Source organism: Acinetobacter sp. 1125_18A (assembly GCF_052824985.1).
Window position 1 is genome coordinate 1 of record NZ_VTDG01000018.1, and the last position, 57,671, is coordinate 57,671.

General features: G+C 38.0%; 57 protein-coding genes (1 of these 57 running past the window's edge). 30 read left to right on the plus strand and 27 right to left on the minus strand.

Annotated features, from left to right (window positions below):
- Positions 1-190: 190 nt before the first annotated feature.
- Together FY049_RS19930 and FY049_RS19935 are read right to left on the minus strand one after the other, a co-directional pair.
- A complete protein-coding gene (locus FY049_RS19930) occupies positions 191-757 on the minus strand; it encodes a peptidylprolyl isomerase (RefSeq protein ID WP_004718908.1) in 567 nt (188 codons plus the stop codon).
- Positions 758-1,058: 301 nt separating this feature from the next.
- A complete protein-coding gene (locus tag FY049_RS19935; RefSeq protein WP_446084215.1) occupies positions 1,059-2,126 on the minus strand; it encodes an alpha/beta hydrolase in 1,068 nt (355 codons plus the stop codon).
- Between the two features lie 202 nt (positions 2,127-2,328).
- On the opposite strand from FY049_RS19935, the gene FY049_RS19940 reads away from it, so the two are divergent.
- The 3 genes from FY049_RS19940 to erpA all read left to right on the plus strand — a co-directional run bounded on the left by FY049_RS19940 (position 2,329) and on the right by erpA (position 4,633).
- Positions 2,329-2,793: a hypothetical protein gene (locus tag FY049_RS19940; protein WP_056515547.1), complete on the plus strand. Its 465-nt coding sequence runs from the start codon at positions 2,329-2,331 to the stop codon at positions 2,791-2,793.
- Between the two features lie 370 nt (positions 2,794-3,163).
- The gene (locus FY049_RS19945; protein WP_004818193.1) at positions 3,164-4,168 is read left to right on the plus strand and encodes a putative solute-binding protein; all 1,005 of its coding nucleotides are present in this window, start codon (positions 3,164-3,166) and stop codon (positions 4,166-4,168) included.
- Between the two features lie 129 nt (positions 4,169-4,297).
- Positions 4,298-4,633 carry an iron-sulfur cluster insertion protein ErpA gene (gene erpA / locus FY049_RS19950; RefSeq protein WP_004718915.1) on the plus strand — a complete coding sequence of 112 codons (336 nt, stop codon included), beginning with the start codon at positions 4,298-4,300 and terminating at the stop codon, positions 4,631-4,633.
- Positions 4,634-4,703: 70 nt separating this feature from the next.
- Here the strand turns inward: erpA and FY049_RS19955 are convergent, their stop codons facing one another.
- On the minus strand, positions 4,704-5,546 hold the full coding sequence (locus FY049_RS19955) for an alpha/beta fold hydrolase (protein WP_327857940.1): 843 nt from the start codon (positions 5,544-5,546) through the stop codon (positions 4,704-4,706).
- Between the two features lie 287 nt (positions 5,547-5,833).
- Entirely contained in the window at positions 5,834-6,961 is a 1,128-nt protein-coding gene (locus FY049_RS19960) for an anhydro-N-acetylmuramic acid kinase (protein ID WP_035370790.1), read from the minus strand.
- An 82-nt stretch (positions 6,962-7,043) separates the two neighbouring features.
- On the opposite strand from FY049_RS19960, the gene tyrS reads away from it, so the two are divergent.
- The gene (gene tyrS / locus FY049_RS19965; protein ID WP_004718921.1) at positions 7,044-8,258 is read left to right on the plus strand and encodes a tyrosine--tRNA ligase; all 1,215 of its coding nucleotides are present in this window, start codon (positions 7,044-7,046) and stop codon (positions 8,256-8,258) included.
- Between the two features lie 64 nt (positions 8,259-8,322).
- Here tyrS and FY049_RS19970 read toward each other — a convergent pair whose 3' ends face one another.
- Positions 8,323-9,327, minus strand: a complete 1,005-nt coding sequence (locus FY049_RS19970; protein ID WP_218619759.1) for a putative solute-binding protein — start codon at positions 9,325-9,327, stop codon at positions 8,323-8,325.
- 468 nt (positions 9,328-9,795) lie between these two features.
- On the opposite strand from FY049_RS19970, the gene FY049_RS19975 reads away from it, so the two are divergent.
- Positions 9,796-11,730, plus strand: coding sequence for an ATP-binding cassette domain-containing protein (locus FY049_RS19975; protein ID WP_234624347.1), 1,935 nt, complete (start codon positions 9,796-9,798; stop codon positions 11,728-11,730).
- Positions 11,731-12,734: 1,004 nt separating this feature from the next.
- Positions 12,735-13,742, plus strand: coding sequence for a putative solute-binding protein (locus FY049_RS19980; protein WP_004718925.1), 1,008 nt, complete (start codon positions 12,735-12,737; stop codon positions 13,740-13,742).
- Between the two features lie 163 nt (positions 13,743-13,905).
- Here the strand turns inward: FY049_RS19980 and gyrB are convergent, their stop codons facing one another.
- The 4 genes from gyrB to dnaA form a co-directional block, all read right to left on the minus strand.
- Positions 13,906-16,374: a DNA topoisomerase (ATP-hydrolyzing) subunit B gene (gyrB, locus tag FY049_RS19985; RefSeq protein WP_004818189.1), complete on the minus strand. Its 2,469-nt coding sequence runs from the start codon at positions 16,372-16,374 to the stop codon at positions 13,906-13,908.
- Between the two features lie 52 nt (positions 16,375-16,426).
- A complete protein-coding gene (gene recF, locus FY049_RS19990) occupies positions 16,427-17,509 on the minus strand; it encodes a DNA replication/repair protein RecF (protein ID WP_446084216.1) in 1,083 nt (360 codons plus the stop codon).
- Between the two features lie 24 nt (positions 17,510-17,533).
- Positions 17,534-18,682: a DNA polymerase III subunit beta gene (dnaN, locus tag FY049_RS19995; protein WP_004718933.1), complete on the minus strand. Its 1,149-nt coding sequence runs from the start codon at positions 18,680-18,682 to the stop codon at positions 17,534-17,536.
- A gap of 110 nt (positions 18,683-18,792) precedes the next feature.
- On the minus strand, positions 18,793-20,184 hold the full coding sequence (gene dnaA, locus FY049_RS20000; protein WP_004818188.1) for a chromosomal replication initiator protein DnaA: 1,392 nt from the start codon (positions 20,182-20,184) through the stop codon (positions 18,793-18,795).
- Between the two features lie 692 nt (positions 20,185-20,876).
- Here dnaA and rpmH point away from each other — a divergent pair.
- The 6 genes from rpmH (at position 20,877) to FY049_RS20030 (ending at position 25,485) form a co-directional block, all read left to right on the plus strand.
- A complete protein-coding gene (gene rpmH, locus FY049_RS20005) occupies positions 20,877-21,011 on the plus strand; it encodes a 50S ribosomal protein L34 (protein WP_000831329.1) in 135 nt (44 codons plus the stop codon).
- Positions 21,012-21,044: 33 nt separating this feature from the next.
- Positions 21,045-21,437 carry a ribonuclease P protein component gene (rnpA, locus tag FY049_RS20010; protein ID WP_004718937.1) on the plus strand — a complete coding sequence of 131 codons (393 nt, stop codon included), beginning with the start codon at positions 21,045-21,047 and terminating at the stop codon, positions 21,435-21,437.
- A 9-nt stretch (positions 21,438-21,446) separates the two neighbouring features.
- Positions 21,447-21,767, plus strand: a complete 321-nt coding sequence (yidD, locus tag FY049_RS20015; protein WP_004718939.1) for a membrane protein insertion efficiency factor YidD — start codon at positions 21,447-21,449, stop codon at positions 21,765-21,767.
- Between the two features lie 5 nt (positions 21,768-21,772).
- A complete protein-coding gene (gene yidC / locus FY049_RS20020; RefSeq protein ID WP_004718941.1) occupies positions 21,773-23,512 on the plus strand; it encodes a membrane protein insertase YidC in 1,740 nt (579 codons plus the stop codon).
- Between the two features lie 89 nt (positions 23,513-23,601).
- Positions 23,602-24,966 carry a tRNA uridine-5-carboxymethylaminomethyl(34) synthesis GTPase MnmE gene (gene mnmE, locus FY049_RS20025; protein WP_224964491.1) on the plus strand — a complete coding sequence of 455 codons (1,365 nt, stop codon included), beginning with the start codon at positions 23,602-23,604 and terminating at the stop codon, positions 24,964-24,966.
- A gap of 156 nt (positions 24,967-25,122) precedes the next feature.
- The gene (locus tag FY049_RS20030; RefSeq protein ID WP_004818181.1) at positions 25,123-25,485 is read left to right on the plus strand and encodes a NirD/YgiW/YdeI family stress tolerance protein; all 363 of its coding nucleotides are present in this window, start codon (positions 25,123-25,125) and stop codon (positions 25,483-25,485) included.
- A gap of 51 nt (positions 25,486-25,536) precedes the next feature.
- Here FY049_RS20030 and FY049_RS20035 read toward each other — a convergent pair whose 3' ends face one another.
- Both FY049_RS20035 and FY049_RS20040 read right to left on the minus strand, forming a co-directional pair.
- Positions 25,537-26,700 (minus strand): MFS transporter, encoded by a 1,164-nt coding sequence (locus FY049_RS20035; RefSeq protein ID WP_446084217.1) that lies wholly within the window; start codon positions 26,698-26,700, stop codon positions 25,537-25,539.
- Positions 26,701-26,861: 161 nt separating this feature from the next.
- Positions 26,862-27,128, minus strand: a complete 267-nt coding sequence (locus FY049_RS20040; RefSeq protein ID WP_004718949.1) for a metal/formaldehyde-sensitive transcriptional repressor — start codon at positions 27,126-27,128, stop codon at positions 26,862-26,864.
- 87 nt (positions 27,129-27,215) lie between these two features.
- Here FY049_RS20040 and dmeF point away from each other — a divergent pair, with 87 nt between their 5' ends.
- Together dmeF and FY049_RS20050 are read left to right on the plus strand one after the other, a co-directional pair.
- Positions 27,216-28,196, plus strand: a complete 981-nt coding sequence (dmeF, locus tag FY049_RS20045; RefSeq protein ID WP_446084218.1) for a CDF family Co(II)/Ni(II) efflux transporter DmeF — start codon at positions 27,216-27,218, stop codon at positions 28,194-28,196.
- A 157-nt stretch (positions 28,197-28,353) separates the two neighbouring features.
- Entirely contained in the window at positions 28,354-29,055 is a 702-nt protein-coding gene (locus FY049_RS20050) for a DsbC family protein (RefSeq protein WP_262782756.1), read from the plus strand.
- Positions 29,056-29,123: 68 nt separating this feature from the next.
- Here FY049_RS20050 and FY049_RS20055 read toward each other — a convergent pair whose 3' ends face one another.
- From FY049_RS20055 to guaD, 3 genes are all read right to left on the minus strand, one after another.
- Positions 29,124-29,375 carry a GlsB/YeaQ/YmgE family stress response membrane protein gene (locus FY049_RS20055; protein WP_004718955.1) on the minus strand — a complete coding sequence of 84 codons (252 nt, stop codon included), beginning with the start codon at positions 29,373-29,375 and terminating at the stop codon, positions 29,124-29,126.
- A gap of 198 nt (positions 29,376-29,573) precedes the next feature.
- A complete protein-coding gene (hpt, locus tag FY049_RS20060) occupies positions 29,574-30,101 on the minus strand; it encodes a hypoxanthine phosphoribosyltransferase (RefSeq protein ID WP_004718958.1) in 528 nt (175 codons plus the stop codon).
- 232 nt (positions 30,102-30,333) lie between these two features.
- Entirely contained in the window at positions 30,334-31,665 is a 1,332-nt protein-coding gene (gene guaD, locus FY049_RS20065) for a guanine deaminase (RefSeq protein ID WP_262782757.1), read from the minus strand.
- 243 nt (positions 31,666-31,908) lie between these two features.
- Here guaD and FY049_RS20070 point away from each other — a divergent pair, with 243 nt between their 5' ends.
- Positions 31,909-32,475: a nucleotidyltransferase family protein gene (locus FY049_RS20070; protein WP_262782758.1), complete on the plus strand. Its 567-nt coding sequence runs from the start codon at positions 31,909-31,911 to the stop codon at positions 32,473-32,475.
- A 181-nt stretch (positions 32,476-32,656) separates the two neighbouring features.
- Here the strand turns inward: FY049_RS20070 and FY049_RS20075 are convergent, their stop codons facing one another.
- The 3 genes from FY049_RS20075 to FY049_RS20085 form a co-directional block, all read right to left on the minus strand.
- Positions 32,657-33,622, minus strand: a complete 966-nt coding sequence (locus FY049_RS20075; protein WP_004718969.1) for a TerC family protein — start codon at positions 33,620-33,622, stop codon at positions 32,657-32,659.
- A 291-nt stretch (positions 33,623-33,913) separates the two neighbouring features.
- Positions 33,914-34,453 carry a cysteine hydrolase family protein gene (locus tag FY049_RS20080; RefSeq protein WP_224964486.1) on the minus strand — a complete coding sequence of 180 codons (540 nt, stop codon included), beginning with the start codon at positions 34,451-34,453 and terminating at the stop codon, positions 33,914-33,916.
- A 536-nt stretch (positions 34,454-34,989) separates the two neighbouring features.
- The gene (locus FY049_RS20085) at positions 34,990-36,207 is read right to left on the minus strand and encodes a sugar transporter (RefSeq protein ID WP_056515506.1); all 1,218 of its coding nucleotides are present in this window, start codon (positions 36,205-36,207) and stop codon (positions 34,990-34,992) included.
- Positions 36,208-36,379: 172 nt separating this feature from the next.
- Here FY049_RS20085 and FY049_RS20090 point away from each other — a divergent pair, with 172 nt between their 5' ends.
- The 3 genes from FY049_RS20090 to FY049_RS20100 are packed head-to-tail and all read left to right on the plus strand — an operon-like array spanning position 36,380 to position 37,442.
- Complete coding sequence (locus tag FY049_RS20090; protein ID WP_004818159.1) at positions 36,380-36,667, plus strand: GNAT family N-acetyltransferase; 288 nt, start codon at positions 36,380-36,382, stop codon at positions 36,665-36,667.
- Between the two features lie 53 nt (positions 36,668-36,720).
- On the plus strand, positions 36,721-37,005 hold the full coding sequence (locus tag FY049_RS20095) for a GNAT family N-acetyltransferase (protein ID WP_333669991.1): 285 nt from the start codon (positions 36,721-36,723) through the stop codon (positions 37,003-37,005).
- A gap of 59 nt (positions 37,006-37,064) precedes the next feature.
- Positions 37,065-37,442, plus strand: a complete 378-nt coding sequence (locus tag FY049_RS20100; RefSeq protein ID WP_333669988.1) for a hypothetical protein — start codon at positions 37,065-37,067, stop codon at positions 37,440-37,442.
- Between the two features lie 45 nt (positions 37,443-37,487).
- On the opposite strand, the gene mpl is transcribed toward FY049_RS20100, so the two are convergent.
- Positions 37,488-38,855: a UDP-N-acetylmuramate:L-alanyl-gamma-D-glutamyl-meso-diaminopimelate ligase gene (mpl, locus tag FY049_RS20105; protein WP_333665907.1), complete on the minus strand. Its 1,368-nt coding sequence runs from the start codon at positions 38,853-38,855 to the stop codon at positions 37,488-37,490.
- Between the two features lie 224 nt (positions 38,856-39,079).
- On the opposite strand from mpl, the gene FY049_RS20110 reads away from it, so the two are divergent.
- From FY049_RS20110 to FY049_RS20130, 5 genes are all read left to right on the plus strand, one after another.
- On the plus strand, positions 39,080-39,466 hold the full coding sequence (locus FY049_RS20110; protein WP_333665905.1) for a hypothetical protein: 387 nt from the start codon (positions 39,080-39,082) through the stop codon (positions 39,464-39,466).
- A 54-nt stretch (positions 39,467-39,520) separates the two neighbouring features.
- The gene (locus tag FY049_RS20115) at positions 39,521-39,865 is read left to right on the plus strand and encodes a DMT family protein (RefSeq protein ID WP_034613299.1); all 345 of its coding nucleotides are present in this window, start codon (positions 39,521-39,523) and stop codon (positions 39,863-39,865) included.
- Between the two features lie 282 nt (positions 39,866-40,147).
- Positions 40,148-40,660, plus strand: a complete 513-nt coding sequence (gene purE, locus FY049_RS20120; RefSeq protein WP_004718991.1) for a 5-(carboxyamino)imidazole ribonucleotide mutase — start codon at positions 40,148-40,150, stop codon at positions 40,658-40,660.
- Between the two features lie 16 nt (positions 40,661-40,676).
- The gene (locus FY049_RS20125) at positions 40,677-41,798 is read left to right on the plus strand and encodes a 5-(carboxyamino)imidazole ribonucleotide synthase (RefSeq protein ID WP_105714714.1); all 1,122 of its coding nucleotides are present in this window, start codon (positions 40,677-40,679) and stop codon (positions 41,796-41,798) included.
- A gap of 697 nt (positions 41,799-42,495) precedes the next feature.
- Positions 42,496-43,785 carry a lytic murein transglycosylase gene (locus FY049_RS20130; protein ID WP_224964479.1) on the plus strand — a complete coding sequence of 430 codons (1,290 nt, stop codon included), beginning with the start codon at positions 42,496-42,498 and terminating at the stop codon, positions 43,783-43,785.
- A 51-nt stretch (positions 43,786-43,836) separates the two neighbouring features.
- Here FY049_RS20130 and FY049_RS20135 read toward each other — a convergent pair whose 3' ends face one another.
- Positions 43,837-44,220, minus strand: a complete 384-nt coding sequence (locus FY049_RS20135) for a hypothetical protein (protein ID WP_154130490.1) — start codon at positions 44,218-44,220, stop codon at positions 43,837-43,839.
- 111 nt (positions 44,221-44,331) lie between these two features.
- Positions 44,332-45,252, minus strand: a complete 921-nt coding sequence (locus FY049_RS20140; RefSeq protein ID WP_333665898.1) for a matrixin family metalloprotease — start codon at positions 45,250-45,252, stop codon at positions 44,332-44,334.
- Between the two features lie 152 nt (positions 45,253-45,404).
- On the opposite strand from FY049_RS20140, the gene FY049_RS20145 reads away from it, so the two are divergent.
- Entirely contained in the window at positions 45,405-46,004 is a 600-nt protein-coding gene (locus tag FY049_RS20145) for a hypothetical protein (protein WP_446084219.1), read from the plus strand.
- Positions 46,005-46,013: 9 nt separating this feature from the next.
- On the opposite strand, the gene FY049_RS20150 is transcribed toward FY049_RS20145, so the two are convergent.
- The 6 genes from FY049_RS20150 to grpE all read right to left on the minus strand — a co-directional run bounded on the left by FY049_RS20150 (position 46,014) and on the right by grpE (position 50,504).
- Entirely contained in the window at positions 46,014-46,529 is a 516-nt protein-coding gene (locus tag FY049_RS20150; protein WP_004719004.1) for a hypothetical protein, read from the minus strand.
- Between the two features lie 2 nt (positions 46,530-46,531).
- Positions 46,532-46,948, minus strand: coding sequence for a hypothetical protein (locus FY049_RS20155; RefSeq protein WP_004719005.1), 417 nt, complete (start codon positions 46,946-46,948; stop codon positions 46,532-46,534).
- A 108-nt stretch (positions 46,949-47,056) separates the two neighbouring features.
- Complete coding sequence (locus tag FY049_RS20160) at positions 47,057-47,353, minus strand: putative quinol monooxygenase (RefSeq protein ID WP_056515471.1); 297 nt, start codon at positions 47,351-47,353, stop codon at positions 47,057-47,059.
- Positions 47,354-47,402: 49 nt separating this feature from the next.
- Complete coding sequence (locus FY049_RS20165; protein ID WP_004818140.1) at positions 47,403-47,765, minus strand: MerR family transcriptional regulator; 363 nt, start codon at positions 47,763-47,765, stop codon at positions 47,403-47,405.
- Between the two features lie 89 nt (positions 47,766-47,854).
- Entirely contained in the window at positions 47,855-49,798 is a 1,944-nt protein-coding gene (gene dnaK / locus FY049_RS20170; protein ID WP_004719012.1) for a molecular chaperone DnaK, read from the minus strand.
- Positions 49,799-49,964: 166 nt separating this feature from the next.
- Positions 49,965-50,504 carry a nucleotide exchange factor GrpE gene (grpE, locus tag FY049_RS20175; RefSeq protein WP_004719014.1) on the minus strand — a complete coding sequence of 180 codons (540 nt, stop codon included), beginning with the start codon at positions 50,502-50,504 and terminating at the stop codon, positions 49,965-49,967.
- Positions 50,505-51,329: 825 nt separating this feature from the next.
- Here grpE and FY049_RS20180 point away from each other — a divergent pair.
- A complete protein-coding gene (locus tag FY049_RS20180) occupies positions 51,330-51,596 on the plus strand; it encodes a hypothetical protein (RefSeq protein WP_004719017.1) in 267 nt (88 codons plus the stop codon).
- 76 nt (positions 51,597-51,672) lie between these two features.
- Here the strand turns inward: FY049_RS20180 and FY049_RS20185 are convergent, their stop codons facing one another.
- Positions 51,673-52,680, minus strand: a complete 1,008-nt coding sequence (locus FY049_RS20185; RefSeq protein ID WP_004719019.1) for a putative solute-binding protein — start codon at positions 52,678-52,680, stop codon at positions 51,673-51,675.
- A 458-nt stretch (positions 52,681-53,138) separates the two neighbouring features.
- On the opposite strand from FY049_RS20185, the gene tauA reads away from it, so the two are divergent.
- The 5 genes from tauA to FY049_RS20210 form a co-directional block, all read left to right on the plus strand.
- Positions 53,139-54,128, plus strand: coding sequence for a taurine ABC transporter substrate-binding protein (gene tauA / locus FY049_RS20190; RefSeq protein ID WP_056515465.1), 990 nt, complete (start codon positions 53,139-53,141; stop codon positions 54,126-54,128).
- An 18-nt stretch (positions 54,129-54,146) separates the two neighbouring features.
- Positions 54,147-54,971: a taurine ABC transporter ATP-binding subunit gene (tauB, locus tag FY049_RS20195; protein WP_056515461.1), complete on the plus strand. Its 825-nt coding sequence runs from the start codon at positions 54,147-54,149 to the stop codon at positions 54,969-54,971.
- Positions 54,971-55,813, plus strand: a complete 843-nt coding sequence (gene tauC, locus FY049_RS20200) for a taurine ABC transporter permease TauC (RefSeq protein WP_056515459.1) — start codon at positions 54,971-54,973, stop codon at positions 55,811-55,813. The genes tauB and tauC overlap by 1 nt, the downstream gene beginning before the upstream one ends.
- Before the next feature lie 101 nt (positions 55,814-55,914).
- Complete coding sequence (gene tauD / locus FY049_RS20205; RefSeq protein WP_056515455.1) at positions 55,915-56,778, plus strand: taurine dioxygenase; 864 nt, start codon at positions 55,915-55,917, stop codon at positions 56,776-56,778.
- A gap of 298 nt (positions 56,779-57,076) precedes the next feature.
- On the plus strand, positions 57,077-57,671 hold the 5' portion of the coding sequence (locus tag FY049_RS20210) for a 5'-nucleotidase C-terminal domain-containing protein (protein ID WP_446084220.1). The gene runs 1,307 nt beyond the window's last position; the window shows 595 of its 1,902 coding nt (coding positions 1-595); its start codon is at positions 57,077-57,079; its stop codon lies beyond the right edge, outside the window.

A 57,671-nucleotide genomic window follows, 5' to 3' on the forward strand; every position in this document is an offset into this window, starting at 1 on the left:
ATTTGCTGTATCGCGTCGGGATGAGCTCATTATAGGGCAATTTCTTACACACGCAAGTGCTTTTAACTGATTGTTTTATTGAGTGTTGTATTTTTATGCACTGTTTTGGTTCATTTTTAGGCTTTTTGTCGCGTAAGCTTTTAATATTAAAGCAGAAATATGAACAAAATATTTCTGCTTTATTTTTTAACTATTTTTTCACATTTGTTTTTATTGTTTGAATACTGATGATTTTTACAGCTTGTTTAGGTACATCTTGGTGCATACCCACTGTTTGTGTTGGTGTCTGTACGATTTTATCGACGATATCTAGTCCTTGTGTCACCTTACCAAATACGGCGTACCCAGGGTTTCCAGCAGACTTATTTAAAAAGTCGTTATTTGCAACATTAATAAAGAATTGACTGGTTGCAGAGTTTGGCGCATTAGTCCGTGCCATAGCCAAAGTCCCACGAACGTTCTTTAAGCCATTGCTAGATTCATTCTGGATCGCTGGCTGAGTAGCCTTCTCTTTCATGTTGCTATCAAAGCCACCGCCTTGAATCATAAAACCAGGGATAACTCGATGGAAAATGGTGCCGTTGTAAAATTGACTATTTACATAGCTCTTAAAATTTTTTACTGATATCGGTGCTTGATCATCATAAAGCTCTATATTGATGTTGCCTAAATTGGTTTTAATTTGCATATCTGTATTGGCGAACGCTTGATTCACCAAAACCACTAAAGCAAGACCGATGCCTATTTTTTTGATCATTCTCTTTTCCTTAAACATTTTAAATTAATAAGCCTCTCATAGTAGTCTGCTTTTATTCTGTTGAAAAATGACATTTAAACACGTTTACCAATACTCAACAGTATTCACGACTATATCTATATAGCTGTCATAAGCCTTACTGGTTGTTGAATATGTTGATGATGCTTTATCAACAAAAGAGCTGTATGGATAAATCCGTGTGCTTAGCCCTTATAGAACAATTATTCTTATTTGATTATTTTTTAATCAATCACTTTTGTTCCACGTGAAACAAAAGTGACTTGTAAAAGATGATATTGTGTTATTGCTTATCCCAGAATTTACGGAACTCTTTACTCATCTCTATAACGTATTTTTTAGCTTTACGTGAAACAGGGGTTAAATTAATAAATCCGTGGGTTTGATCTTCATAATCCTGATAATGAACCTTTACGCCATTTTGACGTAACTTATAAGCATAAATTTTACCTTCATCGTGCAAAAGATCATGTCCAGCCGTTACTACAAATGCAGGGGCAAGTTTCTTTAGCTGGCCATTGGTCGGTGAAATGATTGGATCATCCAATGCCATATTAAAACGTGTCGCATAATATTCGGTCACATAATCAATATCTGAGCCTGTCAACACCAAGCCATCTTTATAAGCAAAGAAAGATGGATGTCGACTCTTAAAATCAACGGCAGGATAAATCAAGAACTGGGCTTGAGGCGCAAACACTGTATTGACTGTGCGTTGTGCAACAACAGCGCTAATATTTCCGCCCGCGCTATCTCCTGCAACCGCAATCCGGTTTTTGAGAATTTTAAATTGACGGCGATTTTGATACACCCAAGCCAAAGCATCTTCACAAGATTGAATTAAGTCACGTGGGCCAACTTCAGGTGCGAGTGGATATTCAATACTTAAAACCTGAACTTTTGCATGAGCAGCAATTAAGCGACACACTTCATCATGGGTGTCTACACTACCTACCACAAAACCACCGCCATGATAAAATACAATCATTGGCAATTTTTTATTTGGTGCAGGATGGTAATGGCGTGCATAGACGCTGCCACTTTGCAGCGGAAGACGAATATCTTCAACAAATTGGATATGGGTCGGTTTGTTTATAATAGATTGCATTTGTGATTCAAATTGCTTTCTAGAGCGCTCTACATCTGCGCCAATAAAACCTACTTTGCCCTGTTTAAGTTGAGCTGCCATCAAACATTTGGTGAAACTATCCAATTGAGGAAATTGGTACGGGTAACCCAATAACTTGGTTAATGACTCTTGAGCGAATGTAGGCAAACGATCTAAAGCCCTACCTGCCGAACCCTGCCCTTTTTCGACTAAATCATGAATACTACGTTGAAAAGCAACCATTACGATTCTTCCTTAAATGTTCAAATTCTTCATATTGTCTACATGATCAGGCATCGACTGACTATAATCTTATACAAGTCTCATCATCGATATACAAATATAATTTTTAAATACGCTAATCTGAGTTAAATGACTTGTCATTGACTATTTTGCTATATCTGAATTTTTTTTTGCTATTTTGCTTGTTAAATGGAGACAACTTATGGCTATAAAAGCATTAATTGTTTCATTCATAACATCTATTATTGCTGTTGGTTGTGTTGCATTTCCTGAAGATGGTTATGACTCTCGCGGCTATGGGCAACCCGTATATCGAGATTATGGCTATGGACAACGCTATGATCCAAGATATGACCGAAACAATGATCGCCAACGTTGGGAACGCGAGCGAGCTTATCGTTTACAACAAATGCGCATTGAACAAGAACGGCGCCAAAAGAACTGGGATAAACAACGCTGGCAATATGAACAAGCCAAACGTGATCAAATGAAAAAACAGCAATGGGAACAACATAGAAAAGATTGGAACAATAAATCAAATCGTGACCACCGCTGGGACAACCGACCTGATCAAAAACAGTGGCAACAGCGTGATCGTCAAAATCAACAACAGCAACGTGATAAAAGACGTGATGAGCGTAAAAACAGAGATCACAACAAAGATTAATCTTCAAGAATTTGGGGCGAACCCAGATTCTTTTGTCTTTTTAGCAAACAATTTATTCATTTATAAAAGCAAACGTAATGATTTTCCTCAGTAATTAATAGCTTCTGACATTTCTTCTTTGCTGAGGAAATTTTGTCATTTGGGTCATTGCGAACTGACTCATTTCAAGTAATGATTTCAATAACATCAATTCATCATTGAACTCGAACAATTGATTTGGAAAATCGATTGTTCAGAATAGATCATGTTGGGTTTAGCAATAAACGATTTTCTAAACTAAATACATTTTTGATGTCACAAAGTTCTATTGGTCGAGGCTCTTCGATTCAATTGAACATGAATAATATTGATCATGGAAAGGAAAAAAATAATGAAATGGTCTAACGCTCTCATTGCTGCTGCGGGTCTTTTGCTTGCAACATCTGCCACTCAAGCAAAACAAGTCATGTGTGTATTTGATTTAGTGGGTAAAAATGGTGATGTGTTTACCTTAATGAAAGATTATCAACTTGCAGCGAAAAACTGGGGTGCGGATCTGGAATTAAAAGTGAATTCAAATGAATCTGTTATTGCAGAAGATTTTAAAGCGGGTAAATGTGATGCTGTCAGTATCACAGGTATGCGTGGCCGCCAATTTAATAGTTTCACTGGTTCTTTAGATGCAATTGGTGCGATTCCAGATCTCAATCTCGCGGTAAAAGTCATGCAAGGATTAGCAAATCCAAACTTTGCAAAATACATGACCAGTGGAAAATATGAAGTTGTTGGTGTTATTCCAGTAGGTGATGCTTTCCTGATGGTCAATGACCGCAATATCAATACCGTTGCAAAAGCAGCGGGTAAAAAAATTGCGGTACTCGACTATGACCAAGCACAAAAAATTATGGTTCAACAAATTGGTGCTCAAGCAGTTGCCGCGGATGTTACAAATTTTGGCAGTAAATTCAATAATGGTCAGGTTGATATTATTGGTGCACCTGCAGCGGTATTTAAACCTTTAGAGCTGCATAAGGGTTTAGGGACTAAAGGCGCTATTGTGAATTACCCACTGCTACAAGTCACAGGTAATATCATCATTCGTCCAGATAAATTCCCTGCTGGCTATGGTCAAAAATCTCGTGATTGGATTAAAACGCAATTGCCTCGTGCAAACACCATCATTGGAAAAATGAAAGCAGATATTCCAGCGAAATACTGGATGCAAGTTCCAGATGGTGATAAACCTGGTTATCAAAAACTCATGCGTGAATCTCGTATCAGCTTGACCAAACAAGGCGTTTATAACAAACAAATGATGAAAATCCTTTGGCAATTCCGTTGTAAAAACGATCCGAAAAACTTTGAATGTGCGCTACAAGATGAGAACTACAAATAATTCTAGATTAAATCCGATAAATTTAGTCTGAATTTACTTTAAAGTTCACTCACTGACCATATATTGAGTATGTTATACTGAATATATGGTCTTTTCATTTAAGCCATTTGAAATCTGAGGAACAATATCATGACCGCCCAAGCACTTGAGCTGACTGACAATGCTGCAAATAAAGTTCGCCAACTTCGTGATAGCGAAGGTAATCAAGATCTGATGTTACGTGTCTATGTAACGGGTGGCGGCTGTTCAGGATTTTCTTATGGTTTTAACTTTGCCGAAAGTATGAATGAAGATGATGCTGAATTCATAAATGGTGATGTAAAAATGTTGGTTGACTCGTTGAGTTATCAATATCTCGTCGGTTCTAAAGTTGACTATATTGAAGGCTTAGAAGGTTCACGTTTTATTGTAGAAAACCCGAATGCAACAACAACTTGCGGTTGTGGTTCATCATTCTCCATTTAATTCAAAGCATATTTTGAATCAAATCATGCCCTCTTCTTATGAGGGCATTTTTATGGTTAGGACATCAAGGTTAAATCGTTTCTAAAATATATTGGCTCAATTGTTTTGCATTCTGCACTGGTATCCAATGCGTCGCATCCATCACAATTTCTTTATAAGCTGCTTTTACATAATGATGATTTAAGGCGACGCTTTTAGAACCGATCGCTGAGTCACGTTTGCCCCAAATAAATAAAGTCGGCACACAAACTGGTTGGGTTAAATTTTTATTTGAACTAAATGGAAGTCCCCGATACCAATTTAATGCAGAACTTAGACGCTTTTCCACCACGATGTCTTGTTGGAAATCTTCGAGTTGTTTTGCGGTCATTCCTGAATCTTTTAATAAGCCCAGACCCAACTTTGGTAATTTCTCAAATAATAATTCTGGAATTTTGGGTAATTGGAATAAACCAATATAGTAAGATTTTAACAATTGATTACTGCTTAACATCGAACGCATAAATGCTGCTTTATGCGGTACAGAAATCGTAATCAAATGTTTTATTTTTTCAGGATAACGTTGTGCAACATCCCAAGCAACCACTGCCCCCCAATCATGTCCAACTAAATAAACCTGTTGTTGGATCATATCGATTAAAGCATTTACATCTTCAACCAAAGCAGAACTTCTATAATCACGGCGGTTTTGCGGTTGTGCACCTAAACTATAACCACGTTGATTGACAGCAAAAGTACGATAACCGTTTTGATTCAGGATCTCTGCAGTTTCTTGCCAGCTTTTATTGGTTTCAGGAAAACCATGTAACAAGACAAAAGGCTGCCCATCCAAAGGACCCGAATCTATCACATCAAAGCTAAAACCCTCTCTTTGAAATGATTCTATGCGCTGTTTCTGTATCGCTAAGTTCATTGTGATCTCAGTTTTAATTTTTATTGATAGTGGAAGCTTATGCACTATTTTTTAACAGCAGTAAAGGACAATCTCAGCGCTAAACAGGTCGATCATTGTTCTACAAAATATCTCAGGCGACCAAGCAAAAATGAATTCTCATTTTCAAGAACAATGATCAGTAGTCGTTATAGATCAGCAAAATTTGTCCCATTCTGGTTGCTTTCATTTGTTTTTATACCGCACTTGTTCTTGTTTTAAATATTGATTGCTAAGGTGTATCACTCACCTTAGCAATCATTTCAGTTTTAAACTGCCGTAATCGTGCCTAAGATACGATAGCCTTTTGCCCCCGTAACAGCAGGTAGGTTGCCACTTAACTGTTGGTCAAAACGCATGGCGAGCCACGCAAATGCGGTTGCCTCTACCCATGTCGGTGCTAAGCCCAGCGCAGAAGTCGATTGTACAGACCAATTGTGCTTACGTAGACGCCAACGGAGTTGTTCAAGTAGATGTGAGTTATAAGCACCTCCACCGCAAACATAGACCTCACCCGTATCTAGAGGTGAACGATAAATAGCTTTCTTGATGGCACGTGTCGTGAGTTTCATCAACGTTGCCTGAATATTTTCAGGGGTATCTTCTAATTCATCATATTCTAAATCATTGCGCCAATCTAAAATCTGCTCATCTAACCATTCCAAGTTAAAGTCTTCACGCCCTGTACTTTTTGGAGGTTCTTTAGAGAAGTATTCATTTGCTTGAAGGCGATCTAACAATGAACGTATCGGTTGACCATAAGCTGCCCAATTGCCATTTTCGTCATAAGGTTGCCCAGTATAACGATGACACCACGCATCCATAAGAATATTGGCAGGACCTGTATCAAAACCATAAACATTCTGCTCATCACCAGCAGGCAGCATGCTGACATTGGCAATCCCCCCTAAATTGAGAATCACTCGATGAATGGTTGAATGTTGAAATAAAGCTTGATGAAATGCTGGAACTAGAGGAGCACCCTGCCCACCTGCCGCCATATCACGACGACGAAAATCTGAAATCACAGGAATTTGAGTAATTTCCGTAATAATATTTGGATCACCAATTTGTAAAGTAAACCCGTGTTCTGGGCGATGCCGAATAGTTTGTCCATGACAACCAATCGCTTTAATTTGGCTTTTATCTAAATTATTTTCTTGTATGAGTTGGTTAATGCCATTGCCAATCATGGTTGCAAGAGCGACATCAGCCTTACCCATTCGATCGATTTCATTATCATCAGGTAAGGTCAATGCCATCAATTCATCGCGTAAATGAGGATCAAAAGCGACTGTAAGCGTGGCATGGATATGTAAAGGATCAAATGAAGCAGCAACAAAATCGACGCCATCCATGCTGGTTCCAGTCATTACGCCAATATAGATTGTTGTCATGAGATATTCTTCGCCTGCATTATGCTGAAAAAATGTTAGTATATCGCACAAATAGTCTAACTGAAGTATTTGGGTTTTTGTAATGTCAAATTTCCTGCCGGCTGAAGAACAACTTGCCCTCATTCGCCGAGGCACTCACGAAATTATTTCTGAAGAAGATCTTCTGAAGAAACTAAAAGAAAATCGTCCTTTAAAAATTAAAGCAGGATTTGATCCAACTGCCCCAGATTTACATTTGGGTCATACTGTTTTAATTAACAAATTAAAAGCGTTTCAAGATCTTGGTCATGATGTCACATTCTTGATTGGTGATTATACCGCCATGATTGGTGACCCAACAGGTAAGAGTGCGACTCGTCCACCACTATCGCGTGAACAAGTTTTAGAAAATGCCAAAACATATCAAGAACAAGTGTTTAAAATTCTTGATCCAAATAAAACCAAAGTTCGTTTTAACTCTGAGTGGTTTGCAACAAAAACCGCTGCTGATTTGATTCAATTGGCTTCGCAGCAAACTGTTGCGCGTATGCTAGAACGTGATGACTTTACTAAACGCTATAATAGCCATCAACCGATTGCTATTCATGAGTTTTTATATCCTTTAGTTCAAGGTTACGACTCTATCGCGCTTGAAGCCGATGTTGAGCTCGGTGGTACAGACCAGACCTTTAACTTACTTATGGGACGTACTCTTCAAGGTCGTTATGATCAAGAAGCTCAAGTATGTATTACCGTACCAATCCTAGAAGGATTGGATGGCGTTAATAAAATGTCGAAGTCTTTAGGCAACTATATTGGTGTATTTGATGCCCCTGGCGCAATGTACCAAAAAGTATTGTCTATGCCTGACAGCTTGATTGAACGCTATTTTGAATTACTCAGCTTTAAGTCTATGGACGAAATTGACGTTCTTCTCAAAGAAATGGCTGAAGGTCGTAATCCGCAAGACATTAAGAAAATTCTTGCACTTGAGTTGGTTGAACGCTTCCATGGCGCAGAAGCTGCTGAACATGCACATAAAGGTGCGGGTAACTTAATCACAGAAGGTGAGCTACCTGAAGGTACGCCTGAAGTGACTATTTCTCGTGGTGAATACAATGGAGAAATCTCGATTGTGTCTATTTTACGTGCCGCAGGCTTAACCAAGAATTCAGCACAATCTAAAGATGCTGTTTCACGTGGAGCCGTAAAAGTAGATTGGGAAGTTGTGGATGCAAACTTCACTGTGAAAGAAAATGTTACTTTGGTTATTCAGGCAAGTAAAAAAGCCATTGCAAAAGTGACCTTTACCGATTAATCCCGTGTAAGCCAATAAAACCAGAAAAGCCATCAACATTGATGGCTTTTTTTATTGAATAAATTTATTCACCTGCAAGTGAACATTCAAAGTTGGTGCGATCTACCGTACAGCGTGCTTTTTTCAGTACCGACATCATTACAGGATCGTACACCCCTCTTTTTGTTAACTCAATCCGCCCTTCTCGCAATAATTTCTGATAACGGAGTGCATCATCCTTGGACACATTTAATTTATATTTTGCTGGGATCTCAGCTTCCATTTTTTCTATTTTCTTAAATGAACTTGGTAACTGCTTCACAGCCCACTCACGTGACTTAATACCAAAACCTTCTGGAAATTGCTCAGGTTTAATAATTAAATCAGCAGTCACATTCACTACGGGATAAGTAAACATTGCACCATTGCTACCTAAACCTTTATAAATTTCCAATGGTTTATAGGCATAGGCTGGCGAAGCAATCGCATCCACCTCACCATCATTAAATTTTTTCACAAAATTAAAAATATCAGAAGGAACCCCGATTGCGCCTACACGCTCAACGGCAACCTTTTGTGCAAGATCATAATGCAGATAGGCAAACTTTTTACCTTTGCCCTTCTCCAAAGTATTCATTGCGCGATCTTTAACAAAGATATAAGCAATACCAATCGGGGTAATCATTGCCAATTCATATTTGACCCCATTTTTTTCAGAAACCAATCTTTTTGCATTGCGTTTATCCAAGGCATAGTTGATCGCTCTTCTGGCAATTTCATTGTTGGGAATTCCTCCCAAAGCATCAATAGATCCACCAAATTTATTGTATTCACGTGAGCGCATCGTGGTCATTGCCGCGGCATCACATTTATTGGTTTTAAAATTTTTATCCACAGCTTCTTCTGACTGATACACGGTTAAATTAATATCAGCGTCCCATGCTTTGGCTGCTAAAGCCCATTCTTCCATGAGTTTATAAGATTCACCCGCTTTACCCAGTAAATCAAACACACACACATTTTGTTTTGCCTGTAGCAGAGGTGAAAAAAAAACTGAAAAAACAATCGGTAAATATCCTATTTTATTCATCATCTGACGTCCATATTTTTATAAATAGATTTATCCTTGTAGATGTAAAAGCAATCCAAGTCTTTTACTTTAACTACACATTTTTAGGTGATACTGTGATTAATTCTACATAAATTGGATATTTTTTGTTAGTTTTTTAACCAACTTTTAGATAAGATAAAAAATTCAGGACAAAATTCTGATAAAAATAAGTGACTGATCTGATTTATTGAGCGGTTTTTTTATTGAGTGATTTTAAAATTAAAATATTCTAATTATTGCTGCTGGTTTGGGAGATATACGCATTTTTTTATTGAAGCATTCACAATAAAGCATTGTTTGTTTTTTTGAATTGACCCTATTTACCCAATTTATTGTGCATTTCACTCAAGAAAAGACATTTTGTCACTTCTTTTATCAAATACATTTTTTGAACTCTACCATTTATCCTTTACTATACCGCATCCGATATTCAATAGTCAGTTTCCTATGATTCAGTTAGACCAACTTTCAATTCGCCGTGGTGGACGCATTTTATTCCAAAAAGCGTCTATGCAACTTCATCCTGGTTGGAAAATTGGTTTAACAGGTGTAAATGGTGCGGGTAAATCCACATTGTTCTCAGCACTTTTGGGTGGAATGGAGTCAGACAGCGGTAGCTTAACTCGTCCAAATATATGGACCGTAGCCCATATGGCTCAGGAAATCAAAGCCTTAGATATGAAAGCTATTGATTTTGTGTTATCTGGCGATGAAGAATATTGGCTCATCCAAGACAAACTAAACCATTCTGAAGATTTGAGTAATGATGAGTTAGCGCATTTATATAGCCGTTTTGAAGAAATTCATGGCTATACAGCTGCATCTAAAGCATCTCAACTGATGGCCGGTTTAGGTTTTTTTGAGCATCAATCAGAACTCTTGGTTTCAAGTTTCTCTGGTGGGTGGCGGATGCGTTTAAATCTTGCTCGCACCCTGATGAGTCGCTCAGACTTACTATTACTCGATGAACCGACCAACCATTTAGACTTAGATGCAATTTTATGGTTAGAAGATTGGCTCAAGGCATATGAAGGCACGCTCATTTTAATTTCACATGACCGCGATTTCTTAGATGCAATCACAGATCATATTTTACATATCGAAAATCAAGTACTGACTTTATATACTGGCAACTACTCTACTTTTGAAACCACACGTGCTGAGCGATTAGCACAACAACAACAAGCGTTTGAAAAACAACAAGAAGCTAAAGCACACTTACAAAAATTTATTGACCGTTTTAAAGCCAAAGCGACTAAAGCACGACAAGCGCAAAGCCGTATTAAACAACTTGAACGTATGCAAGAGCTTGCCCCTGCGCATGTCGATAATCCATTTACCTTTAGTTTCCGTGAACCAAGCAAAATGAGTTCACCGCTGCTCACACTCGAACATGCAGATATTGGCTATGGCGATAAATTAATTGTCACCAATGTAAATTTACAGATTACACCAAGCAGTCGTATCGGTTTACTGGGAATGAATGGTGCAGGTAAATCGACCCTAATTAAATCTTTAGTCGGTGATTTACCACTGATTCAAGGTTTACGTAAAGATTCTGAATTACTCAACATTGGTTATTTTGCCCAGCACCAAATGGATGCTTTAGATGGCAATGCCAGCCCGATGTTACAACTTTCTCGCATTGCTGACCCAAAGATCAGTGAAGCAGCATTACGCTCCTTTTTAGGAAGTTTTGGCTTTAGTGGTGAACGTATGGACACCCCAAGCGAAAGCTTCTCTGGCGGTGAGCGTGCGCGTTTGGCTTTGGCTTTAATCGTCTGGCTACGTCCAAATGTTTTAATTCTCGACGAGCCCACTAACCATTTAGATTTAGATATGCGCCATGCACTTACGATGGCTTTACAGGATTTTGAAGGTGCTGTGGTTTTAGTTTCCCATGAACGTCAGCTGATCGCTTCAGTCTGTGATGAACTTATTTTGGTTCACGCAGGTCAAAGCAAGGAATTTGATGGGGATTTACAAGATTATGCAATGTGGTTACGTCAAGCACGTATCGATATGATCAAGAATGGACAACAGCCTAGTGCACCTGTTCAATCTCAGGTGGTTGAAAAGCCAAGTATTTCAAAACTCGATAAAGAAGCACAACGTAAAGAAGCAGCTCGTCAACGTGAACTGAGCCGTCCTATTCGTAAAAATATCGAGAAAATTGAGAGTCAAATTGGAAAAATTCAACCTAGACTCGTAGACATTGAAGCATTACTTGCAGACTCAGCCCTTTATGAGGCAAACCGTAAAGATGATTTACTCAAACTCATGAATGAACAGACAGAGTTAAAAGTAAAATTAGAACAAGCTGAAGAAAAAATGCTTGAACTGATGATGGAACTAGAAACATTAGAAAGCTCTTTCGATTAAAAAGTGCTTTTAAATACAGTAAGCCCCTCAAATTAGCTAGAAATAGGCAGATGCCTTTTCTAGCTTTTTAATAAAATATAATTAAAAATCAATAATTTAATTTATAAAAATTATTTTATTTAAAGTTCTAAACGCAACTTCATCGCCTTAACAAAATTTAAAGCTCTATACCTCTTCTCATAAATCATCAGTAATTCAATACATAGCCACGCTATGCAAACACGCTCAAGTGTTGTTTGTCATTACTCTAGATTCCCCCAGATCAAAAAGAAAGCTTTTTAGCACAATAATCCAATAAAAATCATAAGCTTATTTTATTTAACATCCAAACCACATCCAACAGCCACGTTCAACCTCAAAAGCATCTTCAAATCGATAAAATAAAATCATAACTTTTATTTATAATTGGTGATTTCCAGCGTGGAACATATTAGCTCAACTAAATAATAACTAAAAAGGCTTTAAAAAGACAATTCATTTGAATTTAAAAATGTTTTTTATCAATTACATGTGGATAAGTTAAAATTTTAAAACAGTTCTTCTGACTCATTCTTTGAGAGCATTTTTTAATGATTTTGAAGTTTTATATGTGATTAAATCAGTCTGTATTGATCGAATTTAAGCTTAATTGAAAAGTTACCCACACACTTATCAACATTATTTTGGTTAATAATAGAACAAAATTCAAGTGCAAAATTTAACCGTTCGTCGCTTTTTATAATGAACATTCATCTAATTTTTTTTGATTTCAGCAAAATTATTTAAAATTACATAGATCATGAATTTCGAACAATTTGTAATGAAAAAGCATAACTCGGACTTAAAAAACTGATTTACTTATAAAAAGATTGTCGATGAAATGAGAGTTAAGTCGCTAATTCACAATAATTGTCAAAAAAAAAATAATAAATGGAGTAAATGCTCTATTTTTTTCAAACAAAGCTGATTAATATTGCGCTTATGGAAAAGTTCCTAAAGATGGATAAATAGATAAGGACGAAAATATGAAAAAAATTGCATTCGCTATTGCTGCAACTTCAATCGTTGGATTTAGTTCAGCATCTCAAGCTGCGACAGATGTCTGCGTATTTGACTTATTAGGTAAGTCAGGTGAGTCATTTCAAATGGCGCAAGAATGGGCATTATCAGCAAAAAGTTGGGGAGCTGATATCAATCTCATTCCAAAACAAGATGAGGCTGTTGCAGATAACGACTTTAAAGCAGGCAAATGCGATGGCGTATTTATGACTGCAATGCGCGCGCGTCAATACAATAAATTTGTGGGTTCAATCGACTCTATTGGTGGTGTGCCAAGTAATGCGATTGCACAAAAAGCCATTACTTTTGCCTTAGATGCGCGTAATGCTGCAAAAATGACCACAACCTTGGGTGGTAAAAAATACGAAGTTGCTGGTATTGCACCACTTGGTTCAGCATTTATTTTTGTACGTGATAAAAATATCAACTCGATTGAAAAAGCCGCTGGTAAAAAGTTTGCTGTATTAAGCTATGACAGCGCTCAAAAAATTCTAGTACAACGTGTTGGTGCACAAGCAGTTCCTTCAGATATCACCAACTTTGTTGCAAAATTCAACAATGGTCAAGTTGATATGGTCGGTGCGCCTGCTTATGCCTACAAACCGCTTGAAATTCAAAAAGGTTTAGGTGCAAATGGGGCAATGTTTAACTTCCCTGTATTACAAGTAACTGCTGACTTTGTCATCCGTCCTGAAAAATTCCCTGCAGGTTTTGGTCAAAAATCTCGTGATTATTTTGTGAAAAACTTGCCAAAAAGCTTTGCTATGATTAATCGCCTAGAAGCGACTATTCCAGCAAAATACAAAATGAATTTAACCGCTGAAGATAAGCTGAAATATCAAAAGTTAATGCGTGATGGCCGTTTAGAACTGACTAAACAAGGTATTTATGATGCAGGCATGATGTCTGTGTTGAAAAAAGCACGTTGTTCAGTAGATAAAGCCAACTTTGAATGTACGCTAGGTGGTGAATAATACTTTAGATGAAATAAGCTAAAGTCTACAAAAAAACCAGCTTTGAGAAGCTGGTTTTTTTTGTTTTAAATAGAAGCAGTAGCACTATCAAAATTAAAATAAGGGCTATAAAAAAGGGAATAAACCGAGGTTTATTCCCTTTTATTGACTAAAATGAGTTTAATTAAGCATCAATATCTGCATTTAATGCATTTTCTTCAATGAAAGCACGACGTGGTTCTACATCATCGCCCATTAAACATGCAAACATACGATCGGCTTCAATCGCATCATCAATGGTCACTTGCAGCATATTACGGTTTTCAGGATCCATTGTGGTTTCCCAAAGCTGTTCAGCATTCATCTCACCCAAACCTTTATAGCGTTGGATCATCATGCCGCGACGTGAATCTGTCAAAATGTGTTGCCAAACCTGATGGAAAGTCGAAACGTTGATTTTACGTTCGCCTTTTTGCAGATAAGCACCTTCTTCTAACAAGGTGAACCAGCTCTTCGAGTTTTGCAATAAACGTTTATATTCGCCCGATGCCAATAAACCCGCGTCTAATAAATAGCTATGCGGTAAATTGTGCACATAAATCGTTATACGCGGGAAATAAATCGTCGTTTTAAGCCCATCAGCAGTTTCTTTATCAAAGGGTTCCAAGCTCAACACTGGACGTAAACTCGGTTGCGTTGTTTCAATCGCAGTACGAAGTTTTTCACCCCATTGTTGTACATAATCTTGGTCATGATTTTGATCAAGTTTAAAATGCTCAAGACTCAATAAACCATCCAGCAAGGTCGCAGGATAACGCACAGTTAAACGCTGCAAACTCTTTTGAGAGGTTTGATAATCAGCAATCACTTTCTCTAATGCTACGCCACGAATTGCAGGCGCTTCAGCATTGACACGTAATTCAAGTTCATCAATCGCATTTGAAATCAAATAAGTTTCTAAAGCATCATTGTCTTTAATGTACTGCTCTTGCTTACCTTTTTTCAGTTTATACAGTGGTGGTTGTGCAATATAAATATAACCACGTTCCACAAGTTCTGGCATTTGACGGAAGAAGAAAGTCAAAAGCAGGGTACGAATGTGTGAACCATCCACGTCAGCATCGGTCATGATAATGATTTTATGATAACGCAACTTGTCTGGGTTATATTCTTCACGGCCAATACCACATCCTAATGCAGTAATCAGCGTACCCACTTCCTGTGATGAAATCATCTTATCGAAACGTGCACGTTCCACATTCAGGATTTTACCTTTGAGCGGAAGAATGGCTTGCATTTTACGGTTACGGCCTTGTTTTGCAGAACCGCCCGCAGAGTCACCCTCGACCAAGTATAATTCTGAAAGTGCTGGATCTTTTTCCTGACAGTCTGCCAACTTACCTGGAAGACCGGCAATATCAAGCGCACTCTTACGACGTGTCATTTCACGTGCTTTACGCGCAGCATCACGCGCACGTGCAGCATCAATGATTTTGCCTGCAATAGATTTTGCAGCCTGAGGATTTTCTAATAAATACTCAGAAAAGGCTTTGTTCATTGCCTGCTCGACAGCAGGTTTAACTTCACTCGACACCAATTTTTCTTTGGTTTGAGATGAGAATTTAGGATCAGGTACTTTAACTGAAACAATTGCTGTTAAGCCTTCACGCGCATCATCACCAGTAACTGCAACTTTCTCTTTTTTGAGTAAGTTTTCATTTTCCATGTAGCTGTTTAAGCCACGTGTCAACGCTGCACGGAAACCAGCTAAATGCGTTCCACCATCTTTTTGTGGAATATTGTTGGTAAAGCAACGAACATTCTCTTGATAGGTATCATTCCATTGCAAAGCAACTTCAACACCTATGCCATTTTCAGCTTGAGTGGTGAAATGGAAGATTTCATTGAGATGGGTTTTACCTTGGTTAATATATTTTACAAACTCAGATAAACCACCTTCGTAATCGAAGACATGTTCTAAGGCAACACGTTCATCACGTAGGACAATACGAACACCCGCATTCAAGAATGAAAGTTCACGTAAGCGACGTGCCAAAATATCGACATTAAAAATCGTTTGGCTAAACGTTTCAGTACTTGGCCAGAAACGAACAATGGTCCCTGTGGTTTCGACATCACCCACAATTTTTAACGGATAAACCGGATCACCATGTTTATATTCTTGTTGATGAATATGACCAGCACGATGAATCGTAAGTTCAAGTTTGCTTGAAAGTGCATTAACTACAGATACACCTACGCCGTGCAAACCGCCTGAAACTTTATAGCTATTATCATCAAACTTACCACCTGCGTGCAGAATCGTAAGAATTACTTCTGCAGCAGAGACACCTTCTTCTGGGTGAATATCAGTTGGAATACCACGTCCATTATCTGCAACGCTGACTGACTCATCTTCATGAATAGTCACTAAAATTTCATCACAATGACCAGCTAAAGCTTCATCAATCGCGTTATCGACGACCTCAAATACCATATGGTGTAAGCCTGAACCATCATCAGTATCACCAATATACATACCTGGGCGTTTACGAACTGCATCTAGACCACGTAATACTTTGATACTAGAGGAATCATAAGCCTTTTCAATGGTTGGTTCTGTTTGAGAAGCTATTTGATCTTCTGAACTCATGGTTTCTCCCTAGTGAAAAATAGGTCTTTCCAAAATTGGCTAAAATCTAAAATCATGTTGCAACAACACTTACCTGACCTTGGTCAACATTGAATAACTGGTAGGAAATAGACAAATCATGTAAATGTTTTTTTACTGATTCATGGTCTAGTGTGGTAATAAAAACTTGACTACCAAGTTGGCTCAATCGCTCAATTAAACGTTGTTGTGCGCTTAAATCTAATTCTGCTGTCACATCATCTAATAATACCACAGTTTCTTTATTACAGGCATGTAACATGGCAATTTGTGATAGTTTTAAAGCCATTATCAACAACTTTTTCTGCCCTCTAGACAGTACCACATCCGCTTCGCCTAAAGGGGTTTTTAATCGGATATCTGCACGATGCGGTCCATACTCGGTATAACGTCGATCAACATCTTTTTGGTGATATTGAATCAGGTCATTGGCCAAACCATGTTCCACATGGAACCCTGCACTGTATTCCATTTCAATCTTTAAATCGGGTAGCAACTGCGCCAAATCTTCTTGCAAATATAACTTCCATTGCTCAACAATCTCGACCCGTTGAGAATGTAACATTTCACCATAATCACTGAGCATTTTGTTCCACGGCTCTAAATCAAGCAAAGTCAGATTACGTTTGGTTTTAAGTAAGCTATTTCTTTGCTTTAAAGCGCGAGAATAATATTGCCATGCATGATAGAAGTCTGGTTCCACGTGAAACATGAGCCAATCCAACAATTGGCGACGTGGTTTTGCCCCATGATCAATAATATCAGTACTTAATGGGTCAATCAGTTGCAATGGCAAGATTTTGGCAAGCTGCCCTTGGGTTGCAACAGTATCACCATTGACTTTAATTAACTGCTCACCACTTTGCAGCTTTTGCATACCAATCTTTTCAGTCAAAGATTGGGCAAAAACAATGGCGTCTGATTGATTATTTTGAATGTAATTTTTCGGGATATATGTTCGAAAAGATCGACCTGTTGCCAATAAATGAATGGCTTCTAAAATCGAGGTTTTACCTGAACCATTTTGTCCATAAAAAACATTAAACGGTTGCAACTCATGCAGAGCAACCGTCTTGAGGTTTCGAACACGTTGTATATTTAAACGCGTAATATGCATGGCTATGATTTAAAAATAAATCAATTAAACACGCATCGGCATCACAACATAAGTTTGATTAGATTGGGTTGGATCTTGTACCAATACCGACTGATTCGCTTCAGACATGGTCATTGCGACATCATCACCATCTAAAACACTTAATACATCTAAAATATATTGCGCATTAAACGACATTTCCATCGGTGCATTGGCATATTGAATAGCTAAATCTTCAATCGCTTCATCTTGCTCAGGGTTATTGGCACGTAATTGCAAAGAATCAGCATTAAAGTTTAAGAATACGCCACGTAATTTTTCATTACTTAAAATCGCAACACGTTGTAAGGATTGCTTAAATACATCATGTGGAATATTTACAACTTTGTCACCGCCACGTGGAATCACACGACGATAATCAGGGAATTTCCCATCAATTAATTTTGTTGTGAAACGTACCGTAATATCGCCTTGTTCTTTATCGCGGCTAGAGGTTTGAATGGTAACATTTAACAATTCACGACCAATTAACAAGGTCAGTTGCTCATCTTCAATACTTAAAAGGCGTTGTAACTCACCGACTGCTTTACGTGGAACAATGGCTTGAACCAATTGTGCAGCGGTTGATGACGCTAATGTTTCACAAAGTGCTAAACGATGCCCATCGGTAGTGACTGCGCGTAATTGATTTTCATCAATTTCCAATAATGTACCTGTCAGATAAAAACGTACATCTTGCACAGCCATGGCAAATGAGGTTTTTTCGAATAAACGTTTTAATTCACGCTCAGTGACTTGAACTTGAGTGCCTTGGCTATTTTCATTGGTTAACAATGGATAATCTTCAGCAGGTAAGGTTCCTAAAACAAAGCGGCTGTTTCCAGATTTTAAAATACAGCGTTGATCTTCAGTGATCTGCAAATCAATCAAAGCTGCTGCTGGTAAAGATTTACAAATATCGACCAACTTACGTGCAGGAACTGTGGTTTCCCCTGCTTGTAAACATGCACCTTCAGCTAGAGTTGTACTTGCCACAAGCTCCACTTCCAAATCTGATCCTGTAATCGTAAGGGCTTGATTTGTAGCTTGAATTTTCACGTTTGAAAGAATGTTTAAAGTATGGCGACGTTCAACTGCTCCAACCACATGGGACAAAACATTAAGTAAGCTCTCTTTCGCGATTTTCAAACGCACGGTGGAATTCCTCTAACTAAATATGACAAAAATGTGGGTAATAAATTTTTTTTAATGACGTACTATGCGGCAGTTTATGCCGCATTGCAAGCGCATAATTTGTACAAATTTTAACTTTGTAACAGGCGCATGAGGTTTTTATAATCCTCATTAAAAATTGGATCTTCATCGCGTAAACTTTGCACTTTTTCACAGGCATGCATGACCGTACTGTGGTCACGACCGCCAAAAGCCATCCCAATTTCAGGGAAACTGTCTCCAGTAAGCTCACGCGCAAGACCCATCGCCAACTGACGTGGTCGTGCGTAAATACGTGTGCGTTTTGGTCCCACCAATTCTTTCAATGGAATACGGAAGTATTCACTCACTACGCGTTGAATGTTTTCAGTACTGATGGTACGGGCACGAATCGCCAAAACATCTTTCAATGATTCACGAACCACTTCTAGATCAATTGCAGACCCCTTAAAGCGTGAGATTGCCACAACTTTGTTTAAAGCGCCTTCAAGCTCTCGCACATTGGCAACAACCTGTTGTGCAATAAATAAAGCGCAATTTCGAGGCAGATCGATGCCACTGCTTTCGGCTTTTTTCAGCAAAATTTCGATACGTGTTTCAATATCTGGTGGTTCAACCCCAACCGATAATCCCCATGAAAAACGCGAGACTAAACGCGGATCCAATTCGGTTAATTCTTTTGGATAACGATCAGAGGTCAAAATAATTTGTTTAGATTCATCCAATAAAGCATTGAATGTATAGAAAAATTCAACAAGACTGGCTTCTTTACCTGCCAACAAATGAATATCATCAACCAACAATAAATCTAAAGAACGGCAATTCTTTTTAAATTCTTCAACTTTACCTTTTTGCAAAGAGCTGACAAAATCTTGGACAAAGCTTTCCGCAGTCATATACATCACACGCGCATTTGGCTTTGCCTGTAATAATGCATTCCCAACAGCTTGCATTAAATGCGTTTTACCTAAGCCTGTAGGGCCGTATAAAAAGAGTGGATTATGTTGAGATTCACCCAGTTGTGTTAAAACTTTGCGGCAGGTTTCAGCCGCCATTTGGTTTGAACGCCCTTCAACAAATAAAGCAAAGTTAAATAATGGGTTAAGTTGTCGTTTCTTCACATTTTTTGCAGAAACAACTTCATATTCTTTGTCTTTTTTGGCTTTGACATGCTGTGTAGGCATCGGTGAGCTTTCAAGCGCTGCCGTTGTGGTAGCAGGCTGTTCAGCAGCAGAAAGAATTGCACCAGGACGCGAGTCGACTAAAATTTCGACTTTGCGAATACGACCTTCAGATAATTGTTCTGCCAAAATAGAAATCAGTTCTAAATGATGTTCTTGAATGTAGCGAGTCCAATATGGATTGGGTGCATACAGTTTTAAAGTATCTTCGACTTCTTCTGCAACCAAAGGACGAATCCACATGGCAAAGACATTATCAGAGAGCTCTTGTCGCAAGCGAGTTAAGCAGTCCGTCCAAAGCATGTGAAACCCCTTCATTCAATTTTAAATTCAAAAAAGACTATTTACCCCTACCCTGTAGGTGAAGGGGTCGCCATTCTAACCAAGTTATCCACATCTGTCATGGTTAATTCAATCTAATTCGCTCAAAAAAGCAACCTTCTGTAAATAAATTCAAATTCAAAGCAGTTGTGGATAAGGTTTTCCACAAGCTGTGGATAAATTATCACAGAAAGTTATCCACAATCCATCAAATTAATAGAAACATGGATACTCACAGGGTAAGTTATTATTATTTATCTTAAAAAATCGGTTTTCCACAGAAAAAATGCTCCCTAATAATAATAAATATAAATTTTAAATTTGAATTTATTTATAAGGATCAGGATTTCTGTGGATAAAGCTTCAGTTATGAATTTAAATTCAAAACAACACGATTTTTAAATTTAAAATTGAGAAATTAAATTTAAATTGTGAATCAGCCTATGGGTAACTTTGAGGATATATCTGTGCATAACTCTTATTTGCATTATAAAAGAATAAGTTATGCTGTGAATATATATTTTTGATAATTTATTCAATTTAATCTATATAAAGTTGTTGTCTGGGTAAAAATAAAGCGTCTATATAAAAGAAATGTGTATATTTATTGACAGAATAAAGAATGCACAATACAATCGCGAACCTTTAGAAAAGATCAATTTTGGAGTTTCGATATGAAACGTACATTCCAACCATCTGAATTAAAGCGCAAGCGTGTTCATGGTTTCCGTGCTCGTATGGCTACTAAGGCTGGTCGTCAAGTATTAGCTCGCCGTCGTGCAAAAGGCCGTCATAGTTTAACTGTTTAATTTTTTAGACAGTTGATAGACGACTTGGGTGTTATGTCTCTTTATAGTTTCAGTCCAGAGGTGAGAATCCACTGCGCTGCTGATTACAAAGATGTATTTGATGGTGCGCTTTTTAAAGTGCATCAACCCCATTTTATATTCTTAGCAAAAGTTACCGAACAGCCTAAAAGCCGTTTGGGTATTGTTGTTGCAAAGAAGAAAGTGCGCCGTGCGCATGAAAGAAATCGAATAAAACGTTTAACGCGTGAAAGTTTTCGCTTAAACCAGCAAAATATAGATTTATTGGATATTGTGGTGATGCCTAAAGTAGGTATAGAAGCAGTTCCAAATGCTGAGCTTTTTCAGCAATTACAATTTGCTTGGTTGAAATTGCAGCGCATCGTTAAAAAGCACCATAAAATAGCTCAATCTTCCCCTCAAAAATAGAGGATACCAATGATTCGTTTATTGCATTGGTTGATTCGTTTCTATCAAATTGCGATTAGTCCTCTCATTGGACCTCGTTGTCGTTATATTCCGACTTGTTCTCAATATTCGTTAGAAGCGATCCATACGCACGGCGCATTAAAAGGTAGCTGGTTAGCGACCAAACGCGTGTGTCGTTGTCATCCTTGGGGTGGGTATGGTTATGATCCTGTGCCAAAAAAAACAATTCGTTTTATTTCATTTCAGCAAATAGATTCTCAAACGCTTCATGTTCCTGTACCCTTGCGTGAACGTTTATTGAACCAAAATCACTCTAACCACTTGGGGTAATAGATATGCAACAATGGGCCAGGTTTGCAATCCTTGGGGCCATGTTAGTCACCGCATATTTGCTCATTTTGGCTTGGCAAAAAGACTATGGTCATGACAATACATCGAAGGCTGCGACACCGCAGGCTGTTGTAGCGCATGATGTGTCTGCCGATCTGCCAAAAGGTCAAGCAACTGCGGCCACTAGCGATGTTCCACAAGCAAATATAGCTGCTGCACAACAGAATACAGCTGCACCAGCCACAGCAAATCAACAATTGATTTCAGTACAAACTGACCTTTATCATCTTTGGATTAGTCCTAAAGGTGGTGATATTGTTCGTATTGAATTACTGAATCATGACAAGAGCAAAGACAGTGATCAGCCTTTTGTTATGCTTGAAAGTGATGCAAAACGTACCTATGTTGCGCAATCTGGGTTAATTGGATTGAATGGTCCGGACAGTAAGCCAGATCGTCCAAACTATGCGTTTGAAAAAACTGCTTATACTATTGCAGATGCCAAAGCAGCCAAAGACAAAGATGGCAAGACATCTCAAGTTTTAGCTGTACCAATGGTATTTAAAACAGCAGATGGCGTTGAAATCATCAAAACATTTACCTTTAAACAAGGTCAATATCCAATCGATGTAAGCTATCAGGTTGTCAACCGTAGTGCGCAAAATTGGCAAGGACAAATGTTTGGTCAAATTAAGCGTGATAACTCAGATGATCCAGGAAAAACCTCTCAAGGGATTTTTACACTTGGAACATATTTGGGTGGCGCTTGGGGTACACCTGATGAGCATTATAACAAGCTAAAATTTGCAAATTTTACTGATGAAAAACTCAACACTGAAGCAAAAGGCGGATGGGTTGCGATAGTTCAGCATTATTTTGTAAGTGCTTGGATGCCTGGTCATTTTGGCGGTCAAGAATACACAGCAAAATTGGAATCTCGTAAATCTGCAGATGGTATGAATATCATCGGATTTACTTCTCCAACCATCAATGTTCCAGCTGGAAAAGCAATGAGCATTGATGCAACGTTCTACTCAGGTCCAAAAATTCAATCTGAATTAAAAGACTTGGCTGTTGGTTTAAACCAAACTGTAGACTATGGTTGGTTATGGCCAATTGCAAAATTATTATTTGCTGGCTTACAGTTCTTCCATAATCTTGTAGGTAACTGGGGCTGGTCAATTATCTTATTGACTGTATTGGTTAAGCTTATTCTTTGGCCATTGTCGTCTAAGAGCTATCGTTCTATGGCGAAAATGCGTGTGATTGCACCTGAAATGCAACGCATGAAAGAAGAGTTTGGTGAAGACCGCATGCGTTTCTCACAAGAAATGATGGCGCTTTACAAACGTGAGCAAGTCAATCCACTTGCGGGTTGTTTACCATTGTTGTTGCAAATGCCAATCTTCTTAGCATTGTATTGGGTATTGATGGAATCTGTAGAGCTTCGTCATGCGCCATGGATGCTTTGGATTCAAGATTTATCTGCAATGGATCCTTGGTTTATTTTGCCGTTGATCATGGGTGTAACGATGTTTGTTCAACAAATGTTGAACCCTCAACCTACTGATCCAATGCAAGCTAAAGTCTTCAAAATCATGCCGATCATGTTTACAGTATTTATGCTGTTCTTCCCTTCTGGCTTGGTTTTATACTGGATTGTGAACAACTCGATCACGATTCTGCAACAATGGTTTATCAACAAAAATGTTGCTAAAGCCAAAGTCGCAAGCGAAGTGGTTTAATCTTCATAGATTAAGCAATAGCTGAAAAAATCCGCTTAAGATGGTAATCTTAGGCGGATTTTTTTATTGTCAAAGTTTGAGTAATTTAGATGAGCAACCCTGTAAGCCAAACCACAATTGCAGCAATTGCGACTCCACCTGGACGTGGTGGTGTAGGTGTGATTCGTCTATCTGGTCCTAAGGCTTATGCGATTGCACAAGCTTTAACTCAAAAAGCGCTTCCCCAAGCGCGCTTTGCTGGTTTTCGTCAGTTTTTTGATGAAAAAGGTGAAGTGATGGATGAGGGGCTAGCAATTTGCTTTCCAAATCCAAACTCGTTTACGGGTGAAGATGTGGTGGAATTGCAGGGACATGGTGGTCCTGTAATTCAAAATGCACTTCTTGCACGATTGTTCGAGCTGGGTGCTATTGCGGCCAAAGCAGGCGAGTTTTCCATGCGAGCCTTTGAAAATGGCAAAATGGACTTGGTTCAAGCTGAAGCGATTGCAGATTTAATTGATGCGACCTCACAAGCCGCTGCGCGTTCTGCAGTACGTTCTTTGCAAGGTGCATTTTCCAATAAAGTGAATACCGTATTGGAAAAATTGATTCATTTACGTTTGCATGTTGAAGCGGCAATTGATTTCCCAGAAGAGGAAATCGACTTTTTGGCAGATGGAAAAATTCTTCATCTGCTTGAAGATGTGCAGGCTTCAGTCTCTGCTGTACAACACTCTGCGCGTCAGGGGCAGTTATTACGTGAAGGTCTGCAAGTGGTGATTGCAGGTAAGCCCAATGCGGGTAAATCTTCGTTATTGAATGCTTTGGCGGGAAATGACCGTGCCATTGTTACGGATATCGCAGGAACGACGCGTGATGTACTACATGAGAAAATTACTTTAAATGGCTTGCCTATCACACTGACCGATACTGCGGGCTTACGTGAAACAGGTGATGTGGTCGAAAAAGAAGGTATTCGCCGAGCAATCAAAGAAATTGAGCAAGCGGATTTATTACTTTTGGTTTATGACCTCAGCCAAGGTGAAAATCCTTTAGCACTTGCTCAGCGCTATTTTGAAGATCATTTAGAAACTAAACGCTTAATATTGATTGGTAACAAATGTGATTTAACTACGCAGTCACCTGAATTAAGTGATTTTCAAGGTTTTCGCCATATTAGCGTGTCGGCCAAGCAGGAAATGGGCGTACAAGCGCTTATAGATGCGATTACAGCGCATGCTGGCTTCCATCCTGAAGAAGATACCTTTATTGCTCGTACACGCCATTTAGACGCAATGAAGCGTACTCAGCACTATCTTACAGAAGCACATGAGCAACTTGAGGTCTATCATGCGGGTGAACTGGTCGCTGAATCGTTACGTTTAGCACAGAATGCCTTAGCTGAGATCACAGGCGATTTTAGTGCAGATGATTTATTAGGGGTAATTTTTGGCTCGTTCTGTATTGGAAAGTAATTTGTATTGGAAAGTAATCCTTTACTCTAAAAGCTTAAAAGCGGACATTAGTCCGCTTTTTTTGATGAAAAGTTGTGCTTTTGTAAGCTGAATTTACATCAATCTTAGAATTGTTTACTGTAAGATCAATTACATATTCAACAAAGGCTTCTTTTCATGAAAAAAACTCCTTTATTGCTTGCGATTGCTGTTTTAGTGATGACTTCAAATGTTTGGGCGGGTAAGGATGATCATGTGATTATTCAAGAAGCTGCCAAAAACAAGATCACCATTGGACAAGCGATACGTGCCAATGATGAAACGGCTGTTACCTTGACGGGGACAATTGTTCGTCAAATAAAACATGAACATTATGAGCTAAAAGACAGCACAGGAACTATTGGGATCGAAGTGGATGACGATCTTATCGATTTAAAAAAGTTAAAACCGGGTACCAAAGTTAAAGTTGTGGGGGAAGTCGATACTCACCGCTATAAACCTACTGATATAGAAGTGGTTAAAATTGAGATTATTCAATAATTGCTTTTAACCAACATCTAGGCGCACAGCGCCTAGATGTTTGATCCAACTTTAATTTTTTAAATGACTGATCAATAAATAAATACATAAGATACCAATTCCTGCACAAAAGCCTAAAACACCAACCATTAAACCGAAATGATCAGATAAAAAGCCTGCGCTAATGATCGGCACAATGGTACCAAAATAGGCAATAAACAAATAAGTAGAAACCACAGCTGCCCGATTTTCAACATTGGTCATGTGGTGAATCAATGCAAAAGCACTCAGTAACGTTAAACCATGCCCCATTCCGACCAAAACCACACTCAAAAAGAATAAGAAACTCCACTGCATGGTCATACAGATCGATAAAATAATATAGCTGGAAATCAATAAGACTAAGCCTGTATTCAATGCTTTATGCATATCAAAAGACTTTGCTATAAATTGGATGATCGCAGAAACCATTAAGATACTGGCAATGGTTGCACCACTGACCAATGGTCCATGCCAAGGAATCACATCTCGAATAAAGGAAGGTGCTAATGAGGCAAATAAACTAAATGAGCCAAAAGCACAGAATGCGGTAAAACTGGCGATATAAAACAGTTTTTTAAATTGAGCTTCTGGCAGTTGTAAGTGGGGTGCAATAGAAAATGGCTGCCTTTCAAACCTCATGGTTTTAATCGTAAATAAACTCAGCAAACTGATGATTGCTGCAATAATTACGGGTAAATAAGGTGTGACAAGTGGGCGATCAGAAAATTGTGCGATTGCACCACCAATAAAAGGACCCAGTCCAAAGCCAATGACGGTAATAATTGAACTTAACTGTGCGGCATTCTGTTTATGTGAGTCAGGAATGGTATAAATCAAACCTAACATTGCAGAGGTGCTGATCAACCCAGAGGCAATGCCAATGATAAAGCGCCCAAATCCAAGCAAATAGGTGGTTGATGCAAACACCGACAGTGTTAGGCCAATCACAGCAAACAATAGCCCGATTTGTAAGGTACGAATAAAACCAAAACTATTACTGCTACGTCCTAAAAATAATAATGTGGTTAAACAACCAAACATATAGGCCACGAAAATATAGGTGATCTGGCTTGGGAGTAATTGCCAAAGTTGTTGATAAATTGGATATAAGGGGCTAGCGAGCGCCGTACCAATCGTACCAATACATAAGGCTAGGCTGATCATTAAAAATGAACGCCATGATTGTTGATTCATAAATATAGGACTTCAAATGCAAATGTTTTGCAGATAAAAATGCCAAACCTGTTCAATACAAAGTTCGGCATGGAAGGAATTGAGTATGGAAAGATTAAAACTTAATCAGTAAAGGGTCAATGGAAACTTGAACATTCAAGCATAGATGACTGTGAATTGAGTTATGAGTAGCGTTTTAGCAGCTTTAAAAATTCTTGTAATTCAGCTTCGTCTACGGCTTGAGTGTCTTTAATCACATGCTCGGTTAAATGCTGCTCAATCAATTCATTCATTAAGCCATTCACGGCACCTTTAATTGCTGCAACTTGCTGTAAAACGCTGATACATGAGCTGCTCTGATCAACCAAAGCTTCTTCAATCGCATGAATTTGCCCTTTTAGTCGTTTCACTCGATTGAGGACTTTTTTATCTTGATGTAAATGACTCATAAATTAATCCGCTATTTAACATACTCCCTTATAGTATATTTTAAATTGAAATTATATACTCATAGGGAGTATATAGGATCACGCCTCATGCAATTCAAGACCATTCAGCGAAAGCATAGCCATCAATTTGATCAAGGTAATCCTTTAGCACAAAAGAAAATCTTATGGGCGACCATTTTGACTGGATTGATGATGATTTTTGAGATTGCGGGAGGCTGGATTTTTAATTCCATGGCCTTACTCGCAGATGGTTGGCATATGAGTTCGCATATGCTGGCATTAGGTTTGGCTTATGCTGCTTATCGAGCTGCTCGTTATTATGCGCAGGATTCTCGTTTTAGTTTTGGTACATGGAAAATTGAAATTCTTGCTGGCTATAGCAGTGCAATTCTATTGATGGTGGTGGCCTTATTTATGGCCTTCCAGTCGCTAGTGCGTTTATTCCATCCTGTGCAGATTCATTATAATGAAGCGATTTTGATTGCTATTTTAGGCTTATTGGTCAATTTAGTTTGTGCATGGTTATTACACGATCATGCTGACCATCACCATCACCATCACCATCACCATCACCATCACCATCACTCACATAGACATAATGACCATCATGGACATGATTTAAATCAAAAAGCTGCGTTTTTACATGTGGTTGCAGATGCACTGACCTCTGTCTTGGCGATTATTGCTCTTTTTGCTGCAAAGTATTTGGGTTGGGACTTTTTGGATGCCGTATTGGGTATTGTTGGGGCAATTTTAGTCGGACGTTGGTCATATGGTTTAATCAAAGAAACGGCGCAAACATTATTAGATGCGGAAATGGATCATCCTGTAGTCGATGAAGTACGTGAAGTGATTGAGCATCTAAATGTTGAAGCAAAAATAACCGATATTCATGTATGGAAAGTCGCTAAAGCCAAATTTTCAGTGATTTTAGCGCTTGAATCCAATGATAAAAATTTAAATGCTGATCAGGTACGCCACGCTTTATCTATTCATAAACAATTGGTGCATATTTCTGTTGAAATCAACAAAACGGCGATGTTTAGTTGGGTTTCACGTGAAACCTGAGCAAGAATAAAGTACAGCTTTTTTAACAGTTCAAGGTACTGTGATCGGTAGAGAACCATTGCAAATAGAGATAAGGATCAATCACAGTTTTTAAACAAGTCAGCTGATGAATTATGCTTTAATGCATCTCAATATTTATTTTTGATTTTATCGATTTATGTTAAAGCAATTTATCGCACTGAGCTTAAGTCTGGCTTTTTGTACAGCTGGCTTTGCCAGTGTCGAGACTGTGAAAGCAAAATTAGCACAGCAGTATCCCAATGTAAAAATTAATAATCTGCAAACAACAGAAATGCAGGGTTTATATAGTGGGACCTTGGATAATCAAATTGTTTATGTCAATGAGGATGCTCAGCATTTATTTATTGGTTCAATGATTCGTTTGAAAGATCAGCATAATTTAACCAAAGATTTAGCAGTTAAAGAAAATACGATAGATTTTAAAGCATTACCTTTGAATGATGCTGTAAAAATAGTCAGGGGGAATGGTAAGCGTCAGCTTGCAATCTTTTCTGACCCAAATTGCCCATATTGCAAGACGCTTGAAGGGAATTTAGCCAAGCTCAATGATGTGACAATTTATACATTTATCTATTCCATCAAAGCACAATCGATTTTGCCATCTAAGCAAGTATGGTGTTCTGCAAATAAAGAATATGCATGGAAAAATTTGATTCAAAATGGGATTAAACCAACTGCACCAGCAAATTGTGCAACGCCAATCGAGCGTAATTTGGAATTAGGTAAAAAATTAGGTTTGCATGGAACACCTGCAATTATTTTCTCAAATGGTTATAAGGTGATGGGTGCCTACCCTGCCGAAGAAATTGAGAAAATATGGAAAAATTTTGGATTATAAACAGCGCTTAGAAACTGATAGCGTAAAAAAGCACCCATCGAGGGTGCTTTTTATATTGAGGAGAAAATTTAAGTACGTTTGGCAATCATGTTATAGATAAAGAGTACCACTATTGCACCAATGACTGAGGCAATAAATCCAGCTGATGCACCTTTTGGATATAGGCCGAGTAATTGACCTCCATAGGTTGCAACCAATGAACCTACAATACCGAGTGCTGTTGTTACAATGAAGCCAGCTTTATCATCACCTGGGTGAATTGCACGTGCAATCAAACCTGCAATAAAACCAATCACAATTGCACTAATCAGTGACATCATAATCTTTCTCCTTTTTCTTTATTTTGTCGTGAGTTACTGCATCGAATTAGTTTAATAATCAAATATTCTCTAGTGAAGTAAAAGCGCTTATTTGCTACAAGTTGTTGCATTTTTGTTCACTACAACAGCTAAAAAAATAAAAAAAGGGACCGAAGTCGCTTAACTCATTTTAGTTAAAATGATGTGATGAGGTCTCAATTAAAGACCAATTTCTCCAATAAATGGAATGTGACGATATTTTTGATCATAGTCTAAGCCATAGCCCACAATGAATTTATCTTCAACTTCAAAGCCAAGAAATTTCACATCTAAGTCGATTTCACGGCGAGACGGTTTGCTGACTAAAGTACACAGCTCGATCGAGTTGGGATGACGTGTACTTAAAATTTCCAATACTTTGCTTAAGGTATTGCCAGAGTCAATAATATCTTCCACGACTAAGATATCCTTACCGCGAATTTCGCCGTCTAAATCTTTGAGGATTCTGACATCACGAGAAGATGTTGTACTGCCACCATAGCTTGAAACGGTCATAAAATCGAGTTCATGAGTCTTACTGATTGCACGACATAAATCAGCCATAAAAATCACTGAACCACGCAATAAACCAATTAAGACAAGCTCTTTATCGCTATTGGCATAATGCGCATCAATTTTTTTACCAAGTTCCTGAACTTTTGCATGAATTTCTTCAGCAGAAATCATCACTTTCATTTCAATAGTCATGGGAAATACCTAAAAACCTAAACATCAAATTCTAAAATTAAAAAAGGTGTTGACTAGCAACACCCTAAAAGATGACATAATTTTAAAACATATCAGATCAAGATGCATCTTTTTTGACATTTGAAAATGTAAATGTCCTAATTTAAACCGAAATGATCAATGTGCATCACGTTTTAAAACGAATGCACAGATTACAAAAACTGTACCAATCAAAATCAGTTTTTTCTTTGATTTACGCGGTTTTTGTTTGGTTTTGCTCATAGGCTTTTTGTCCATAAATATAGGTGGCTTGAATATTGCGATCATCCCCCATGGTAAATAAGGCAAATAATGCATCGTCTATGTTTTTAGCACGTTCCTGACGCAGTTGTTGTAGCGCCGTTGCTTTTAAATCTAGCACAACAAAATCGGCTTCTTTACCGATGTTGAAATTGCCCAATTGCTCATCTAAATGCAGCGCTTTCGCCCCACCAAGCGTTGCATGGTAAAGTGATTCCATCGCCGAAAGTTTATCACCTTGGAGTTGTTGCACTTTGTAGGCTTCATTGAGGGTTTGTAATTGGCAAAATGCTGTTCCTGCACCAATATCTGTTCCTAAGCCGACTTTCACCTGCTTTTCCCAGGATTTTTTTAATGGGAATAAACCACTTCCCAAAAATAAGTTTGAAGTCGGGCAAAATGCAATCGCTGAATCAGTTGCATGCATGCAATCCCACTCATGCTCTTCTAAATGAACACAATGTGCAAAAACAGAACGCTCTCCTGTTAAACCATAGTGGTGATAGACATCCAGATAACCTTTCTGCTCTGGGAATAAGTCTTTGACCCATGCAATTTCATTTTTATTTTCACTGAGATGGGTATGCACATATACCGTTGGATACTCTGCTTTTAACTGCCCTGCTTTTGCCAATTGCTCAGGTGTAGAGGTTGGAGCAAAACGCGGAGTAATGGCATATAGGTTACGACCTCTACCATGCCATTTTTCAATCAGTGCTTTAGAGTCAAGATATGCGCTTTCAGCAGTGTCTTTCAGTGCTTCAGGTGCATGACGATCCATCATGACTTTACCTGCAATTAAACGCATCTGATGCTGTTCTGCCGCTTCAAATAAGGCATCGACTGATTGGGGATGTACCGTACAAAAAACCAGTGCTGTTGTGGTGCCATTTTTAAGTAATTCTTGGACAAAAAACTGTGCGATTTTGTCGGCATAGGTTTTATCTGCAAACTGAATTTCTGTTGGAAAAGTATAGGTATTTAACCATTCTAAAAGTTGTTCACCATATGCACCCACCATTTCTGTTTGTGGAAAATGAATATGGGTGTCAATAAAACCAGGCACAATCAGTTGTTCTGGGTAGTGATCAATTTGAATATCATCTGTCAGGTGAGACTGTGCATCTTCCCAAGGGCCAAACCATGTGATTTTGCCTTGCTCTGTGATCAGTAAACCATCTTCGATATAACGAACTTGATCTAATATTTGAGTTGCTTGAGAAACGGTATTTTTAATATCAAGAAAACGCCCACGAACCGCTGTTTTCTGTACAACACAAGACATGTAGAACCTGCAATTTATCCTTTTTTCGATTGATTGTACCTGAAATTTGTATCAGGTGCTGTATGCAGTTTTGCGCGAAAGCATTCTAAAAAATTGAATAACGTTATTTTTTATTGTTTTAGCGCAGGGAAATTTTTATCGAAATATAACTAAAATTAGTGGCTAAAGGCATATTCTATATTGTGAGTTTATCTTTATAGCAACAATCGCTACAGTCTTGGAAAATGGTGAAATAAGACAACAATGGACAATACTAAACAGTTAAAACAGATCATCTATTCATGTCCTGAATTGATGCTTCGGTTACAGTATTTGCGAGATATTCATGCACATGCATACTTGAGTGCAGGTGTAATTCGTAACTTGGTATGGTCTATTTTACATCATCAGAGTTATGGATTTGATCAGATTGAAATCGATGTCATTTTCTATGATTTAAATGATCAACAAGGCCTTAAAGAACAACATTTGACTGAATTGTTAAAGCAAAAATTTCCCAATAATGAATGGGATGTGGTCAATCAAGCCTATGTGCATTTGTGGTATAAAACAGATGATGGACGCTCTATCTCTCAATACCAATCCTTATTCGATGCTTTATCCGTATGGGTTGAAACGGCAACCGCAATTGCAGTACGTTTACTTGAAAATGATGATATCGAAATTATTGCGCCGTTTGGGCTAAATGATTTGTTTGAATTAAAATTGAGATGGAATAAACGTTTGGTCAGTTATCCAGTTTTTTTAGCACGAATTCAGGCTAAACAGTTTTTGACCAGATGGGAAAAGCTGGTTGTTGTGGATGATTAGGGGATCTGGATTTAAATCAATCAAGCCATAGAAGATCATACTCCAAGACAACAGATGGCTATTACAACAGATGACTAGGCTGATGGATAAAGATTTCATTTCAATACTGTCCATACAATTTAAATCGTTGAGTATTATTGATCATAAAAAAGCCTTCCAATTGGAAGGCTCGATCTAGTGTTTATAAAGTTGTTTCATGATGTTTTTTGCTATGGCGAATAGAAAGCCAAGCGGTAATTGCCAAGACAATCACAATAAAACCTAACGAAATCCAAATCGGCATATGGAAGACATCCAGCATTAACATTTTAAAGCCAATGAAGACTAAGATGATGCCTAGGCCATAAGGCAAGTAATGCATTTTAGACGCGGCACCCGACAATAAGAAAAACATTGCACGTAGACCTAAGATCGCCATTAAATTCGCAGTTAATACAATAAATGGATCACTGGTCACCGCAAAAATCGCTGGAATAGAATCGACCGCGAAAATTACATCTGAAGCTTCGACTAAAATTAAGACTAGGAATAACGGGGTTGCCCACAACACACCATTTTGACGAACAAAGAATTGAGCACCTTCTAATTTTGGGGTGATTCGCATATGTTTACGTAGCCACTTTAGAATAGCCATATCTTCGATATTGGTTTCTTCTTCATCCTGTCCTTTAAGGAATTTATAGCCTGTATAAACCAAGAAAGCACCAAAGAGATAAAGCACCCAAGAGAATTCTTGAACGAACCATGCGCCAATAAAAATAAAGATGGTACGTAAAATAATTGCACCTAATACACCATAGAGCAGAATTTTACGTTGTAAGCCTTGTGGAATCGCAAATGCAGCAAAGATCATCAACCAGACAAAGACATTGTCGATCGCTAATGATTTTTCAAGTAGATAACCTGCAAAGTATTCCATGACTTTGCTATTGGCAATTGAAACACCCGCGGTTTGTTGTAGATATAGCCATAAACCACCACCAAATAACGCTGCAACACTGACCCATGCAATGCTCCAGTAGGCAGCAGTTTTAATTTTGACTTCTTGTCCTTCTTTTTGTTTAAAGCCTAAAAAGTCGATCAGTAGCATGACAATAACAATAGCGAAGAACGCTAGATACAGCCATGGATTGCCAATAGTTTCCATAAAACTCTCCGAATCTGGCAATCAGGCATAAAAAAACCTTGACCTGTTGCCAGATGATTAAACATCTGTGTCAACATGATCAAGGTCTTGCCTACATTTGAGTTATGTACATCAATCTCAAATGCTCAGATACCGGCTTTTTTCAAAGCGTAATGACGATATTCTGATAAAGGAGGCTACTCCCCTTGTTCAATATACTGTGTAAGAAATCTTTCATTTCTTAATATCTAGTGAGAATCGCATATTTATTAAAAATGTGCAAATTTTGAATGTATTTTTATGTAGTTTATTTTATGTACAAAATTCAGCGCTGGTTTTTAGCACAACAAAAGCTTGATTGAGCGTTGAATTATGATGCTGAATAATACGGTCAGCATTGAGAACCTTTGAATCTATTGTGCTGTGCGCATCTGAAATTAATGTCACTTTATAATTTAAGTCTTTTGCTGCACGGCTTGTGCTATCGATACAAAATTCAGTTTTTAAACCACAGATGATCACTTCTTCAACATTTAAAGATTCTAATTGTTGTGATAAATCTGTTTGGAAAAAGCAATTTGGCCGTGTTTTTTCTAAGATGTAATCTGTATTAGGATCAATATTTAATTCAGCAATGAGTTGAGTCATTGGACTATTTGATGCGAGTCCTGTGCCAGCTAAACCAACATGACGTATCGCAAAAATCGGAATGTGTTTAACACGAGCATATTCAATGAGCTGATTGACGTTTTTCAACAATTGATCAGCTTGAAATGGAGGATGCTGTGCATGAAATAGGCCATTTTGTAGATCAATAACGAGTAAGGCTTGTTTATTGTGATACTCAGACATGAGTTTCTCCGTAAATATTGACCAAATCACGGAGCAAAAAATAACCCCGCTCATTGGCAGGGTTGGTTTCTACATTTTATTTTAATGTATACGTCCACACTGCCGATGCAGTGTGGTAGTTAATAATTTAAATAAAATGATTGGTTGCATTGATGATCATTGTTTTATCAAAGTAATTTAATTAAGTTAAAGTTTTTAACTCAGTATGTCACTTTAAAACTTGTAAAAAGATATTTAGGGTCTGTTGGCATTTCATAAATGGCTTGCGTTGTAGGTTAAAATTGAGCAGGCAAGGCATTAAACGAAGAGAATAGTGGGTCTATTTTCGAGTTTCATAACGAAGGCTGAGATAATTTTAACCACAACCCTGAGCAAGAACAAAGCACTGCTTTGTTTGCAGCGCAAGGCGCAGCGGGGGACTAGTGTATTTTTTGCCGCTACGTTGTTACGAACTACTTATTTAGAATGACTAAATTTCGTATTTCGCGCCTAGTATCGCCTAAAAAACACACGTAGTCGCAAACGTAGACGAATTGTCAACAGACCCTATTTTTTTGAATAAAATCTTTACGTTGTACAAGCACTAAAGCTAATAGTGTCCCAAGAACAGCGATTATACCGCCAACGATGCCAATATGGTTGAGCCCATAACTGGTGGTTACTAGCCCGCCAAGCAAAGCACCACCACCAATACCTACATTGTAAAGTCCTGAATAAATTGCCATCGCGACATCAGTGGCATCAGAAGCTAAAGCTAAGGTTTTGGCTTGTTGAGCTAAGCTAAAGCAAATAATCGCCATACCCCAAAATAAACTCAGTAGACTAAAGCTGGTAAAATCAGTGCTCAGTGAAGTCAGCAATAACATCGAAACAGCCAGTACAGCACTACTTAACGGTATTGGGAGTTTGGGATATTTTTTGGCAAATTTACCAAATAAATAAGAGCCAAAGAAACCCGCTGCGCCATAGATCAATAATAAGGTTGTGGTCTGTGTCGAGCTAAAATGTGCAACATTCAGAGCAAAAGGTTCGATATAACTGTATGCGGTAAATTGCGCGGTAATCACAATAATGGTCAGAGCAAAAACAATCATTAGGCTTGGGCGTTTTAAAAATACCTTTAAACTACTCAGAGAACCTGAATTGACGCTTGGTAAGCGTGGCAATGTTTTGGCTAAGATGACGCAAACTATAGCCGCACCAATTGCAATCAAAGCGAAAGTATTACGCCAACCATAAGATTCACCAATCATTCGTCCAAATGGAATACCTAAAACCATCGCCAATGCTGTACCTGTGGCCAATAGCCCCAAAGCTTGAAATTCCTTACCTTTGGGGGCGACTCGTACTGCCAGTGATGCAGTGATTGACCAAAATAAAGCATGAGAAAATGCGATACCAATTCGACTGATCAGGAGTACATCGAAACTCCATGCAAAATAAGATAATGCATGACTGGCCACAAAGACCATAAACAAGATGATCAGTAAAAACCGTCGTTCAATATTTTTGGTTAGTAACATGATCGGCAATGAAATGGGTGCAACAACCCATGCATATAGAGTAATCATGATACCAACATCAGTTGCAGGCATCGCAAAGCTTTTTCCAATGTCACTCAGTAAAGCCACAGGAACGAATTCTGTGGTATTGAAAATAAATGCTGCGAAAGCAAGGCTAATCACACTGATCCATTGCTGGGATTCACTGGGGGCAGATTGTGGTGCTGGAGTTTGGGGAGATAAGGCAGACATGGTCAATATTAAAAGAGGTTAGCACTAAATTTTAGGCTGAATTGTGGATAAAGTTAAGCTAAGTTTGTTGTATCAAAAATAAAACTGTCAGACAAAATTTAACAATAATTCAAATATAGTTATGGCATTTTGAATAGGCCTATAAATTTAAACGTATATAAGAGTAAATAAAATGTTAGAAATCAGACATAAAGATGATGGTAAAAAAGGTGAATTTTATATTGGTGAAGAAGGTCACCATTTGGCTGAAATGGCATACACATGGGCGGGTGAAAATATGTTGATTATTGACCATACACTTGTAGAAGATGAATTGCGTGGTCAAAGTGTAGGTCGGAAATTATTAGATCAAGTTGTAGAGATGGCTCGCTCAAAGAATGTGAAAATTATTCCACTCTGCCCTTTTTCAAAATCAGTGTTTGATAAAGATCAATCGATTCATGATGTTTTGAAATCTTAAGTTTGCTTTGCTACAGTGGAATTGTGTTATAGAACATCCATGAGAAAGAATATATGCAATTCCAACATGTAGACAATCAACAAAAAGGTGAATTTTACTTCGATAATGAGCAAGGTAAGCGAATTGCTGAGATCAGTTATTTATGGCACGGTGAGCATCAGGTCATTGCGAACCATACTTGGGTAGATGACTCCTTGCGTGGTCATGGAATTGCGCGTCAGTTGTTGGATACTTTGGTTGAATTTGCGCGTGAAAAGCAGCTTAAAATTGTACCAACTTGTTCCTATGTCGAAGTCATGTTTAGACGTGATAAAAGTTTTGTTGATGTGAAAGCTTAGCTTTATTATTGTGTGCCCAATGTTCATTGGGCCATTCAGATTCGGTTAGAAGATTAAACATGTTTAAAAAAATGATAATCACTGTATTGTTATTGAGCAGTTCATCGTTCAGTTTAGCAATGAGTTGTTTTGAATTAAATTTGCAAACCTATAAAAAAGAGCAAGAAATACAGCCTAGTTGGGAGTTGTTAGGCAAATCTAAACATCGTATTTATTTTTATTCAGCACCCAAAAACATCTGTAAGATGAATGATACTTTTGTGCTTCAAAATGATCATGTCACGGCTTATTCAATCTATAAAGACAAGAAAAAACAAGACTGGGTTTATGTGATATTTAATGATCCAAATCAAAATATAGAAGATGATCTGATTGAAGGTTGGGTCAAGCTTAAGGATTTTAAATTTATTGAAAGAACACCCTCCGTAAATCAATAAAAAAAACCCACAAATTTTTGTGGGTTTTCTACACTTTATTTCGACTTATTTTGCTTTTAATGCTGCAATCAATTTTTGATGTAATCCACCAAAACCACCATTGGACATAATCACCACAGCATCGCCCTCACCTGCTTGTGTAACAACGGTACTGATAATGTCATCCAGTGTACGAGCCACAACGGCTTTATTGGTTGCAGCGTCAATGACAGGCTGTAAATCCCAGTCCAAACCTTCAGGTTGATACCACATCACTTCATCTGCAAGACGTGCAGAATGTGCCAAGCCATCTTTATGACTGCCCATACGCATGGTGTTTGAACGAGGTTCAATAATCGCCCAAAGCTTACGTTCACCTAAACGTTTACGTGCACCTTCAAGTGTTGTATCAATCGCAGTTGGGTGGTGGGCAAAGTCATCATATACTTCAATACCATTTACCGTATCAAGTAATTCCATTCGACGTTTCACCCCACCAAAATTCGATAAGGCTTCACATGCTGTTTCAATTGAAACACCGACATGTTCAGCAGCTGCAATGGTTGCTAAAGCATTGGCAACACTGTGTTGCCCTGTCATATTCCACTTCACTTCACCTTTTACTATGCCGTGTTGAAGCACTTTAAAATGTGAACCATCCGTAGAAAGCTGTTCAGCATAAACTTCAGCATTGTTATTGGCGTCAAGTGAAGTCCTTACGACAGGTGTCCAACAACCCATTTGCAACACTTCATCAATATTGGTTTCGCTAATTGGGGCAATGATACGACCTTCACTTGGAATGGTACGGACCAAATGATGGAACTGTTTTTGAATCGCTGCTAGATCATCAAAAATATCGGCATGGTCAAATTCAAGATTATTTAAAATCGCAGTTTTTGGATGGTAATGTACGAACTTAGAGCGTTTATCAAAAAAAGCAGAGTCATATTCATCTGCTTCTACACAGAAGTATTTTCCACCCCCTAAACGTGCGCTTTCACTAAAGCCTAAAGGTACACCACCAATTAAAAAGCCAGGATTTAAACCTGCTTGATCCAGTACCCAAGCCAGCATTGTTGTTGTTGTGGTTTTACCATGGGTACCTGCAACACCAAGCACATGTTTGCCTTGTAATACATGGTCAGCAAGGAATTGTGGACCTGAAATATATGCTAAACCTTCATTGAGCATATATTCCACCGCATCTATACCACGCTTCATTGCATTGCCTACAATGACAAGATCTGGATGTGGCTGTAAATGGCTACGGTCATAGCCTTGCATTAAGGTAATGCCAGCATTTTCGAGTTGGGTCGACATCGGTGGATAAACGTTCGCATCTGAACCGGTGACCTTATGTCCTAAATCACGCGCCAATAGCGCCAATGAACCCATAAAGGTGCCGCAAATACCCAAAATATGCAGATGCATTCGTGTTAACTCCAGTGCTTTTATAGACACATCACTTTGTTGTTGTGGTGTAGCCGTTTCATTTGATTTGAAAGCAACGATAGCAAGGGTTAAGGCGAAAAGATAGTTTTTCTTGTTACGATTTTAAAGGTGGGTTTTTATTGAAAATAATGAACTCTCACTTGGTATTTTTATTCTTCTATCAATGCTAATATCGATTGAACACTCTGAATTATCTATTAAAAATGGATATACATGATTTTACCTTTCTGCTGATTAAAAATATCGCTTATTTTATTTTTTTGATTATTGTTTCTGCTTTGATAGCAGGCATTGCAAAAATAATATCCATACCTTTAATGGTCGCAGCTGTAATTTTAATCTTCTTCCAATATTTTGCGTTCATTTGGATGGGATACCTCAATACAAAAGACTCAAAAGATCACAAATTAAAAAATGGATTAATTTTTCATCTCATTTGGGTTGCTTTAATTGGTATATTGAGTTCATTTTATGATGATCAATCGCTATTGAAACAAGTATTCGATACTGTATTGTTGTTTGGTACTTTGGAAATAGGCTCGCTCATTTATTATTTCAAAAAACGTAAAAAAATTGCCTTAGCGCTTTAATGTTCAGACATTGAATGTTCAAAAATATATCTTGATAATTTAATTGGTATCAATATGGCTTTATCTCTCCCCCTTTTATTACTAATTATCTCCAACTGCTTTATGACCTTGGCTTGGTATGGGCATTTAAAATTCTTACATGATGCACCTCTGTGGCAAGCGATCTTGTTTGGTTGGATCATTGCCTTACTTGAATATAGCTTTATGATTCCCGCAACACGTCTATTGGCGCAACATGGTTGGTCGTTGGGGCAAATGAAAATCACCCAAGAAGTGGTTACACTATTGGTGTTTGTTCCATTTATGATTTTCTTGTTTAAACAACCATTTAAATTAGATTATTTATGGGCGGGTTTATGTTTGATGGGCTGCGTGTTTTTTGTGTTTAGAAGCCAGTAAATGAGTTGCCATGGTGTGAATTAACAAGCATTTTACTCAGATAGCATATTCATCTCATGTCCCAATCTTCAGCAATTTTCCTGCTGTTTATGAGTTCGAGATCATAATTATTCTCAAGTCAAACGGCTTTTAAGCTGCTCCTTTAAAAAAAATTGACTTCCTACGTCTGTTAAATTTTCGTGAGATGAAAAATCAGTCTATAATAGCGAGCTTCTTGATATTCATTTAAACACTGATCACCAGTATTTAAACTTCCTTACATTCGTTTATGGAATATATGCAATGAATGCGGCCGCTGTACAAGACGCTCCTCTCGTTGGAATTATTATGGGTTCTCAATCAGACTGGGCAACTCTCGAAAACACTGCCAATATGCTGAAACAGCTTGGTGTTCCTTTTGAAGCCGAAGTAGTTTCTGCGCATCGTACGCCAGACCGCTTATTTGAATATGCTGAAACAGCACGTGAACGTGGTATTCAGGTGATTATTGCTGGTGCTGGTGGTGCAGCACATTTACCAGGAATGTGCGCAGCAAAAACAGATTTGCCTGTGCTGGGTGTTCCTGTGAAATCTTCAATTTTAAATGGCGTTGATTCTTTATTGTCTATTGTACAAATGCCTGCAGGTATTGCAGTCGGCACATTGGCAATTGGCCCTGCGGGTGCAACCAATGCAGCAATCATGGCCGCTCAAATTTTAGGTTTAACTCGCCCTGAAATCGCAAAAAATGTTGCAGATTTCCGTGCCGCTCAAACCGATAAAGTGGCAAGTAAAAATATTCCGGGTCAAGCTTAAAAACGGGACATAGGTTATGAATAAAACCATCGGTATCTTTGGTGGTGGTCAACTCGGCCGTATGATGGCGCAAGCTGCGCTCCCATTAAATATCCAATGCACATTTTTTGAAGCTGATGCTGATTGTCCATCTGCAATATTGGGACAAGTTTTTAGCACCAAAGCTGAAAATGGGTTACAAGATTTTATTGCCAGTGCAGATGTTTTTAGTCTGGAATTTGAAAATACGCCATTGATTGATGTTGATGTATTAACCAAGCAAAAAGATCTGTATCCGCCACGCCAAGCTTTAGCAATCGCCCAACATCGCCTTTCTGAAAAAGCTTTATTTGATGAGCTGGAAATTCCTGTTGCGCCGTATAAAGCAGTCGATTCATTGGAGATGCTTAAGCTTGCAGTGAGTGAATTAGGCTTACCAATCGTACTTAAAACTGCGACAGGTGGTTATGATGGTAAAGGTCAATTTGTACTGCGTTCAGTCGATCAAATTGATCAGGCATGGGCTGAGTTGGGGCCAGCAGGATCATTAATCGCTGAAAGTTTTGTGATTTTTTCTCGTGAAGTGTCAATTATTGCAGTGCGTGGTATTGATGGTGATGTAAAAACTTGGCCTTTGGCTGAAAATCATCATCACAATGGTATTCTCTCGCATTCAATTGTTCCTGCTCCAAACAGTGCTGATTTACAGCCCGTTGCGCAGGAATACATCACCCGTTTGTTAAACCATTTGAACTATGTTGGTGTGTTAACACTTGAATTGTTTGTGACTGAAAAAGGCTTATATGCCAATGAGATGGCACCACGTGTGCATAACTCTGGGCATTGGTCAATTGAAGGCGCAGTATGTTCGCAATTTGAAAATCACATTCGCGCAGTGGCAGGTTTACCACTCGGTTCAACGGAGGTGGTTCGACCAACAGTGATGGTAAATATCATTGGGCAACACCCTAAATCCGAAGATGTTTTGGCGTTAAAAGGTGCACATTTACACCTTTACAATAAAACAGAACGTGAAGGTCGTAAAATTGGTCATATCACCCTGATGCCAAATGATGCTGCTGAATTAACGACTTTATGTCGTCAATTGGCGAAGATTTTACCGAATCCATTGTCATTAAGCGAAGATATGAACATTTAAGCTCGATTTTGTATGTAAAAAAAGCGGTCAAACTCTTGCCCGCTTTTTTCTACTCTGCTGTTCTGTATCATGATGCTCCCCCTATTTTATCGCTAAGCAATGACCCAAAAATGGATCATTTTCTGGGGCTATAAAAACAAGAATGATGAAAAAAACAGCTTAAATAAACAGAAAAACAAGCATCTATTTTTAAATTCAAAGTTCAAATTTAAAGGGTTTAGAACATTTGAATTCAAAAGTATTAACAGCAAAACCCAAAAAGTTATCCACTTTGAATTTAAATTAACTTGAGGGTGTTTTTTGAATTTAAAACTTTAAATTTAAACTTTTGATTGCTCGAAGTGAAAATAACGACTGTGGATAAGTTTTGACTCACCAATCCAAAATCCAAATTGTGGATAAAAATAAACACTTATAAGCGAGTTTTGATGGGATTGAGTGGAATTTTAAATTTAAAGCTAAGGTTGCTAAAATAATGATGTTTTTGAATTCAAATTTGTGTGAAAGTTTTGAATTTAAAAAATGATAAGTTTACTGGGGTGTGGATAACTATATTTAAATTCAAAACAGTGAACTGTGGGTTATGAATTTAAAATCGAAAAATGAATTCAAAATTTACGTTTTTACATCTGTCATTTTATTCACAGACTGCTATGGTATTCACATAATTTAAATTTAAAACCATTTTGTGGATATTATGCGTCATTTAACTTTGATTTGTGGATCTGTTTTGTTGGCAGCATCGCATGCCAATGCTGAATTAATCATTAACGGTCAGGCTGTATCTAGCTCACCAATCACAACAACACCGAATACAAGCTATACACCCAATTCTAATTTTCAAAGCTGTATTGCAAATTTACGTTCGCAAGCGATCAGTTCAGGTGTTAGTGGCACAACCTTTGATCGTTATACGCAAAATCTAACGCCTGATTATTCGGTCATCAGTAAACTGGATTATCAACCTGAGTTTTCAACACCGATTTGGGATTATCTTTCAGGTTTGGTCGATGAAGAGCGGGTAGAGAAAGGCCGTCAAATGCTGGCTCAGCATCGTGAAGTTTTAAACCGTGTCTCAGCAGCTTACGGCGTTCCAGCAGAAACGGTTGTTGCTGTTTGGGGCGTGGAAAGTAATTTTGGTGACATTTCAGGAAAATATCCTTTATTACAAGCGTTGGGAACTTTAAGTTGTGAAGGGCGTCGACAAGGTTATTTCCGAGGTGAATTCTTTGCCACAATGCGTATTTTACAACGAGGTGATTTACGCGAAGAACAGTTAAAAGGTTCATGGGCAGGGGCATTTGGTCATACTCAATTTATGCCTTCAACGTATGAAGAGTTGGCCGTAGATTTTGATGGTGATGGTCGACGTGACTTGGTTTCAAGTACTTCAGATGCTTTAGCATCAACAGCAAACTTTTTGAAAAAACGTGGCTGGCAAACGGGAATGCCGTGGGGCTTTGAAGTAAAAATTCCAGCTGGTGCCTCTGTAGGTGGCGAAAGTCGTCGTAATAAAAAATCGTTGAGCACTTGGGTAAATCGTGGTTTTACTCGTGTTGACGGTACTCCAATTATTCAAGGCAATTTATCGGAAGGCACTCAGGCCGGTTTAATGATGCCTGCGGGTGCAAATGGTCCAGCATTCTTGGTGTTTAAAAACTTCGATGCAATTTATTCGTACAATGCTGCGGAAAGTTATGCACTGGCAATTGCACATTTGTCTGATCGTTTACAAGGCAAGGGCGGTTTTCAAACCGCATGGCCTACTGACGATGCAGGAACATCTCGTACAGAACGCCGAGAAATTCAAAATTACTTATTGAAAAAAGGCTATGCGATTGGCGATGCAGATGGCTTGATTGGCGATAAAACGCGTCAGGCTATTCAGCAAGAGCAAGTGAAGTTAGGATTGAGTCCAACAGGTCGAGCAGGGCAACAGATTTTAAAAGCTTTTAGAAATGAAGCTGCAAAGAATATGATGCAATAAACGTTTGATCTCATTTAAAAGGTCTGCATAAGCAGACCTTTTTTATGTGGATTATTCAATTGCGAAAGGGTCAATTTTGACTGCTTCTAAGACATCTAAAATGACAGCGGTAACATCCTGCGTATGATCACGATCATTAAAGATTTCATAGGCTGTAATGGTTACATCGGTATCGCTAGGTAACTGTTTTTGTTCTTCTTCAATTAAATGCTGAATCGGCAATAAGGTCTGTTTAATTTCAAGGTGTAAAACATCTTTAAACTCGACATTGTCGTCTTCTAGTTCAATGATTTGTTCGTTGAAATAAGGCAGCAGAATTGAATGGAGATAAGGTTGAAGTTCAGTAATATCAAAAATTTCAATATCACGAGTTTGCTCAATCGTGCTGATATGATCATTTACTTCTAAAATAATATGATAATAGCTCACAGTCATCTCCTCAATTTATTGCTTCAGGGATTCACAATAACATGATTTTGCATAAAACTGATTTAAATACATAAATAAATTATGGATTTAAAATTGATAATCATCGGTAAATTTTGCTTATCGTTGTCTTGAGTTTAGCATGGCTAAATCCGCTGTGGTTAATCTAAAATTTTTCAAATCTTGTTCTTTCATCATTGGGTACATGAGTGCTTTAGGATCATTATTGTGTGTTAAGCCCAAAGCATGCCCAAGTTCATGTGCAATCGTGACACGCAAGTCTGCATCCGAAGCAAATTCATAGATATTAATGGTTTTACCATCGAATACGCCTTTATCAAATTGGCGTGGTTGGAAACGGCTATTAAAGTGATCCACAGATTGATTGTATTGTTGATTGACAGCGTTGAGCTGTCCAACTTGACGGTTTAATTCATAGACTTTTTGATTATAAATATCTAACTGTTGTTTGAGTTGGTTCTGCTCGATGATCAGTTGATTTTTCTGCTGATCTAACTGCAATCTCGCTGAGGCATCTAAATTTTGATGGGATTGATTAAGGGTGTTGATCAACTGATTATACTGGTCAACTTTACTTTGATAATTGGTTTTTTGCAGATCCAATTCATCATTGGTACGATCTAATTCAGCGTGAAGTTGCTGAATTTTTTGTTTTTCACTTTGTGTATATTGTTGAGTATTTTGCAAAATACGCAACTCTTGGTTTCTGGCGCTAGATTCCGCTTGGCGTTCATCATAAATTAAGTTAATCGTCAGTTTGGCATGATCATCATAAACAAAGAGACTTTTCATGGTTCCTAAATGCCAAATATCGGTAGCTTGTTGTGCCAAATTTTGTACTTGCTGTTTACTGACATGAAAACGCGGATCTATTTCGCCAATACGATAACGTAAACGGGTATCTAAAGGATGCGTGATACGATCAATGGCAGAATTATGATTCAATTGCGGATACATCATGCGTTGTATCGCAAAATAAGCAGTAAAGGCAATTACACAGAGTAGAATCCAAAAACGCATGATTGATTTAAAAATAATTGTTGTAGTGGATAATTTATCTGAAAATATAAGAATCGCAAATGCTTAAGCAAGTAAAGCTTGCGTGATCAATACAAATATTGATTTCAATTGATGATGTTTTTAACAAGCTGCTTTAGGTGGAAAGCAGTAATATGAATGGAACGCTGATTTTAGGCTGGATTTCTCTAATCCTTGGTATCGCTTTTTTGATAAGGGCTTTCTACAGTCTATTTCTTATATTTCGATCACGTTTAGTGCTGGACTTAGCCTTAAATCAAAAAATTAAAAATTTTAAAATCAGCAAAAAGGGTGGCTATGCAATTTGGCAAGAGGGTCCATTATTTAAACTTGCACCTATGCTATTGATTCATCCACAAATCACCAACACAGATCTTCAGCAGATTGTGAAGCTATCACCAAGTATTGCAAGAGCAAGTAAAAATGGTTTTTCTCGTGCTTCAATGCTGATGTTTTATTGTGAGTTGGATGTTGGACACTATTGTTTAGAGGTACTCGACGGTTCGTCATTAAATCCTATCGAAGATAAAATTTCTCAGGCGATCACCGATCATTTATCCATTCATAAACAACCTGACAGTCTATACAATTTACAGATACGTGAAAGCCTGAGCAAAAAGCAAAGAATCATCATGATCATTTGCATATTTGCAGGATTATTTTTGTTGATGAAAGGATTATTTACCATCATAACGCTGAGTTTGGGCATCGCGATGGAAGGTTCATTCACATAATCAGTTGATTTAAACGTTAAACAGGACTTGGATATCAATAAATAAGAGAATAAAAGCAAAAACACTGAGTAATCGATTCATCCAAACAGATCTTTTTAAATATTCAGGGCTGATATATAAAGCTTTGAATTGTAAAGGATGCAACATGATATAGCTGATTTTCTGTTTAAATACCGGAGTGACAGATTGTTGTTGTTGCTTTAAAACCACTTGGCGCAGAATAAAAGCATTTAGCCACCAGAGTATAAACAGAATGAGTAAAATAATGCTGATACTCAATGTCAAACGAATCCAACCATTCTGTTCAAAATAGGCAATTTCAGTATAGAAATGGCTCATCAATACAATGCTGACCAGTAACATGGTGCGATAAAAAGTTTGCCGTGTAAATTCAAGATGCAGAGGATGATTGAGTTTTTGTTTATCCGCTTTACTCACGATTTTCCCTGCAAAAAATGCAAAACCATGACATAGAATCTCTAAAAAGAGATATAAGCCAATGCTGATGGCAAGCGTTTTATACATGATTAATCATGTTCAAAAATAGGTCGATATAGTGATGGAGTCACTAAAATCATCAATAGAATTCCAGAACAAACAAAGGCCAGATCGTTAAAAATCGCTGCATAACTGGTCATGTAAATCCAGTGCATAAAGGGCATAAAATAAATCAGAAATATTGGGAAAAATGTATAGAGATAAGCTTTTCTTGCCCATTCTTTTTTTAAACATAAACCAAAAGTGATGATGAGGATGATTAAACCTGCAATCGACATCACTCCCAATTCCCAAGCTTGCGGGTCTTGGTAAAGTGTTTTATCCAGAAGTTCTAACTCGGGTTCAGTACTGTATATATCGATGACTGCTGCAATGATAGGCAATATAAATTGCGCTATGATCAAGCTGTAATACACAGTATTGGATACAGCAGGAGAGTTTTTCATCATTTGACTCATTATTATTGTGATAATTAAGATAAAAGATTTAGTGAAGATTGGCAATTGATCAATAAGAAAAACCACTCAATGACTTGAGTGATTTTTCGAGCTTTTTTATAGCACAATATCACTGACGAAATGTTGCACCACTTCGGTTAAATCTTTGGAAAGGTAGTGTTGTGTATAGGGCTGTTTAAAATGGGCATGGTAAGCCTGTTCCGAGTCGAAGCGTTCCCAAAGTAGTAAACGAGTTGGCTCTTGTTGGCATTGATGCAGTTGAAATAAGCTACATCCCGGTTCTTGTTGAAGAGTGAGCTTACATAATGCTTGTAAGGCTTCACGGGTTTCTAAGATTCTGTCTTTATCTTTAATTTTTAATTCTGCGGTGATGTAAAAACCTGAACTTAACATTGTCTACTCCTAGCTCAAATTGTGAGTCAAAAATATTAACTGCTCGAGTTCACTCTAGCTCAAGCATTTTTTGTGCATATATTTCAATTTTATAGTCGACAATACTTTGTTCTTGTTTGAGTCTTTGAATTTCTTGTTTTAATTGAACGGAATGGGCAATAAGAAGTTCTTGTCTTTGTTTTAAGGTTTGTTCTCCTTGTAGCCGAAATTGGGCAAAATCTTGCATTTTTTCTAAAGGCATGCCTGTTGATTTTAAGCGTTTTACCCATTCAAGCCATTCCAGATCAAGTTTGGTATATACACGTCGCCCAGATTGATTACGATGGATATTTTTCAGCAAGCCTATTTGTTCATAATAACGCAAGGTATGGATAGAGAGTCCAGTTTTTTTAGAGATATCAGAGATAAACAAAAGTGACTCCATAGCTTTACGGATAAAAATAGATCATATAAAAAAACCGCTCAATCTCTTGAGCGGTTTTTTAAGATTAAAGTGACAAATTATTTTTTGTCATCTTTAACTTCAGTGAATTCAGCATCTACAACGCCATCATCAGCTTTTTGCTGTTGTTGGCCTGCATCACCACCGAATTGGTTAGGATCGAAGCCTTCAGCGCCGCCTTGACCTTGAGCTGCTTCATAAGCACGTTGAGTGATCGGCATAATGATGTTTTGTAAAGCTTCAGTTTTAGCTTTAATTGCATCAACATCATTTTCTTTTGCAGTCACTTCTAACTCAGAAACTGCTGCTTCAATTGCAGTTTTTTCATCAGCAGTGACTTGTTCGCCAAGATCTTTCACAGCTTTGTTTGCAGAAGCAACTAAAGCATCAGCTTCGTTACGTGCTTTTGCAAGCTCTTCAAACTTACGATCTTCTTCAGCATTTGCTTCAGCATCTTTGATCATTGCTTCGATTTCAGCATCAGACAAACCAGAGTTTGCTTTGATCTGGATCGATTGTTCTTTACCAGTGCTCTTGTCTTTTGCTGATACTTTTAAAATACCATCAGCATTGATGTCGAACGATACTTCAATTTGTGGCACACCACGTGGCGCAGGTGGAATGTCGCCTAATTGGAAGTTACCCAACAATTTGTTTTGTTGAGCCATTTTACGTTCACCTTGGTAAACTGAAATATCTACCGCTGGTTGGTTATCTGCTGCAGTAGAAAACACTTGAGATTTCTTCGCAGGAATCGTGGTGTTTTTCTCAATAATTGCAGTTAATACGCCACCCATGGTTTCGATACCAAGTGTTAATGGTGTTACGTCAAGTAAAAGTACGTCAGTTTTGTCACCAGACAATACCGCACCTTGAATTGCCGCACCAATCGCAACAGCTTCATCCGGGTTCACATCTTTACGAGGTTCTTTACCGAAGAACTCTTGTACTTTCTGTTGAACCATTGGCATACGTGATTGACCACCAACCAAGATCACGTCAGAGATGTCAGAAGTCGAAAGACCTGCATCTTTAAGTGCGATACGGCAAGGCTCAATTGTACGCGCAACTAAATCAGCAACTAAACCTTCTAGTTTGGCACGTGTTACATTCATCACTAAGTGTTTAGGACCAGTTGCATCCGCAGTGATGTATGGCAAGTTAATTTCAGTCGAATTAGATGAAGAAAGCTCAATTTTAGCTTTTTCAGCTGCTTCTTTTAAACGTTGTAATGCAAGTGGATCTTGTTTCAAGTTGAAGTTTTGCTCTTTCTTGAACTCTTCAACCAAATAGTCGATCAATGCATTATCAAAGTCTTCACCACCAAGGAATGTATCACCATTGGTTGACAATACTTCGATTTGTTGGTCGCCATCTAAGTCAGCGATTTCAATGATTGATACGTCAAATGTACCACCACCTAAGTCATATACAGCAACTTTACGGTCGCCTTCTTTTTTGTCCATACCGAACGCAAGTGCAGCAGCAGTTGGTTCGTTAATGATACGTTTAACTTCTAGACCAGCAATACGACCAGCATCTTTTGTTGCTTGACGTTGCGCATCATTGAAGTAAGCAGGAACTGTAATAACAGCTTCTGTTACTGTTTCACCTAAATAATCTTCTGCAGTTTTTTTCATTTTTTTCAAAATTTCTGCAGAGATCTGTTGCGGCGCAAGTTTTTTGTCGTTTACTTCAACCCAAGCATCACCATTATCAGCTTTGATGATTTTGAATGGTGCAATACCGATATCTTTTTGTACTGCTTGGTCTTGATACTTACGACCAATTAAACGCTTGATTGCGAATAATGTATTCTTAGGGTTGGTCACTGCTTGACGTTTAGCAGATTGACCCACAAGAATTTCGCCATCTTTATATGCAACGATAGAAGGTGTTGTACGGGTACCTTCAGCATTTTCAATCACTTTAACTTTATCGCCTTCAAGTACAGCAACACATGAATTCGTTGTACCTAAGTCAATACCAATAATTTTAGCCATAAATCAAATTCCTCTAAATTCTTTTGAATCCCTGGTTTCCTCTTTTTGCAAAGGGGAGTTAAAAGGGATTTTCTTGTTATCCGATATGAGAGCCATTCAAAAATTTTCAAGTCATGATTTGTGAAAATTCATGAAAATATTTTTAAAAAGCTCCTATTTATTACGCTTATTGACCAACCATCACCATTGCAGGGCGAAGTAGTCGACCATTTAAGGTGTAGCCTTTTTGCAAAACTGTGCCAATTTGGTTGGCTTGTGCATTTGGGTCGATCCCGACAGCTTGATGTAAGTCAGCGTTAAAACCATTGGTTGTGTCTGCTTCAACAACACCGAATTTTTCTAAAGTGGTGAGAAGTGATTTCAAAGTCAGTTTTACGCCTTCGAGTACAGGTGTTTCTTCATCACCACCTGCAAGAATTGCACGTTCAAGGTTGTCGACAGAATTTAATAATTCTTTGGCAAACTTTTCTAACACAATGTCTTTATGCTTTTCAGCATCACGTTGAATACGTTCTACACTTTTTTGTGCTTCATAAACTGCATTTGCAGTACGTGCTTTTTCGAGTTTTAAGCTCTCTTCAAGATGACTGATTTGAGCCTGTAAAGCTTCAACGGTAACTTCAACCTGTTCATTTTCAGCCTGAGTTTGCTGTTCGGCTTGCTCGTTTTGAATATCTTGGGCTTCTTGATTCTGCTCAGTTGCCATTGATTTACTCCGTTTAAATGGGTTCTTAAACATGTACAGTCCTTATCGGCAGCAGTTTTGCACTGTGTTCATTTTTGAACTGCCATGATCGTTTAATTCATTAATGAATAAGAAATGTGGGCGAGCCGCTAAAATTCAAGCAGTTTTAGACATTATTTAATGAAATTCAGTGAAAAAAGCGGATCTAAGAGAGAAATCTTAAAATTTAAAGATATTTTTGTTGGAATAATCATCAAATCAATGATTATTTTTTTAGATTAAAAATTTAAATTTATGAGGAATTGATGCGGTTATTGCTTAAAAATGATGAGTAAATTCAAAAATTAAAATTGAATGAATAGATCAAAATACTTAACTCACATGTAAAACCGATTAAACTTATTGAAAATAAGGCTTTGCGAAAAAGCAATAATTTAATTATCATGCTTCATAGATTCTATGGCTGTAGTTTCTTTTTTTAGTTTGAACAATGTTTTCATCGCTTATCCAATCTTCTTGGGTAAGCTTTTTTTTGTCTTGTAAAAACCATTAACAATGTAAGTAATGCGAAACTTTTATGGTAAAAGTATATCTTTTATTAGATAGACTTTTGCCTAATCGCATTCAATCCCATCAAAAAATCCAGCGAAATGAAACAAGTATAATGAAAAATAAAATCGGTCAATCTAAATCATTGATTTAATAAACTTTGCATAACTTATACGGCAATACCTTAAAAGTCTAACCAAGCTTCAACGAAGTTTGCAGAAAAAATAGCAATCATAGTCAGCACGACAACGCAGTCCTGTGTTGCCGTTTTTTGATAGAGTGATAAAGGAATTTATGATGAAAAAATCAGGTCTTATTTTTATGCTATTGGCTGGTGTTGCGGTCATGAGTACGGCGTGTACATCAAGTGAAACAACACAAGCACCTGAAACGACCCAATCAGCACCAATGAGTTCTGCAGATCAACAACAATCGGCACAAACTTCGACGGTAGATCCGACTCAACAAGGTACTGCTGTTGAGGGTGATGCGACGATTCAGCAATCACAACCTGCTCAAGCAACCAATGACCCAAGTTTAGTTGAACAACCTTCAGCTCAGTAAATTTTAAAATAAAAAATCAGGCAATTTATGGATGCCTCCATTGCCTGATTTTTTATCAATAACTTTTGAAGAGATGTTATTCACCCGCCAAAGAACATTCAAAATTGGTTCGATCTACAGTACAACGTGCCCGTTTAAGCACTGACATCATGGTCGGATCGTAAATACCTTGTCGGGTTAAATCCATACGTCCATCTCGTAACAGCTTTTGATATTTTTCAGTATCTACTTTACTTAAATTCAAACGATATTTAGCAGGAATGCCTTCTTCTAAACGTTTGACCATACTGAATTGACGCGGAAGTTGCTTGATAAACCAGGTTCTAGAATCATTGCCAAAAGTAGCTGGGAATTTTTGAGATCTAAACACCAGATCAGCAGTAACATTAAGCACTGGAAAATTGATCAATGCACCTTTAGAGCCAAGCCCTTTTTCCATTTCTAAAGGTTTAAATGCATAGGCTGGTGCTCCCACCATTGGTACTTCACCTGTATTAAACTTCTTAATAAAATTGGAAATATCGGATGGAACAGGAATTGCTCCGACACGTTCAACCATTGCAATCTGTGCTTTGTCATACGCCAATACCGCAAATTTTTTACCTTTACCTTTTTCAATGGTATTGATGGCTCGATCATTCACAAAGATATAGGCAGGGCCAATTTGACCGATTCCACCAATTTCTATTTCTTCATTGTCTATCTTGGTTTTTAAGCGTTTTACATTACGTTTATCCAAGACAAAGGTAATCGCTTTGAGCGCAATGGCATTGGTTGGAACACCACCCAACGCATCAATAGATCCTGCGAATTTATTGTATTGGCGTGCACGCATTGTGGTGATATAGGCAGCATCACATTTGCCATTTTTAAAATCTTTATCAGCAAGCTCTTCATTTTGGTAAGCAATGAGCTGGACATCGGTATTCCATGTTTTTGCAGCGAGTGCCCACTCTTCCATCATTTTATAGGATTCACCAGCTTTCCCTAATAAATCAAAAACACAGATTTCTTGTTTTGCTTGAGAGGTACTTGATATTCCTAATAATACGATTGTAGTAAGGGCAAGAAATTCCTTTTTCATGTTATATCCTTATACTTAAAACGCGTTTTATTTATACTAAATATAGTAATTTTATTTGAATAAAAATAGAGTTTTTACTCTATTTCCGATGAATAAACCATTGAATAGCTTACTTAATGTGATTTATTTATCTTAATAAAATATTATTGTGATGTTGTGATGTTGTGATGTTGTGATGTTGTGATGTTGTGATGTTGTGATGTTGTGATGTTGTGATGTTGTGATGTTGTGATGTTGTGATGTTGTGATGTTGTGATGGTTGTTGGTGTGGGTTTAGTGGCTTAATTAAAATCTTGTTAATTTTGATCGATCTAGAAAAATAAAATAGATTTCAAGTTTTGTTAATCAATAAAACATATAAGTAAATCTAAAAAACGTATTTTTAATAATATACAAAAAAACCGTACCATGAGGCTGATTCCCATCTCTTTTTATTTATTCTAGTCCATACATTGATCATGAAATTTCAGCAACTGATTTTGCTTTGCTCAGCTATAAGTTTATATAGCTATAGTGGTTTGGCAAATGCTCGCCCTATCGTCATTGGTTATCAAACCAACATAGAACCTGCAAAAGTTGCACAGGCTGATGGTGTGTATGACAAAGTGATTGGGGAAAAACTGGATTGGCGCTTATTTAATAGTGGTGCAGAGGTTTTAACTGCATTGGCTTCTGGTTCTGTAGATATCGCACTGATTGGTTCAAGTCCGTTAGGGGCAGCTGTTGCCAATAATTTGCCCATAGAGGTGTTTTTAATTTCTACCGATCTGAAAAGTGCGGAAGCCTTAGTGGTGAGAAATGGCTCAGGAATTAATAGTCCTCAGGACTTGATTGGGAAAAAGGTGGCCACGCCATTTGCTTCGACTTCCCATTACAGTTTATTGGGGGCTTTGCAGCATTGGAATATTAAAACCAATCAAATACGGTTGTTGAACCTAAAACCAGCTGAAATTAATGCAGCATGGCGCAGAGGCGATATAGATGCAGCTTTTGTCTGGTCACCTGCACTTGCCAATATTAAGAAAACCGGCAAGGTCATCACAGATGCAGGGCAGGTTGGGCAATGGGGATCTCCTACATTTGAAGTTTGGGTAGCACGTAAAGATTTTGCACAGAAGCATCCTGAAGTCTTAGCAAAGTTTTCAACAGTGACACTGAACTATTACCAATCTTATAACCAGAATAAAAGTCGTTGGACTGCCAACTCGGCTGAAGTGCAAAAAATTGCCAAAATTACCGGCGTAGATGCTCAAGATGTGCCAGCGCTTCTTGCTGGCGCCGCCTATCCAGATCGTCAGGCGCAATTAAGCACTCAATACCTTGGTGGGCGGACCACACAAAATATTGTCAACTCAGTGAACTTTTTAAAAGCACAAGGTCTGGTGAGAAAGGTTTCTCCAAATTATCAACAGTTTATTAACACGCGTTTTATTCAAACATCGAAATAGAGATCGGAAGTATTCATCATGGCTGTATTGACTGTAGAACATGTACAAGCACAGTATCCGGGTGCTGAACAACCGGTTTTGAAAGATGTGTCATTTCAACTGGGTTCTGAGCAACTGATGGTTGCATTAGGTGCTTCAGGCAGTGGTAAAACATCCTTATTAAATCTGATTGCTGGATTTACTCAACCACAAGCAGGCACTTTAAAACTGGATGGTGAAGCAATCGTTGCACCTAGCCGAGACCGTGGTGTGGTGTTCCAAGATGATGTTTTATTGCCTTGGCAAAATGTAGAAGACAATATTGCTTTTGGTTTAGAGCTTGCAGGGGTTGATAAAAAAACACGTCAAAACCGTGCACAAGCATTACTCAAATTGGTGAATTTAGAAGGCTTTGGTCAACGCCATATCTGGGAACTTTCAGGCGGGCAACGTCAACGGGTTGGTTTAGCGCGTGCTTTGGCTTCTGACCCTAAAATATTATTGATGGATGAACCTTTTGGTGCTTTGGATGCGTTTATTCGTGAACAAATGCAGTGCTTATTATTAGATGTTTGGAAGAGCACGTCCAAACCTACTTTCTTAATTACCCATGACATTGAAGAAGCTGTTTTTCTGGCTACAGATCTGATTATTCTTGCACCAAATCCTGGGCGAATTGTGGAAAAGCTGGAGTTGGATTTTGCTAAACGCTATGCCAATGGCGAGCCAGCACGAAGTATTAAATCAGATCCCAAGTTTATTGAAATGCGAGAGCATGTGTTGAGTTGTGTATTCATTCAAAATAATCAGGATCAATACCATGTTGCTCAGAGCGACCAAGCTCAAGTGGAAAAGGTGGAGTAATGACAGCACAATTAGACCCTAAATTGATCCCTCGTACAGTTGAATCTCAGACTGTGGAGGTGAAGGTTCCACGTGAAGTCAATATTACTTTGATCAGTAGTATCACGATCATTACTTTGATTGCAATTTGGTGGCTGGTCACCACTTTAGGCTGGATTGATGCTTTATTCTTACCATCACCAACCGCCGTGTTGCAGCGTTTCAATGATTTGTTCAGCAATGGCTATATGAGTATTAGCTTGTGGAGTCATATTGGCGCAAGTTTGGGTCGTATCGGCACGGCGTTGATTGCTGCGGTTATCACTGCGATTCCAGTGGGGATTGCGATTGGTCGCAATAAAATTGTGCGGGGTATTTTAGATCCCATCATTGAGTTTTATCGTCCGATTCCACCACTGGCGTATTTACCTTTGATTGTAATTTGGTGTGGTATTGGTGAATTGTCCAAGGTACTACTGATTTATCTGGCAATTTTTGCACCGATTGTTATCGCAACAGCAACTGGTGTCCGTTCAGTCGACCAAGCCAAAATTCGTGCTGCACAGTCTTTGGGTGCAAGCCCAATGCAAATTATTAAACATGTGGTTTTACCAAGTTCTTTACCGAGCATTTTAACCGGTATCCGTATTGGTCTTGGGGTGGGATGGTCGACTTTGGTGGCAGCAGAGTTGGTTGGTGCTTCTGAAGGTTTAGGCTTTATGGTGCAATCATCTTCACAGCTTTTGGCTACGGATGTTGTGATTGTCGGGATTTTAATTATCGCTGTGATTGCCTTTATTCTGGAAATTGGTTTACGTCGTTTGCAAAAGAAATTAGTCCCTTGGGATAAGCAATCTCAGTAAGTTATTTTTCGCTACATTTTTCGATAGCATATCGCCATATTTAGTTTTAACGTTTTAATGATGCATTGCCTTTAATACATCGTGAGATGATCGAGGAAGAAATGAACGCTGTTGTTTCAAATATTTTTAAAGTTACCCCATTAAATCCAACGATTGGTGCGCTGATTGAAGGTGTGAATTTCAATCAGCCTTTAACACCTGAACAAAAGGCTTTGATTGAAGCAGCTTTATTGAAACATCAGGTGATCTTTTTCAGAAATCAGCCGATGACTGCACAGCAACATGCAGCTTTGGCGCGTCAATTTGGTCAGTTACACATCCACCCAATTTACCCCAATATTCCAGAACAACCCGAAATCATGGTTTTAGATACGGAATTAAATGATTTACGGGATAATGCATTGTGGCATACCGATGTGACTTTTCTTGAAACACCAGCAATGGGCGCAATTTTAAGTGCAAAAAAAGTCCCTGCATGGGGTGGAGATACGCTTTGGTCAAGTGGAACAGCGGCGTTTGAAGCATTATCCAAACCGATGCAAGCGATGTTGTCTGGTTTAACTGCAACACATGATATTGCGCGTTCATTTCCAGTAGATCGTTTTGGTGGTGATCCTGCTGAATTAGAAAAGCTAGAACAGGCTAAGAAAAAACATCCTCCGATTAGCCATCCTGTGATTCGTACTCATCCTGTCACAGGTCGTAAAGCTTTATTTGTGAGTGAGGGTTTTACCACACGAATTAATGAACTCGAAGCCAAAGAAAGCGATGCTGTCTTGAAAATGTTGTTTGAACATATTCAGAAACCAGAGTTTGTAGTGCGTTGGTCATGGCAGGCCAATGATGTGGCATTTTGGGATAATCGTTGTACCTTCCACTATGCTGTTGATGATTACCGTCCTCAGCACCGTGTTATGAATCGAGCCACTTTGATGGGTGATAAACCTTTTTATCAAGCAGATTAAGGTTTAACTTGTTATAAAAACCAATCAAATTTGATTGGTTTTTTATTTTTGAAACAACTGAATTTGAATACAACTTTTTGAAACTTCAATATTTAAAAAATACATTAAAGAAAAAATCATAAAATGAGCTGTTGGTAAAAGTATCGGTATGCTGTGTTTGTCGGTGTTCACAAAACAATTTGAATATTCAAGCTCTGATGAAACCTTGTTGCTGAGCAATAATGTTTAATTATTCATCAAAATTAAACAAATGATCAACATACTAGGCCACAAATATTTATTGCTTGTTGGAAATATCATGTTGATTAATAATAAAAAGCAAATCATTTTGCTGAGTGTACTGTCTACGCTGTTGGTTGCTTGTAATGATGATAATGATCATTCAAATACTGAAAAACCAGTAGAGGCAAAAGCTTTAGAACTGAATATCTTGCATATTAATGACCATCATTCACATTTAGATGAAGAAAGCATTAAATTTAAAAGCAATGTGGGGACAGGGGATGAAGAGTTTAGTGTTGCAAGTGGTGGATTTGCACGTGTTGCAAGCTTAATTAACCAACTTGCAGTAGAAAAGAAAAATGCTTTAAAAATACATGCTGGTGATGCGATCACTGGCGATTTGTACTATAACTTAACGGATGGTAAAGCAGACGCAGATGCAATGAACACCGTTTGTTTTGATACATTTACGCCTGGTAACCATGAGTTTGATTCTAAAGATGATGGATTAAAGAAATTTATTGGTTTCTTGGATCAAAGTTCTTGTAAAGACAAAACCCAAATTTTAACGGCCAATGTCAGTTTTGGTGCATCTTCACCGTTGTATAAAACCAATCGCATTTTGAAGTCACAAGTGTTTGAAAAAGAGGGGGTTAAATTTGCAATCATTG

Excerpts from the sequence above, each read along its gene's own strand:
- FY049_RS19980 (WP_004718925.1), top strand. The coding sequence starts at position 12,735 with ATGAAAAAAATTGCATTCGCTATTGCTGCAACTTCAATCGTTGGATTT.
- FY049_RS20055 (WP_004718955.1), bottom strand. The coding sequence starts at position 29,375 with ATGATGTCACTGATTAGTGCAATTGTGATTGGTTTTATTGCAGGTTTG.
- FY049_RS20075 (WP_004718969.1), bottom strand. The coding sequence starts at position 33,622 with ATGGAAACTATTGGCAATCCATGGCTGTATCTAGCGTTCTTCGCTATT.
- FY049_RS20070 (WP_262782758.1), top strand. The coding sequence starts at position 31,909 with ATGGACAATACTAAACAGTTAAAACAGATCATCTATTCATGTCCTGAA.
- FY049_RS20160 (WP_056515471.1), bottom strand. The coding sequence starts at position 47,353 with ATGTTAAGTTCAGGTTTTTACATCACCGCAGAATTAAAAATTAAAGAT.
- FY049_RS20030 (WP_004818181.1), top strand. The coding sequence starts at position 25,123 with ATGAAAAAAACTCCTTTATTGCTTGCGATTGCTGTTTTAGTGATGACT.
- FY049_RS20145 (WP_446084219.1), top strand. The coding sequence starts at position 45,405 with ATGAATGGAACGCTGATTTTAGGCTGGATTTCTCTAATCCTTGGTATC.
- guaD (WP_262782757.1), bottom strand. The coding sequence starts at position 31,665 with ATGTCTTGTGTTGTACAGAAAACAGCGGTTCGTGGGCGTTTTCTTGAT.
- FY049_RS20085 (WP_056515506.1), bottom strand. The coding sequence starts at position 36,207 with ATGTCTGCCTTATCTCCCCAAACTCCAGCACCACAATCTGCCCCCAGT.
- dmeF (WP_446084218.1), top strand. The coding sequence starts at position 27,216 with ATGCAATTCAAGACCATTCAGCGAAAGCATAGCCATCAATTTGATCAA.
- tauD (WP_056515455.1), top strand. The coding sequence starts at position 55,915 with ATGAACGCTGTTGTTTCAAATATTTTTAAAGTTACCCCATTAAATCCA.
- gyrB (WP_004818189.1), bottom strand. The coding sequence starts at position 16,374 with ATGAGTTCAGAAGATCAAATAGCTTCTCAAACAGAACCAACCATTGAA.
- erpA (WP_004718915.1), top strand. The coding sequence starts at position 4,298 with ATGACCGCCCAAGCACTTGAGCTGACTGACAATGCTGCAAATAAAGTT.
- FY049_RS20150 (WP_004719004.1), bottom strand. The coding sequence starts at position 46,529 with ATGTATAAAACGCTTGCCATCAGCATTGGCTTATATCTCTTTTTAGAG.
- FY049_RS19945 (WP_004818193.1), top strand. The coding sequence starts at position 3,164 with ATGAAATGGTCTAACGCTCTCATTGCTGCTGCGGGTCTTTTGCTTGCA.
- FY049_RS19960 (WP_035370790.1), bottom strand. The coding sequence starts at position 6,961 with ATGACAACAATCTATATTGGCGTAATGACTGGAACCAGCATGGATGGC.
- yidD (WP_004718939.1), top strand. The coding sequence starts at position 21,447 with ATGATTCGTTTATTGCATTGGTTGATTCGTTTCTATCAAATTGCGATT.
- FY049_RS19940 (WP_056515547.1), top strand. The coding sequence starts at position 2,329 with ATGGCTATAAAAGCATTAATTGTTTCATTCATAACATCTATTATTGCT.
- hpt (WP_004718958.1), bottom strand. The coding sequence starts at position 30,101 with ATGACTATTGAAATGAAAGTGATGATTTCTGCTGAAGAAATTCATGCA.
- yidC (WP_004718941.1), top strand. The coding sequence starts at position 21,773 with ATGCAACAATGGGCCAGGTTTGCAATCCTTGGGGCCATGTTAGTCACC.
- rnpA (WP_004718937.1), top strand. The coding sequence starts at position 21,045 with ATGTCTCTTTATAGTTTCAGTCCAGAGGTGAGAATCCACTGCGCTGCT.
- tauA (WP_056515465.1), top strand. The coding sequence starts at position 53,139 with ATGAAATTTCAGCAACTGATTTTGCTTTGCTCAGCTATAAGTTTATAT.
- FY049_RS20140 (WP_333665898.1), bottom strand. The coding sequence starts at position 45,252 with ATGCGTTTTTGGATTCTACTCTGTGTAATTGCCTTTACTGCTTATTTT.
- FY049_RS20130 (WP_224964479.1), top strand. The coding sequence starts at position 42,496 with ATGCGTCATTTAACTTTGATTTGTGGATCTGTTTTGTTGGCAGCATCG.
- dnaK (WP_004719012.1), bottom strand. The coding sequence starts at position 49,798 with ATGGCTAAAATTATTGGTATTGACTTAGGTACAACGAATTCATGTGTT.
- FY049_RS20090 (WP_004818159.1), top strand. The coding sequence starts at position 36,380 with ATGTTAGAAATCAGACATAAAGATGATGGTAAAAAAGGTGAATTTTAT.
- grpE (WP_004719014.1), bottom strand. The coding sequence starts at position 50,504 with ATGGCAACTGAGCAGAATCAAGAAGCCCAAGATATTCAAAACGAGCAA.
- FY049_RS20080 (WP_224964486.1), bottom strand. The coding sequence starts at position 34,453 with ATGTCTGAGTATCACAATAAACAAGCCTTACTCGTTATTGATCTACAA.
- FY049_RS20050 (WP_262782756.1), top strand. The coding sequence starts at position 28,354 with ATGTTAAAGCAATTTATCGCACTGAGCTTAAGTCTGGCTTTTTGTACA.
- FY049_RS20155 (WP_004719005.1), bottom strand. The coding sequence starts at position 46,948 with ATGAAAAACTCTCCTGCTGTATCCAATACTGTGTATTACAGCTTGATC.
- tyrS (WP_004718921.1), top strand. The coding sequence starts at position 7,044 with ATGTCAAATTTCCTGCCGGCTGAAGAACAACTTGCCCTCATTCGCCGA.
- dnaA (WP_004818188.1), bottom strand. The coding sequence starts at position 20,184 with ATGCTTTGGACGGACTGCTTAACTCGCTTGCGACAAGAGCTCTCTGAT.
- FY049_RS20115 (WP_034613299.1), top strand. The coding sequence starts at position 39,521 with ATGGCTTTATCTCTCCCCCTTTTATTACTAATTATCTCCAACTGCTTT.
- FY049_RS19970 (WP_218619759.1), bottom strand. The coding sequence starts at position 9,327 with ATGAATAAAATAGGATATTTACCGATTGTTTTTTCAGTTTTTTTTTCA.
- FY049_RS20095 (WP_333669991.1), top strand. The coding sequence starts at position 36,721 with ATGCAATTCCAACATGTAGACAATCAACAAAAAGGTGAATTTTACTTC.
- FY049_RS20100 (WP_333669988.1), top strand. The coding sequence starts at position 37,065 with ATGTTTAAAAAAATGATAATCACTGTATTGTTATTGAGCAGTTCATCG.
- FY049_RS19930 (WP_004718908.1), bottom strand. The coding sequence starts at position 757 with ATGATCAAAAAAATAGGCATCGGTCTTGCTTTAGTGGTTTTGGTGAAT.
- FY049_RS20135 (WP_154130490.1), bottom strand. The coding sequence starts at position 44,220 with ATGACTGTGAGCTATTATCATATTATTTTAGAAGTAAATGATCATATC.
- FY049_RS20040 (WP_004718949.1), bottom strand. The coding sequence starts at position 27,128 with ATGAGTCATTTACATCAAGATAAAAAAGTCCTCAATCGAGTGAAACGA.
- mnmE (WP_224964491.1), top strand. The coding sequence starts at position 23,602 with ATGAGCAACCCTGTAAGCCAAACCACAATTGCAGCAATTGCGACTCCA.
- FY049_RS20035 (WP_446084217.1), bottom strand. The coding sequence starts at position 26,700 with ATGAATCAACAATCATGGCGTTCATTTTTAATGATCAGCCTAGCCTTA.
- FY049_RS20185 (WP_004719019.1), bottom strand. The coding sequence starts at position 52,680 with ATGAAAAAGGAATTTCTTGCCCTTACTACAATCGTATTATTAGGAATA.
- tauC (WP_056515459.1), top strand. The coding sequence starts at position 54,971 with ATGACAGCACAATTAGACCCTAAATTGATCCCTCGTACAGTTGAATCT.
- FY049_RS20110 (WP_333665905.1), top strand. The coding sequence starts at position 39,080 with ATGGATATACATGATTTTACCTTTCTGCTGATTAAAAATATCGCTTAT.
- tauB (WP_056515461.1), top strand. The coding sequence starts at position 54,147 with ATGGCTGTATTGACTGTAGAACATGTACAAGCACAGTATCCGGGTGCT.
- FY049_RS20180 (WP_004719017.1), top strand. The coding sequence starts at position 51,330 with ATGAAAAAATCAGGTCTTATTTTTATGCTATTGGCTGGTGTTGCGGTC.
- recF (WP_446084216.1), bottom strand. The coding sequence starts at position 17,509 with ATGCATATTACGCGTTTAAATATACAACGTGTTCGAAACCTCAAGACG.
- mpl (WP_333665907.1), bottom strand. The coding sequence starts at position 38,855 with ATGCATCTGCATATTTTGGGTATTTGCGGCACCTTTATGGGTTCATTG.
- FY049_RS19955 (WP_327857940.1), bottom strand. The coding sequence starts at position 5,546 with ATGAACTTAGCGATACAGAAACAGCGCATAGAATCATTTCAAAGAGAG.
- FY049_RS19935 (WP_446084215.1), bottom strand. The coding sequence starts at position 2,126 with ATGGTTGCTTTTCAACGTAGTATTCATGATTTAGTCGAAAAAGGGCAG.
- FY049_RS20125 (WP_105714714.1), top strand. The coding sequence starts at position 40,677 with ATGAATAAAACCATCGGTATCTTTGGTGGTGGTCAACTCGGCCGTATG.
- rpmH (WP_000831329.1), top strand. The coding sequence starts at position 20,877 with ATGAAACGTACATTCCAACCATCTGAATTAAAGCGCAAGCGTGTTCAT.
- FY049_RS19975 (WP_234624347.1), top strand. The coding sequence starts at position 9,796 with ATGATTCAGTTAGACCAACTTTCAATTCGCCGTGGTGGACGCATTTTA.
- purE (WP_004718991.1), top strand. The coding sequence starts at position 40,148 with ATGAATGCGGCCGCTGTACAAGACGCTCCTCTCGTTGGAATTATTATG.